This is a genomic window from Spirochaetae bacterium HGW-Spirochaetae-1 (genome assembly GCA_002839375.1).
Taxonomy (GTDB): domain Bacteria; phylum Spirochaetota; class UBA4802; order UBA4802; family UBA5550; genus PGXY01.
Genome location: PGXY01000010.1, coordinates 230,685 through 285,730, shown reverse-complemented (window position 1 = coordinate 285,730; position 55,046 = coordinate 230,685). Strand labels below are relative to the sequence as shown.

General features: G+C 44.7%; 67 protein-coding genes, 4 tRNA genes and 6 pseudogenes (2 of these 77 cut by a window edge). 23 read left to right on the top strand and 54 right to left on the bottom strand.

Features of this window, described 5'->3' with window-relative positions; all coding sequences use genetic code 11:
* From CVV44_20275 to CVV44_20210, 14 genes are all read right to left on the bottom strand, one after another.
* Positions 1-742 carry the start of a hypothetical protein gene (locus tag CVV44_20275; protein PKL35856.1) on the bottom strand. The gene continues 806 nt to the left of window position 1, outside the view, so 742 of the gene's 1,548 nt are visible here — the first part of the coding sequence; its start codon is at positions 740-742; its stop codon lies beyond the left edge, outside the window.
* Entirely contained in the window at positions 742-1,041 is a 300-nt protein-coding gene (locus CVV44_20270) for a hypothetical protein (GenBank protein PKL35855.1), read from the bottom strand. Before CVV44_20270 ends, CVV44_20275 begins: the two co-directional genes overlap by 1 nt.
* Before the next feature lie 21 nt (positions 1,042-1,062).
* Positions 1,063-1,242: a hypothetical protein gene (locus CVV44_20265; GenBank protein ID PKL35854.1), complete on the bottom strand. Its 180-nt coding sequence runs from the start codon at positions 1,240-1,242 to the stop codon at positions 1,063-1,065.
* Between the two features lie 101 nt (positions 1,243-1,343).
* The gene (locus CVV44_20260; protein ID PKL35853.1) at positions 1,344-2,366 is read right to left on the bottom strand and encodes a hypothetical protein; all 1,023 of its coding nucleotides are present in this window, start codon (positions 2,364-2,366) and stop codon (positions 1,344-1,346) included.
* A 29-nt stretch (positions 2,367-2,395) separates the two neighbouring features.
* Complete coding sequence (locus CVV44_20255) at positions 2,396-3,313, bottom strand: hypothetical protein (protein PKL35852.1); 918 nt, start codon at positions 3,311-3,313, stop codon at positions 2,396-2,398.
* Between the two features lie 14 nt (positions 3,314-3,327).
* Positions 3,328-3,402: transfer RNA gene (locus CVV44_20250), tRNA-Met, on the bottom strand.
* Between the two features lie 307 nt (positions 3,403-3,709).
* Positions 3,710-4,426, bottom strand: a complete 717-nt coding sequence (locus tag CVV44_20245; protein ID PKL35851.1) for a hypothetical protein — start codon at positions 4,424-4,426, stop codon at positions 3,710-3,712.
* The gene (locus CVV44_20240; GenBank protein ID PKL35850.1) at positions 4,423-4,800 is read right to left on the bottom strand and encodes a hypothetical protein; all 378 of its coding nucleotides are present in this window, start codon (positions 4,798-4,800) and stop codon (positions 4,423-4,425) included. Before CVV44_20240 ends, CVV44_20245 begins: the two co-directional genes overlap by 4 nt.
* Positions 4,797-4,979, bottom strand: coding sequence for a hypothetical protein (locus CVV44_20235; protein ID PKL35849.1), 183 nt, complete (start codon positions 4,977-4,979; stop codon positions 4,797-4,799). Before CVV44_20235 ends, CVV44_20240 begins: the two co-directional genes overlap by 4 nt.
* 17 nt (positions 4,980-4,996) lie before the next feature.
* A complete protein-coding gene (locus tag CVV44_20230; protein ID PKL35848.1) occupies positions 4,997-5,296 on the bottom strand; it encodes a hypothetical protein in 300 nt (99 codons plus the stop codon).
* Between the two features lie 23 nt (positions 5,297-5,319).
* On the bottom strand, positions 5,320-5,550 hold the full coding sequence (locus CVV44_20225; protein ID PKL35847.1) for a hypothetical protein: 231 nt from the start codon (positions 5,548-5,550) through the stop codon (positions 5,320-5,322).
* Positions 5,540-5,785, bottom strand: coding sequence for a hypothetical protein (locus tag CVV44_20220; GenBank protein PKL35846.1), 246 nt, complete (start codon positions 5,783-5,785; stop codon positions 5,540-5,542). Before CVV44_20220 ends, CVV44_20225 begins: the two co-directional genes overlap by 11 nt.
* 169 nt (positions 5,786-5,954) lie before the next feature.
* The gene (locus CVV44_20215; protein PKL35845.1) at positions 5,955-6,140 is read right to left on the bottom strand and encodes a hypothetical protein; all 186 of its coding nucleotides are present in this window, start codon (positions 6,138-6,140) and stop codon (positions 5,955-5,957) included.
* The gene (locus CVV44_20210) at positions 6,137-6,316 is read right to left on the bottom strand and encodes a hypothetical protein (GenBank protein PKL35844.1); all 180 of its coding nucleotides are present in this window, start codon (positions 6,314-6,316) and stop codon (positions 6,137-6,139) included. Before CVV44_20210 ends, CVV44_20215 begins: the two co-directional genes overlap by 4 nt.
* A gap of 157 nt (positions 6,317-6,473) precedes the next feature.
* On the opposite strand from CVV44_20210, the gene CVV44_20205 reads away from it, so the two are divergent.
* The 5 genes from CVV44_20205 (at position 6,474) to CVV44_20185 (ending at position 8,834) form a co-directional block, all read left to right on the top strand.
* Positions 6,474-6,854, top strand: coding sequence for a hypothetical protein (locus tag CVV44_20205; protein PKL35843.1), 381 nt, complete (start codon positions 6,474-6,476; stop codon positions 6,852-6,854).
* A gap of 100 nt (positions 6,855-6,954) precedes the next feature.
* The gene (locus tag CVV44_20200) at positions 6,955-7,572 is read left to right on the top strand and encodes a hypothetical protein (protein ID PKL35842.1); all 618 of its coding nucleotides are present in this window, start codon (positions 6,955-6,957) and stop codon (positions 7,570-7,572) included.
* Between the two features lie 34 nt (positions 7,573-7,606).
* Positions 7,607-7,882 (top strand): hypothetical protein, encoded by a 276-nt coding sequence (locus CVV44_20195; GenBank protein PKL35841.1) that lies wholly within the window; start codon positions 7,607-7,609, stop codon positions 7,880-7,882.
* A gap of 205 nt (positions 7,883-8,087) precedes the next feature.
* Positions 8,088-8,318, top strand: coding sequence for a hypothetical protein (locus CVV44_20190; protein PKL35840.1), 231 nt, complete (start codon positions 8,088-8,090; stop codon positions 8,316-8,318).
* Positions 8,319-8,321: 3 nt separating this feature from the next.
* Complete coding sequence (locus tag CVV44_20185; GenBank protein PKL35839.1) at positions 8,322-8,834, top strand: hypothetical protein; 513 nt, start codon at positions 8,322-8,324, stop codon at positions 8,832-8,834.
* A gap of 97 nt (positions 8,835-8,931) precedes the next feature.
* On the opposite strand, the gene CVV44_20180 is transcribed toward CVV44_20185, so the two are convergent.
* The 5 genes from CVV44_20180 to CVV44_20160 all read right to left on the bottom strand — a co-directional run bounded on the left by CVV44_20180 (position 8,932) and on the right by CVV44_20160 (position 12,500).
* Positions 8,932-9,693, bottom strand: a complete 762-nt coding sequence (locus tag CVV44_20180; GenBank protein ID PKL35838.1) for a hypothetical protein — start codon at positions 9,691-9,693, stop codon at positions 8,932-8,934.
* A gap of 2 nt (positions 9,694-9,695) precedes the next feature.
* Entirely contained in the window at positions 9,696-9,905 is a 210-nt protein-coding gene (locus tag CVV44_20175; protein PKL35837.1) for a hypothetical protein, read from the bottom strand.
* A 159-nt stretch (positions 9,906-10,064) separates the two neighbouring features.
* A complete protein-coding gene (locus CVV44_20170) occupies positions 10,065-10,781 on the bottom strand; it encodes a hypothetical protein (GenBank protein ID PKL35836.1) in 717 nt (238 codons plus the stop codon).
* A gap of 3 nt (positions 10,782-10,784) precedes the next feature.
* A complete protein-coding gene (locus CVV44_20165) occupies positions 10,785-11,606 on the bottom strand; it encodes a hypothetical protein (GenBank protein PKL35835.1) in 822 nt (273 codons plus the stop codon).
* 306 nt (positions 11,607-11,912) lie between these two features.
* Positions 11,913-12,500 (bottom strand): hypothetical protein, encoded by a 588-nt coding sequence (locus CVV44_20160; protein ID PKL35834.1) that lies wholly within the window; start codon positions 12,498-12,500, stop codon positions 11,913-11,915.
* A 119-nt stretch (positions 12,501-12,619) separates the two neighbouring features.
* Between CVV44_20160 and CVV44_20155 the strand changes: the two genes are divergently transcribed.
* Complete coding sequence (locus CVV44_20155) at positions 12,620-12,916, top strand: hypothetical protein (GenBank protein ID PKL35833.1); 297 nt, start codon at positions 12,620-12,622, stop codon at positions 12,914-12,916.
* Between the two features lie 36 nt (positions 12,917-12,952).
* Here the strand turns inward: CVV44_20155 and CVV44_20150 are convergent, their stop codons facing one another.
* The 3 genes from CVV44_20150 to CVV44_20140 all read right to left on the bottom strand — a co-directional run bounded on the left by CVV44_20150 (position 12,953) and on the right by CVV44_20140 (position 14,359).
* The gene (locus tag CVV44_20150) at positions 12,953-13,135 is read right to left on the bottom strand and encodes a DUF1508 domain-containing protein (GenBank protein PKL35832.1); all 183 of its coding nucleotides are present in this window, start codon (positions 13,133-13,135) and stop codon (positions 12,953-12,955) included.
* Positions 13,136-13,155: 20 nt separating this feature from the next.
* Positions 13,156-13,986 carry a restriction endonuclease subunit R gene (locus CVV44_20145; protein ID PKL35831.1) on the bottom strand — a complete coding sequence of 277 codons (831 nt, stop codon included), beginning with the start codon at positions 13,984-13,986 and terminating at the stop codon, positions 13,156-13,158.
* A gap of 151 nt (positions 13,987-14,137) precedes the next feature.
* Entirely contained in the window at positions 14,138-14,359 is a 222-nt protein-coding gene (locus CVV44_20140) for a hypothetical protein (GenBank protein PKL35830.1), read from the bottom strand.
* Between the two features lie 252 nt (positions 14,360-14,611).
* Here CVV44_20140 and CVV44_20135 point away from each other — a divergent pair.
* Positions 14,612-15,013 (top strand): annotated as a pseudogene (locus CVV44_20135) (hypothetical protein).
* 114 nt (positions 15,014-15,127) lie between these two features.
* On the opposite strand, the gene CVV44_20130 reads toward CVV44_20135, so the two are convergent.
* The 5 genes from CVV44_20130 to CVV44_20110 form a co-directional block, all read right to left on the bottom strand.
* Positions 15,128-15,451, bottom strand: a complete 324-nt coding sequence (locus tag CVV44_20130) for a hypothetical protein (protein ID PKL35829.1) — start codon at positions 15,449-15,451, stop codon at positions 15,128-15,130.
* A 269-nt stretch (positions 15,452-15,720) separates the two neighbouring features.
* Positions 15,721-15,795, bottom strand: a tRNA-His gene (locus tag CVV44_20125).
* 130 nt (positions 15,796-15,925) lie between these two features.
* Complete coding sequence (locus CVV44_20120) at positions 15,926-16,906, bottom strand: Zn-dependent hydrolase (protein ID PKL35828.1); 981 nt, start codon at positions 16,904-16,906, stop codon at positions 15,926-15,928.
* On the bottom strand, positions 16,741-17,871 hold the full coding sequence (locus tag CVV44_20115; GenBank protein PKL35827.1) for a hypothetical protein: 1,131 nt from the start codon (positions 17,869-17,871) through the stop codon (positions 16,741-16,743). The genes CVV44_20120 and CVV44_20115 overlap by 166 nt, the downstream gene beginning before the upstream one ends.
* Complete coding sequence (locus CVV44_20110) at positions 17,829-18,374, bottom strand: hypothetical protein (protein ID PKL35826.1); 546 nt, start codon at positions 18,372-18,374, stop codon at positions 17,829-17,831. The genes CVV44_20115 and CVV44_20110 overlap by 43 nt, the downstream gene beginning before the upstream one ends.
* 132 nt (positions 18,375-18,506) lie before the next feature.
* Between CVV44_20110 and CVV44_20105 the strand changes: the two genes are divergently transcribed.
* Positions 18,507-19,145: a hypothetical protein gene (locus CVV44_20105; GenBank protein ID PKL35825.1), complete on the top strand. Its 639-nt coding sequence runs from the start codon at positions 18,507-18,509 to the stop codon at positions 19,143-19,145.
* A 26-nt stretch (positions 19,146-19,171) separates the two neighbouring features.
* Here CVV44_20105 and CVV44_20100 read toward each other — a convergent pair whose 3' ends face one another.
* Positions 19,172-19,777, bottom strand: coding sequence for a hypothetical protein (locus CVV44_20100; protein PKL35824.1), 606 nt, complete (start codon positions 19,775-19,777; stop codon positions 19,172-19,174).
* 238 nt (positions 19,778-20,015) lie between these two features.
* Between CVV44_20100 and CVV44_20095 the strand changes: the two genes are divergently transcribed.
* Positions 20,016-21,359, top strand: a complete 1,344-nt coding sequence (locus CVV44_20095; protein ID PKL35823.1) for a hypothetical protein — start codon at positions 20,016-20,018, stop codon at positions 21,357-21,359.
* On the opposite strand, the pseudogene CVV44_20090 reads toward CVV44_20095, so the two are convergent.
* Positions 21,360-21,643 (bottom strand): annotated as a pseudogene (locus CVV44_20090) (hypothetical protein).
* A 350-nt stretch (positions 21,644-21,993) separates the two neighbouring features.
* On the opposite strand from CVV44_20090, the gene CVV44_20085 reads away from it, so the two are divergent.
* The gene (locus CVV44_20085; GenBank protein ID PKL35822.1) at positions 21,994-22,446 is read left to right on the top strand and encodes a hydrogenase 3 maturation endopeptidase HyCI; all 453 of its coding nucleotides are present in this window, start codon (positions 21,994-21,996) and stop codon (positions 22,444-22,446) included.
* Positions 22,447-22,448: 2 nt separating this feature from the next.
* Here the strand turns inward: CVV44_20085 and CVV44_20080 are convergent, their stop codons facing one another.
* The 13 genes from CVV44_20080 to CVV44_20020 all read right to left on the bottom strand — a co-directional run bounded on the left by CVV44_20080 (position 22,449) and on the right by CVV44_20020 (position 30,694).
* Positions 22,449-22,922: an NADH-quinone oxidoreductase gene (locus CVV44_20080; GenBank protein PKL35821.1), complete on the bottom strand. Its 474-nt coding sequence runs from the start codon at positions 22,920-22,922 to the stop codon at positions 22,449-22,451.
* A gap of 22 nt (positions 22,923-22,944) precedes the next feature.
* Complete coding sequence (locus tag CVV44_20075; GenBank protein PKL35820.1) at positions 22,945-23,979, bottom strand: formate hydrogenlyase subunit 4; 1,035 nt, start codon at positions 23,977-23,979, stop codon at positions 22,945-22,947.
* Complete coding sequence (locus CVV44_20070) at positions 23,967-25,202, bottom strand: NADH dehydrogenase subunit (GenBank protein ID PKL35819.1); 1,236 nt, start codon at positions 25,200-25,202, stop codon at positions 23,967-23,969. Before CVV44_20070 ends, CVV44_20075 begins: the two co-directional genes overlap by 13 nt.
* On the bottom strand, positions 25,199-25,735 hold the full coding sequence (locus tag CVV44_20065) for a hypothetical protein (protein ID PKL35818.1): 537 nt from the start codon (positions 25,733-25,735) through the stop codon (positions 25,199-25,201). Before CVV44_20065 ends, CVV44_20070 begins: the two co-directional genes overlap by 4 nt.
* Positions 25,719-26,168: a hydrogenase gene (locus CVV44_20060; protein PKL35817.1), complete on the bottom strand. Its 450-nt coding sequence runs from the start codon at positions 26,166-26,168 to the stop codon at positions 25,719-25,721. The genes CVV44_20065 and CVV44_20060 overlap by 17 nt, the downstream gene beginning before the upstream one ends.
* Positions 26,168-26,521, bottom strand: a complete 354-nt coding sequence (locus CVV44_20055) for a hydrogenase (GenBank protein PKL35816.1) — start codon at positions 26,519-26,521, stop codon at positions 26,168-26,170. The genes CVV44_20060 and CVV44_20055 overlap by 1 nt, the downstream gene beginning before the upstream one ends.
* Before the next feature lie 12 nt (positions 26,522-26,533).
* Entirely contained in the window at positions 26,534-28,090 is a 1,557-nt protein-coding gene (locus CVV44_20050) for an NADH:ubiquinone oxidoreductase (GenBank protein ID PKL35815.1), read from the bottom strand.
* Positions 28,083-28,442, bottom strand: a complete 360-nt coding sequence (locus CVV44_20045) for a cation:proton antiporter (protein ID PKL35814.1) — start codon at positions 28,440-28,442, stop codon at positions 28,083-28,085. Before CVV44_20045 ends, CVV44_20050 begins: the two co-directional genes overlap by 8 nt.
* A gap of 16 nt (positions 28,443-28,458) precedes the next feature.
* Positions 28,459-28,938, bottom strand: a complete 480-nt coding sequence (locus CVV44_20040) for a sodium:proton antiporter (GenBank protein PKL35960.1) — start codon at positions 28,936-28,938, stop codon at positions 28,459-28,461.
* 359 nt (positions 28,939-29,297) lie between these two features.
* Complete coding sequence (locus CVV44_20035) at positions 29,298-29,489, bottom strand: hypothetical protein (protein ID PKL35959.1); 192 nt, start codon at positions 29,487-29,489, stop codon at positions 29,298-29,300.
* 50 nt (positions 29,490-29,539) lie between these two features.
* On the bottom strand, positions 29,540-29,902 hold the full coding sequence (locus tag CVV44_20030) for a cation:proton antiporter (GenBank protein PKL35813.1): 363 nt from the start codon (positions 29,900-29,902) through the stop codon (positions 29,540-29,542).
* The gene (locus CVV44_20025) at positions 29,902-30,186 is read right to left on the bottom strand and encodes a cation:proton antiporter (GenBank protein ID PKL35812.1); all 285 of its coding nucleotides are present in this window, start codon (positions 30,184-30,186) and stop codon (positions 29,902-29,904) included. Before CVV44_20025 ends, CVV44_20030 begins: the two co-directional genes overlap by 1 nt.
* Entirely contained in the window at positions 30,179-30,694 is a 516-nt protein-coding gene (locus CVV44_20020; GenBank protein PKL35811.1) for a cation:proton antiporter, read from the bottom strand. The genes CVV44_20025 and CVV44_20020 overlap by 8 nt, the downstream gene beginning before the upstream one ends.
* Before the next feature lie 779 nt (positions 30,695-31,473).
* Here CVV44_20020 and CVV44_20015 point away from each other — a divergent pair.
* The gene (locus tag CVV44_20015) at positions 31,474-31,962 is read left to right on the top strand and encodes a hypothetical protein (protein ID PKL35810.1); all 489 of its coding nucleotides are present in this window, start codon (positions 31,474-31,476) and stop codon (positions 31,960-31,962) included.
* Between the two features lie 32 nt (positions 31,963-31,994).
* On the opposite strand, the gene CVV44_20010 is transcribed toward CVV44_20015, so the two are convergent.
* On the bottom strand, positions 31,995-32,348 hold the full coding sequence (locus tag CVV44_20010) for a hypothetical protein (GenBank protein PKL35809.1): 354 nt from the start codon (positions 32,346-32,348) through the stop codon (positions 31,995-31,997).
* 190 nt (positions 32,349-32,538) lie between these two features.
* Here CVV44_20010 and CVV44_20005 point away from each other — a divergent pair, with 190 nt between their 5' ends.
* Together CVV44_20005 and CVV44_20000 are read left to right on the top strand one after the other, a co-directional pair.
* Positions 32,539-34,185, top strand: coding sequence for a hypothetical protein (locus CVV44_20005; protein ID PKL35808.1), 1,647 nt, complete (start codon positions 32,539-32,541; stop codon positions 34,183-34,185).
* A gap of 146 nt (positions 34,186-34,331) precedes the next feature.
* Positions 34,332-36,137 carry a long-chain fatty acid--CoA ligase gene (locus CVV44_20000; protein ID PKL35807.1) on the top strand — a complete coding sequence of 602 codons (1,806 nt, stop codon included), beginning with the start codon at positions 34,332-34,334 and terminating at the stop codon, positions 36,135-36,137.
* Positions 36,138-36,446: 309 nt separating this feature from the next.
* Here the strand turns inward: CVV44_20000 and CVV44_19995 are convergent, their stop codons facing one another.
* Both CVV44_19995 and CVV44_19990 read right to left on the bottom strand, forming a co-directional pair.
* Positions 36,447-39,158 (bottom strand): hypothetical protein, encoded by a 2,712-nt coding sequence (locus CVV44_19995; GenBank protein PKL35806.1) that lies wholly within the window; start codon positions 39,156-39,158, stop codon positions 36,447-36,449.
* 99 nt (positions 39,159-39,257) lie between these two features.
* Complete coding sequence (locus CVV44_19990) at positions 39,258-39,530, bottom strand: RNA-binding protein (GenBank protein ID PKL35805.1); 273 nt, start codon at positions 39,528-39,530, stop codon at positions 39,258-39,260.
* Positions 39,531-40,253: 723 nt separating this feature from the next.
* On the opposite strand from CVV44_19990, the gene CVV44_19985 reads away from it, so the two are divergent.
* The 3 genes and pseudogenes from CVV44_19985 (at position 40,254) to CVV44_19975 (ending at position 42,538) form a co-directional block, all read left to right on the top strand.
* Positions 40,254-41,483, top strand: a complete 1,230-nt coding sequence (locus CVV44_19985) for a hypothetical protein (GenBank protein ID PKL35804.1) — start codon at positions 40,254-40,256, stop codon at positions 41,481-41,483.
* 460 nt (positions 41,484-41,943) lie between these two features.
* A pseudogene (locus CVV44_19980) lies at positions 41,944-42,207 on the top strand (hypothetical protein).
* The gene (locus CVV44_19975; protein ID PKL35803.1) at positions 42,143-42,538 is read left to right on the top strand and encodes an XRE family transcriptional regulator; all 396 of its coding nucleotides are present in this window, start codon (positions 42,143-42,145) and stop codon (positions 42,536-42,538) included. Before CVV44_19980 ends, CVV44_19975 begins: the two are co-directional and overlap by 65 nt.
* A gap of 410 nt (positions 42,539-42,948) precedes the next feature.
* Here the strand turns inward: CVV44_19975 and CVV44_19970 are convergent, their stop codons facing one another.
* Positions 42,949-43,257, bottom strand: coding sequence for a hypothetical protein (locus CVV44_19970; GenBank protein ID PKL35802.1), 309 nt, complete (start codon positions 43,255-43,257; stop codon positions 42,949-42,951).
* A 16-nt stretch (positions 43,258-43,273) separates the two neighbouring features.
* Positions 43,274-44,291: pseudogene (locus CVV44_19965) on the bottom strand (hypothetical protein).
* 607 nt (positions 44,292-44,898) lie between these two features.
* Here CVV44_19965 and CVV44_19960 point away from each other — a divergent pair.
* From CVV44_19960 to CVV44_19935, 6 genes and pseudogenes are all read left to right on the top strand, one after another.
* On the top strand, positions 44,899-45,081 hold the full coding sequence (locus tag CVV44_19960) for a hypothetical protein (GenBank protein ID PKL35801.1): 183 nt from the start codon (positions 44,899-44,901) through the stop codon (positions 45,079-45,081).
* Positions 45,075-45,371: a type II toxin-antitoxin system RelE/ParE family toxin gene (locus CVV44_19955; GenBank protein ID PKL35800.1), complete on the top strand. Its 297-nt coding sequence runs from the start codon at positions 45,075-45,077 to the stop codon at positions 45,369-45,371. Before CVV44_19960 ends, CVV44_19955 begins: the two co-directional genes overlap by 7 nt.
* A 437-nt stretch (positions 45,372-45,808) precedes the next feature.
* A pseudogene (locus tag CVV44_19950) lies at positions 45,809-46,069 on the top strand (transcriptional regulator).
* Between the two features lie 9 nt (positions 46,070-46,078).
* Positions 46,079-46,360, top strand: a complete 282-nt coding sequence (locus CVV44_19945) for a DUF2442 domain-containing protein (GenBank protein PKL35799.1) — start codon at positions 46,079-46,081, stop codon at positions 46,358-46,360.
* A gap of 176 nt (positions 46,361-46,536) precedes the next feature.
* On the top strand, positions 46,537-46,728 hold the full coding sequence (locus CVV44_19940; GenBank protein ID PKL35798.1) for a DUF2281 domain-containing protein: 192 nt from the start codon (positions 46,537-46,539) through the stop codon (positions 46,726-46,728).
* Positions 46,713-46,948: pseudogene (locus CVV44_19935) on the top strand (hypothetical protein). Before CVV44_19940 ends, CVV44_19935 begins: the two are co-directional and overlap by 16 nt.
* Before the next feature lie 407 nt (positions 46,949-47,355).
* Here CVV44_19935 and CVV44_19930 read toward each other — a convergent pair.
* From CVV44_19930 to CVV44_19905, 6 genes are all read right to left on the bottom strand, one after another.
* A complete protein-coding gene (locus CVV44_19930; GenBank protein ID PKL35797.1) occupies positions 47,356-48,387 on the bottom strand; it encodes a hypothetical protein in 1,032 nt (343 codons plus the stop codon).
* A gap of 690 nt (positions 48,388-49,077) precedes the next feature.
* On the bottom strand, positions 49,078-50,244 hold the full coding sequence (locus CVV44_19925; protein PKL35796.1) for a hypothetical protein: 1,167 nt from the start codon (positions 50,242-50,244) through the stop codon (positions 49,078-49,080).
* A gap of 550 nt (positions 50,245-50,794) precedes the next feature.
* Positions 50,795-51,745 carry a hypothetical protein gene (locus CVV44_19920; protein PKL35795.1) on the bottom strand — a complete coding sequence of 317 codons (951 nt, stop codon included), beginning with the start codon at positions 51,743-51,745 and terminating at the stop codon, positions 50,795-50,797.
* Between the two features lie 8 nt (positions 51,746-51,753).
* Positions 51,754-53,133 (bottom strand): hypothetical protein, encoded by a 1,380-nt coding sequence (locus CVV44_19915; GenBank protein PKL35794.1) that lies wholly within the window; start codon positions 53,131-53,133, stop codon positions 51,754-51,756.
* A gap of 60 nt (positions 53,134-53,193) precedes the next feature.
* Positions 53,194-53,267, bottom strand: a tRNA-Arg gene (locus tag CVV44_19910).
* 15 nt (positions 53,268-53,282) lie between these two features.
* A tRNA-Pro gene (locus CVV44_19905) sits at positions 53,283-53,356 on the bottom strand.
* Between the two features lie 255 nt (positions 53,357-53,611).
* Between CVV44_19905 and asd the strand changes: the two genes are divergently transcribed.
* Positions 53,612-54,733: an aspartate-semialdehyde dehydrogenase gene (asd, locus tag CVV44_19900; protein ID PKL35793.1), complete on the top strand. Its 1,122-nt coding sequence runs from the start codon at positions 53,612-53,614 to the stop codon at positions 54,731-54,733.
* A 114-nt stretch (positions 54,734-54,847) separates the two neighbouring features.
* Here the strand turns inward: asd and CVV44_19895 are convergent, their stop codons facing one another.
* A protein-coding gene (locus CVV44_19895; GenBank protein ID PKL35792.1) for a kinase crosses the window boundary here: on the bottom strand, positions 54,848-55,046 show its final stretch. 743 nt of this gene lie beyond the right edge of the window; only the last 199 of its 942 coding nucleotides appear in the window; its start codon lies off the right edge, out of view — the gene reads right to left on this strand; the stop codon is at positions 54,848-54,850.

The following is a 55,046-nucleotide window of genomic DNA, read 5'->3' as shown; positions in this document are numbered from 1 at the left end:
TTATCCCTCCGGCGATGCGCCGCAGGGTATTATCTGACAAAGGCTTTTTGCGGCCAAATATAGATCGGCCATGATCATTCAGATCAATACACTCTTTCACCGGCCGCCATTTCTGTAGACCGAACAGATTATTCCCTCCCGGGTGATGAGTAGCCTCTTTCCAGTTGATAGACACATCCCTGGTAAATACTATAAACAAACGTTCCCGCCTGGTATGACACCCGAAGTCGGCAGCGTTCAATATTCTCCAGTCTACATTTTCATATCCCAACTCTTTAACAGCCTTTATCCACCGGGAAAAATCCTCCCCTTTTTGCCTGCTCACCGGTTTCCCTTTTTCTGTCAGTGGTCCCCATGCAAGAAACTCCCTTACATTTTCAATAATAATGACTGAAGGGCGGCAGTGCTTGATATAGCGTGGTAACTCCCAAGCCAACGTGCGGCTGTCGGCATCTCTAGGTTGGCCGCCTTTTGCATTGGAATAATTCGTACATTCCAGGCTTGCCCATAGTATATCAACTTGATCCAGCTCCTTTTCATCCTGTTGCCTGATATCGGCCTGAAAATGTTTTGTTTCAGGATGATTCCTGGCATGTGTCTTGATCGCTATCTCATCATGATTGAGCGCCCACAGTACGCGGATCCCTGGGACCGATAGTGCCCCGGTAGTAACTCCACCACCTCCAGCAAATAAATCTCCGAATGTAACAAAATTACCACTGTCATTATATCTATGATTCATCACACCATCCCCAGCATACTTGATGCATCATCATAATCAGTGCTCTTCTGAAAGCACCCGCCATTATCACTGAATACATCTTTCAATTTTAGCAGCCCGTTTTTCACAACCGATATCGTGCATAATTTTCTGAATGAGTTCGGCTCCGTCTCCACTAGAGGATGTGCATAACTGGCCATCGGGCATGTATGACAGAATTCATTCGGCATGTCCTCTGACCATTTCAGGTTCATGAGCGGCAGAAAACTCACTGATTCCCAGTCATTGATAGGCCAATAAAATTGATTTATCTGGTACATTTAAAATTCCCCTTAATTCCCTTAAAACTCAACGGTGATAAAGCCCACATATTTCCACAGGTTGAGGATTCGTTCTTTGTCTTCAACCTCTCGCAGCATAGCACGCGCCTGGGCTATGTCCACCTGCTGGATAAGATCAGCATGCTCCCTGCCGCATTCAGTCCCGCATGCCGGGCACATAACAATAGTCACACCACTCATGACTTCACCTCCCCAAATCCGATATACATCACAACGATGAGAGCCAGAATGGCAAATGTTACGATCAATAATTCTTTCTCTGTCATCATCACCACCCTCCTTCATCCTGTTTTCCGTAAAAAAGATTTATCCAAAAACTGATAATCTATCTGGCATTGACGTGCAAGGTCCTCTTCAACCCCTGTGAATATGCGTCGTATATATGCGTCATCAATTCCTGTAAGCGAATAGAGTACTTTCATGTTCTGATGGTCAAATTCATAATGGCGGAGATATTCGTCCATATCGGTGAGTCGCTTTTTAACCAGGTTTTCTACCTGTAATTCAACCGGAATATCAGCATCGACATACCGGTTAAGGTTAATATTATTCAGAATTCCCGCGAGATAATAATCATGTCCGGCATGTCCCTTATCGACTGACTCTTTGAGTGCATATATCAATTGATCCACGCTCGGTTTGTATTTCGTCGCGAACTCGACCAATTTTCTGTATGATGCCGCACGATATTCAGCATTATCCGGGATTCCTTCGCAATACTTCCCCCACCAGTGCTGATATAATTTGTCGTTCTGGGCGAGCGTTACTATACAATACGGATCAATAGTAATAGGATCATGTATAGTAGTAGGATCTGTTCGGAAATTTTTCCGAGCCTCGTTCGGATTTTCCTCCGAGCTATGTTCGGAATTATTTCCGACACCTTCGGAAAAAAATCCGACCCCTTTATCCTTCCCCTTATTTCCAGATTCATCAGATATTGATTTTTCAGACTGCAAGTTCACTTGAGAGGTATAAGAGAGGAGAGAAAAATACATATCAGGATCAAGGCAATAGTGTGGTCGTTGTGTACCGGGCTCAAGAACTGCATGCAGGATACCAACATCAACATATTTCTTAAACCGGCGATATACCCCATCACGAGATTTTATTGTAAGCATGGGATACTCTTTAACGATATTATAATAGGAAACCCAATAATAGACTTTCCCCTGATGTATGATAGAATCCATTTTTCCGGAAGTGGTGAAATCCACGAAATATGTAATTATGGCCAGGTCGTCAAACTTGAGACCGAGTTCATTGGCCCTGATAAGATTCCATCTTTCAAAACTAAAACGCATTATGTCTCCTTAAGGCATCCTGCAATTTGTTATAAATAACTCATCAGTGATTTAAGTTTTACCTTATCACTTTCTTCCCTTTCGATTACTTCATTGAATACATCCTCGTCTATATTACTACGGATCGCATCATCAAGCAGTCTACTCAAGACATCAGGCCTGAGAGCATCAACCTCCCAGCTTTTCGATCCATGATTCCTGATAAATTCTTTTGCCCGTGGATCTGTCACTTTCGCCGGGTTTGGAGGCGGTTTATATTTTTTTATCTGCTCTCGGGTTAAAGCAATGGGCTCTATGGAAAAATTAAACTCAACCAAAGCCTCCTCGATGCTGTAATACCCATACTCTCCCATGGCGAATTCGGCAATTCTGTCCCGGATGTCACGGATCATATCTATACCGCTGGGATCATAATCACCCAGATATAAGACTTTGACAGACTGCCCGTGTTCAATAGCAGATGAAAACCGTTGATAGGCGTCAAACATGGACGATGCACTGGCATATCCCCGGTTCACCGATATAGGGACATGATATCTTTCCGTAATACGTTTTAACACTCCGCTGAGAGCATCTTTCTCAACAAATACCTCCAGATATATATCCTGCCCTTTTTGTCGCGGTAATTCATATTGCTGAATAGCTGCCTGTAAAATATTTTCCGGGCTATCAAATGACGCAGGAGATGATGGCTTACGTAACCTGTCTTCTATTGCACTCCAATCGACTATGCCGGCCATGCGGCCTTCTTTTAATACCGTTGAAAGCTTGGCATATTCACTCTGTTTGTTGGGTATGATATCCCGGCTGACCAGCTGATAATACAACTGACGCAGGGTGAGCGTGTAACCGTCACTCTGATATTCTTCAATAATCTGATTGATAATATCAAGGCGGTTAAAATTTGCCTTGCTCAATCGTATTTCTCTGAATTTTATCTTTGCCATAATTCCTTCGTATGTAGCGCAGGAGGGATTCGAACCCCCGACCTCCTGGTTATGAGCCAGACGAGCTTACCAGACTGCTCCACCGCGCTGTGTCTCCCCGGTACAACGCCCCGGAGAACCGGCGTATATCAAGACAAGGAGGTATTTTATGAGACCGGCCGACCCCGCCGTCGGCATATTACTCGTTATCCATGATTCACGGCCGTGACGGGCCGACCATCCTGGGAATATCGGAACCTTAATCCAGAACATCCCGTGCAACAAAAACTTAAATTTTATTTTAACGTCCCCGGCGTCCGCGTCTTGTGTCGCGTTTTACGCGCTTTCGGCAGCTCCCCGCGGTCCGCTGCCGACCTCCCTCCGCCACCCTTCCGGGCCATGGAGACAACTTGGGTTCTATGCTATAATCGAGGCCTTATCACCGAGTTTCTCTTTCAGGTAATTCCTGATGGCATGGATGGCGTCAAGCTTCCATTTGTCCCCATCACACTCGAACAATGCAAAAGCAATTCCCATGTCAGTTTTTTTCATACGGAAAACAAATGGCGATACGATCTGGTCAATTTCAGGGAATGTCCGATATGGCGCGAGTTGAACCGGATTCATGAGAGGTTTATCAACCATCCTTCCAATACTTTCTTTTACCGTTACCTGCTGTGTAATACCATCATCGCTCTGATTAAGCCGCGACTCGCCAGCGACTTTCCCGGCATCTTTCATCACATCGGCTCTATCGCCGGCATCGGCAAACATGGCCTGTAATTGAATTATAAACGATTCCTGATCATGATACTGCCCGAATTTAAATCCCTTCATCCCGTAAGTGGCCGTCAGATAGTGCTTCCTCCTGCCGAACTGGGGTTCATATTCTCCGTATAGCCTGACCACGTCCTCGGACAAAACATGGAGCATATATTGCTTCGCGTTGTCGTGATTATTTTGCAAATAATCCACAAGGCCCGTGAGTGTGCCTATAAGCAGAGGCTCAGGAGCCGGTTCATAGTCGGGTTTTACCAGTTCAAGTACTCTACTTGAATATGTTTCACCGTTAATCTCAATTGTCTTGAGTGCCGCGAGTTCCTCTATTTTTTCAACAAATGATCTATCTATCATTCTCCGCCTCCTGTTTTCATTTTTACGATATTATCTCCTGCGGCTCCCCCCTCTCCATCAAAAGAGAAATTGCCCTGATTGAGATTTTGCTCGTACGCCACATACTCACCATCTTTGGTCCCGGCGAAAATGATTGTCTCGCTGGGAGTTGGTTGGGACAGCTTCGTTTTCACCTGGGTAAAAACAGCCACTTTCCGGGAATCACTGCTTGATGGCTTCAGTTTGATAATCGCCTGGACCTCCCGCACCTTCTCCTGCTCCACATTTGGATCGTAAATATTCGCCAGGCATTCCTGTATGGCGTCATTGATCCGCTCGGCAAAAAGACCGCCGTCCAACGTTTCAGTCCGGACAATAATGTAGTCTTCGCTCATATCCGGCCTCCCGCGATGCATTTCAGCGGTGTTTTACCCAGCTGACTGAGCGCCTTTTTAAACAGTGCCGGTGCCGTAAGATCATAAAAATATGTTCGCCGGAACCATGGCCCGGTGACGCTCGTGGGCTTTATGCCCCGGAGCTTTTTCTCGGTCTGGATGTGATAAAAATATCGCATAACTTCCCTCCCTGTTTTTATAACCAACGGCCGAAAATTTCCCCGGCCACATGTATGGCAGCCTCGGTCAGCCGTTTCTGTTCGATAAAATCCAGCGGCCTCATGTGAAGTGCATCAGCAGTACCGCGCACATCGAAGCGCAGATGATCCTGCAGGGCCGAATAATAGATGTTCCATACATGCCGATAGGGATATCCCTGCTTCTCGGCATACCGCTTCACAATACCATTGAGTTCCGCCCGGAAATCGAGGCCGGGCACGCGAACCGGTGCATTATATTGAGCCTGATCCTGATTCATCATTATTCCCACCTCCATTTCGTACCGGAATATCAATCCCGCTAATATAAACCGCTTAAAAATTCATCAACCTGATCATGAGCATCACCTACCAGGGACCGAAGCAGATATTCTTTCGCCATACGGCGTTCGTCGCTGCCACTATTCGGCTCCGATGAAACCAGATCGTGAACGTACCATGACAACACCACGCCCCGTGTAGTTTTCAATATATCTGCGATGCGCCCTATCCGCTCATAAGCTTCATCACTCAGTTCCACATCAATTATCAATCTGGACCTCCGTTATCTTTATCCTTGTAGCCAGGAACACATCCATCATTCCAGCCATGACCTGCAGACAATTCATACATATATGCTCAGTCTCCAGGAGGCCGATACATTTCACCGTTTCACCGTCCTTGACCGCATCCTCATAAACAGGAATGGACGCCGGGAACGGCTCGATGCGCGAATCATCGACAAATTCCGATTTGCATACATCGCAGATATAAACGGTACGGATCACTTCTCGCTCCTCAACGGAGGAAGCACCAGACCTTCTGGCGGCAGCTTCCCCTCTTTTATCAGGCGTTTTTCAACCCGATCACACCAGTCGGCCAGCCAGAGGATTTTCCCCCTGTGAGCTTCAAGTACGCTGGGATCGGTGGGGATACGTGGATCTCTTTCTTCCGGCATCAGTTTCCCCTGTAGAGCCTTTTTATCAAAAATTCAAGCTCATGGCGCTTTTCATGATTAACGCCGGAAAGTCTGGTTTCCAAAGCATCTCGGGTCCTGACCATGGCCCTGTCAACCCGCCGCCGGACACTTGTCCCGATGCAAATCAGCCATACCGCCATTTGATTTTCCACCATGGGGATCATGCGGCGCCACTCTCACTGTTATCCACGTATTGACGCATCAGCCGGGCGGCAACATCCTGCATTTTCTCCTGCTCCTGTGCACATTTGGCTTTAAAAGCTGCTGAAACATCTGGATTGATCCAGAAAGTAATCGCCTTTCTGACTGGCTCTTGGATGGATATTTTATTACCGTTCATGATATTTTAACCAACTACTTTAATATACGCTTTTATTGTTATTTATGTCACCTTGATACTTTGTATTTTGTTTTTTGTCAATAAAAAAATAAAAAACTAAATATTTTTAGTTTTACAAACGACATTATACATGATATTTAAGTATTAACAAAAGGAATTGGCAGTGAATTACGGAGAATTACTTAAAAATTTGAGAAAGGATTCTAATTTCAGCCAGAAGGATTTGGCCGAAAAACTAAACGTCCGCCAAGGGACTGTTTCAGCATGGGAAAAATCGGCATACCCTCCACTCGATGCCATAGAAAAAGTATGTAATTATTTTAACAAACCAATGTGGGAATTTTTTCTTGATGATCCAGTAAAGTTGAAAAACTATATTCCTCCATACATCACTCCCGACGACGCCGAAATCCTGAAAATACTGAACACCCGGATCGAACCTGCAATCCGGGTGTCTATAAAGCGGTCATTTGTGGAGATTATGAAGACAGCATTACTTTCGGCGGGGATCCCGCTGGAGGGCGCGCTGGGGAAGTGATTATCTCAAGACAATAATAGAAAAACCCGGCTGATATTCTTATTGACTTAATGCTCTTTTTTTGCAATGTAGTTTATAATTGCAACTTAAGAGGCCAACCATGAAACGACTCGCAACATCATTATTGATTCTTTCAACCTGTTTTTTATTTGCTGATAACAAAATTGGCTATGGTGGTTTTTACCTTGGAATGACTTTCGAAGATGCCAAAAAACTCGCTTCTGATTATACCATAAATCGTAATTGGCTACAATCAGTGCATTTTGATTATACTCATAAAACTCAAGACAACGAAAGTATCATAATTGGAATATCACTCCAGAATTTTCCAACAAAATTTGGTGAAAAAAATATTTACATAACCCTCACAAAAGCATGCACAATTACTGAAGATGTTAAATTAATTGGTCTCGACAACCCCCTTCTCGGTAGTGTTGTCAGCCGGATTGTGTACAAAGAAAGATGCCAAAATGCAAAAGCCGTTTATAATGAATATAATAAATTGAAAACAAGATTTGGGAAAGGCAATTATATTGAGCAGCTAAAAAAATACCAGGGAAGTGTAATATTTACTGATGAATGGAGTACTAATCCTGCTGCAATTACCACAGAGTGTTTTATCGATGAAATAACAAAAAGGTATACTATTGAGATCACCTACCTGGACACTGAATTGATGAAACAGACTGAAGCATCGATTGCTGAAAAGGTTCTTTGAGTAAAACTAAAACCATAAAGAAGGATTACTATTTATGCAAATTTGCTCTTCACAATGTGTCAATTCATTGGGTCTTGTATTTGATATAATTGGTGCCTGGTTTGTAGCCTGGGAGGTGGTAAGACAATTTCACGGGAAAAAGCATGAACCAGTTTGTATTATTACGTGTTCAGACATGTCAGCCGGTCCACCACCAGTCGAAACAGAAGACTTTAAAAAATGGGAAAAGCAAAAATATTTCAGAATGAAACTTGGATTGGCAGCACTTACAATAGGTTTTATTCTTCAGATATTATCGAATTTTATATAATTTATTCCGGTGGCTATTGAGCTTTTACGGCAAGTGAAGGTTCCCCTCCTGTCAGCGGGGATCCCGCTGGGGAAGTGATCTCCAATTCTTCAAAATTATATAGAAATCTATAATTTACTTGACACCACCACATGAATGCCTTGAAATAACACACTGTATTCTGTATATTTGTATTATAAAATTGCATCTAAACGTGGTTATCGATATGTTGGATAAAGAGTATAGTTATTTTAATGAACACCGGAAAGAATTTGTCGAAAAGTATAAAGGCAAATTTATTGTTATCAAAGATAATGATGTATTGGGAGTATACGATACCATCCAGGATGCTCTTACTATAACTACTCAAAAATATCCTGTTGGCTCATTTCTGGTCCAAGAATGCGTCCCTGAAGAAAAAACAATTCAGCATTTCCATACACGTGTAGCCGTATAATCGATGATACCTACAGCGTTCACCACTAAAGCAGCGGATGGTTTATTAAGAGAACTATCAAACCAAATTCTGATTTCCCCAAGCAAAAAAATAATACCAGCCGGGCAACTCACAACACCTATTACCGCAAAAGCAGTATGGGATACCGGTGCGACAAACACCTGTATAAGCGCGCGTATTGTGAGTGATTTGAAACTGGTTCCTATATCAAAAACACAAATATCAAGTGTAAACCTAGTTGAAATTGCGAACGTGTATTTAGTTGATATATATCTGCCTAACCATGTAATAATTGGCGATGTTCAGGTAAGCCAGCCCTCAAACCTCAATAGTTGTGACGTCTTGATCGGAATGGATTTAATCAGACTTGGCGACTTTTCTATCACTAATGCCGATGGTAAAACATGGTTCTCTTTTCGCATCCCCCCGGCGAAAAAACACATTGATTACATCAATGACGTCAACATTGAGAACACTCTCCTGGCAAAAAAAATAAAATCATCGAAACAAAAATAATATAGTTGCAAATGCCTTATTATGAGGACCGCCCTCCTGGCGGCGGGGATACCGCTGGCTGGTACGCTGGGGAAATGAGGATTTTATAAAATAAAAATTATAAAGTTTTTAAACCTAAAAATTCTGCAGCTTGTTGCCCTACCTTTATCGATAATGCTTTCTCACTTATACCACAAAAAACTCCTACTAAAAATGATATTTCATATTTTGAGAGATAGTTTTTAGTAGAAAGTCCTCCTATTTCAAAAACCGCAGCCTGAGTTGTTATTAAAAGACATATAACAATTGTTAATGCTACAGAAAAAAATAGCCTTAAATATGGGTTCAATCTGTCTTTTTCTAAAATATTTAAATCTTCAAATTTTAAATAGATTTTACGTATGCCAAATGATAACCATACTCCCAGTAATGATCCAATAATTGAACATAAATAATAAGGAATTGTGCTGCTAAAACCAAAGTAGAGCACAATAAAAAATAATGCAAATGGTAATATAGATAACTTCAAAGCAGCCTTTCCTAACTGTAACATATATATATTTTTCACTTTCCCTCCTTCAAGAGAAAGGATGTCATCTTTCATTGTATTTAATGCTCTCATGGCCAACTTGGGATTAGCCGAATTGCCAACTAATCCCAACTGCGAAAGAGATAAAAGTTGCCGAAAGTAGGTGAAGTATTTTTTATCATCATCTTCAAAAATCATTTTCAATACAGTTAAAGTCTTATCAACTTGATCACGTAACTCCAATTGATCTTCGGGTATATCTTGACCAAGTCTTAATTTAATTTGTTGATAATGAATGTCTCTTAAATCATCATTATCTTGATATACAATGAAATAGCCTTTACTACCCATATTTATTTGCCACAACAAGGACAATTCCCTGGACCTGATGTTATAGCTACAGGACCACCATCCTCGAGCATTGCTTTTCTCATAACTTGATAATCTAATACATTATCAAGTGCTATTAACTCTTCGAGCAACTCCAGCTCTTTTTTTGTCCTTTGGTGAAAACTTTTCTTTTCAATTTGCATTTTTACTTCTTTAAGGCGTTTGGGTAACATATTATTCCTCCTTCATTTTTAATTTTAAAATGATATTGACTTGCAAATATAACACTATTATTCTACCATTATAGACAAATCAACACTTTTTTTTAATTGGTCAAAAGAGATGAATTAAATAATAATTTCAGGTCAGAGGAGTTATAATCAATAAAGAATTTATATGCAGGCCAATTGTGGCAGTTCTGAATACTCATGCCCATCAAGAAGCCTTCCGGCTTTTTTCTTGTTAAAACCACCCCACTGCTTAAAGAAAAAGGAAGTAGAAGACTGAGCGCATTGTTCTTTTAATGATCTAACCCACTCCGATTTCATTACCCTGGCTCCAGGGCCGCTTTCCCCGCCAACAATTACCCAGTCGATCGGATAGGCTTTTAACCATTTGAATATTTCCAAATTTTCAAGAAGAGGTTCGCAACTCAGAAATTTTATTTTAGAGTTATTTTGCATAAGTAACGGAATTCTCACATCAACTGATCTCTGATCTTCAACAGTAACTCCCAGCCATACATTATGCCATCCATATCCCCAATCAAGCGGCAGCCTATCCATTATATTTTCAGGACGCTTAGTGAGAATCTGATAAGTAAGATGTGGTGTATTTTTAATAATATCCCATGCCTCGTCGCGCCATAAATCAGCCTCTTCAATAAAAAAATCAGACCAAGAACAAGTAAAGACCATTCTTGCTGTATTCCATTTCAAAGGGGCCTTGAAAGTTGTATCTTTTGCGCGTATAATTTTCTCTGGATCCTGTCCGAACCGTTTCTGATCTCTGAACATATAACAGTTTTTACAACCAGCCGAAATCTTTCTGCATCCTCTCCAGGGATTCCAAGTCGAGTCGGTCCATTCAATGTGAGTATCAATCGCCATGATCTACTTCCTGTATGTATTGAATATATCATTTGCAATTTTGCAACCCTTTTCATTCTGGGAAGCAAAAAAAAGGTAATATACTATCGCATTTCTTGAATTTTTCATTGGTACCGGTTCAGCGACATATTTAAAACCGGCAACAGCCTTCAACCTTTTTTTAAAAGCATCCGCAACTGCTTTATTATTTGTTTTTTCTATTATATCGTCAAACAATCCAGGAGTAACCTCGTATGCCGCATTTTTCCAGGAATCATTTCCCCAGAATTTATTCATTCTTAACTTCTGATCCTCAGACACTCCTTCATGATTCTCCCATAAAACATTTCTGTTCATATCTGCAATCGGAAAATTTAGAAATATTTCCATAGCCTTACTATTCCCGGCATATTCAATTACTTCCCAATTTAAATGTAAACCATACGGATCAAAAAGGCAAATTGCTCTTTCATACCTATCGTATCTAATGTTAGGCAAAACTTCTTTAAGTAAAATTTCGTTACAGTTCCCTTCATGACAGAATACGCCTGGATTGTCACATGCCGCATTTTGTAAATGAGTAAGTTTTAAGTTATCGATATCGATAAAATGATATTCATGAAAGGGAGGTCGTATTTTAAGTGCCCTTAACGGACTGCCACTAATAATCTCTCCGGTTTCCTTGGAAACATGAACGCCAGCACCACTAAAAGCATCAATGTAACTATATTTAAAATGATATTTGCTTAAAATTTTTGAGTATGCTGCAAAGTATTTTTCAAGAATCTCAAGTTTATCTTCAGACCATCTTCCAATTTCGTCTGGTTTAAAATCAAACTCTGACATATAAACCTCCAATATTCTAATATAGTATATTATCGGTCATATATTTTCTTATTAAGAGCATCACCAGCCAATTTTTTGAGAACTTCCTTAGATTTCTGATTCTCCTCAATAATTGACAGTAACGCCTTTATCTCCTCATTCAGCAACTCTTCTTCCCTGATTAAGTCATTGCTTTTTTTAAAATCTTCCATGGGCCCACCCCTCTATCGGTGTTCCCTCCCTATGCAAAACAAAATATTAAAAGTGTACTTATGTCAAACTCTATCCTATATTAGGATAATTTAATTCCGGACAAAATTTGTCCGCCTATTTATCACGGAAAAAGCACAGAAACCGGTTAAAGAGAGAGTCATTATCAGCCAGTTGGATTCGTTTCCTGATCCTTCGAACATAACGACTTATGGTATCATTATCCAGGTCCATTATCCTGATTATTTCCTCCCTGGACTTCCCCTGGATCATCAGGTCAAAGAGACGCCCCAGCTGTTTCGGAAGCAGAAAAATAATGACATTTTTAATCAGCTCCTCATCGTTTTTTCGCTCTGTAATGTCACGGCCGACAACCAGGACAGCCGGCCCTATATCAATGTCAATTGGAGCAGAGACTGTCATCGCCCAGAACTCAGACCCATCGGCTCTCCGGTACCGGACCTCAATAGGTTTATTTACAGTATCCTTTCCAGAGAATCCCCGGGTGATCCGTTCCAGCGATATCTTCCTGAATTCATCTGCCACAAATTCTATGCAATGACGCCCTACAACTTCAAGGAGATTATATCCCATAATTTTCAGGAATCTATGATTAGCCCATTGAATTATCCCGTTCCGATGAACCATGATCATATCATTTCCCATCTGCATGTATTTGTGAGATATTTCAAACAGATCATCCATTATACACCCTTTTTCTGTACGCCATATAATTATACATTATATGTCTACTGTTCACGATAAAAAATCACCCTCCGTCAATTTTCGTTTGTCCACTGGAATAGTTTAATTTTAATAGAATAATGCACTGGGGAGAAAAACTAAAATCAATACGGGAGCATTTTGGACTGACACAGCAGCAGCTGGCCGACCGATTACCCGGCGTCAGCCAGAGAAATATTTCGTTCTGGGAAAACAGTGAGTATCCACCTCTGGACGAGATTGTGAAAATCCTACGGGAACTGAATTATACGTTAAATGATTTTTTCGGAAAGCCGGAACTGAAGGACGAAGAATTAATGATCCTGGAATATTATAATCGATTGAATGCTAAAACCAGGAAGGCGGTTATGGATTTTTTAAGGAAGCTGGGGGAGTAAAAATCCCCGGTGAAGGATCAACCGGGGATTGAGTAATTATTCTGTTAAATCAACAATATCCGCAGAAGGAGCATTTCGTTTTACTGATTCTATTCCATTTATACAACTTGCTTTCTGTTTATAACCCTCACCTGTTGCAATAATTTCCCCATTACCTGCTTTTAATCTAAAGCGATATTCACCTTTCTTATCTTGATAAATTTCAAATTTCGCAGCCATAAAACCTCCTTATTTCATTTTTATATTGTAGTATTTCCCCCACGGGAAATGTCAAATTCTACTTCATTTGTATTTTTTGCCTTCTCAATCGGCTTTTTCTTCACGACCTTCTTTGCTGCTTTCTTTGTCAGCACCCGGTACTGTTCGATTGCATCGAGTGCTTCCTCACTGTCTACCCCATCTCTTTTCAGGACTTCATACTTAATGATGGAATCAACCTCCTGGTCATCAAGTTTCAGACCGGGAGAGCTCTTCTTCAATTCGCGTTTTATCACATCCTGCACTGTATCACTGAGAATAATCGCACTGATGTAGAACTTGTTCACCACACGTTTGTATGCATGGAACTCCTCGATGGCATCCTTTGAGAGACCTTCCTTGCAGAGGATAAAAAGCTGTTCCTGGACACTGGCTTTTTTGGGATTGAGTTCAAGGAAGTCAATATCGCATATCTGGTTGTGCACAATTCTTTTAGTATATGTCATCTTGTACACGATCCAGTGGATACCGTTGGTGAGAATAACCCACTCAATACCCTTATTGGCGCCATAATTAGTCGCCTGGTTGATATGATTTTCGCTTAGCTTGATACCAATAGCCTTTGCCTCAATCAAAAACTTCACTTCTTTGTCAATTTTGATCGCCAGGTCACAGTATGTATTCTTGATGGCAAACTCTTTGGTTATTTCTTCGTACTGGTCATAGCCAAAGACTTCATGCAGGATGTTGGCAATGATGGTTACTGTATCAGCCTCATTGATGTCTTTATCCTTGGCATTCTGAAGAAGTTTCTGATACTTCTTCACCATTACGTTAAAACGATCAATGACCTTCTTGGGTATATTCGCCATTTCTCTCTCCTTTACGCTTTTTGCTTTTTATAGTGAAAAAAAGTTCAATAGTCAACACTTTTTTATCAACTTATTTTACCGTCAGACTCCTTTTCAACTTTCAATCAAACACAACATTACAGCAAACAGTAAAAATAGTTTGACTCTATTTCTATTTAATATATGCATGAGTAATATATTTAAAAGGTGAATTATGGACATCAGCCTGCAGCAACAAATCATTGATAATCTCAGCGCCTGCCGGGATAAAATCCCCTGCTTCGTATATGACCGAGTCTCGACCCTCGACCAGGCAGAGACGGGCCTCTCCCTGGCCAACCAGAAAACCCAGGCAGAACAGTACTGCAAAGATCAGGACCTTTGCATCATTCACCAGTTCACCGTTGCCGAATCAGCCAGGAAAGAAGGACGCCGGATATTCAACACAATGATCAAGGCGGCCCGGACCTATAATATCACACACCTGGTATTTAAAAATACTGACCGCATGAGCCGCAACTATAACGACCTGGTCCTCATCATGGATCTGGTAAAAAACCGGAAATTCGTGATCCATTTTTACGAGGACCGTAAGCGATTTGACGCGAACTCGAATCACACTGAAGAGTTCGTCCTGGGCATCAATATGGCCATGGCAAAATACTGGAGCGACAAAATATCTTTTGAATCCCGCTCCACGTTTCTCTATAAAGCCAAAAAGGGGATCGCACCAATATGCACCCCGCCTCTTGGATACATATACGATAAAGACCAGAAAAAGCACGTCATCGATGAGGCCACAAAACACCAGGTGCATTATATTTTTGATCGATATGACAATGGGACTGTTTCAATCCGAAATCTGGTCGATGAACTCAATGACCAGGGTCTTAAAACCTCCCGTGGCGGGCAATGGAACAAAACGACCCTTAACCGCATGTTGACAAGCATCTTTTATACCGGTGCTTTCGAATATCAGGACCAGATATGGCAGGGCACCCATGAGCCATATATAACCCTGGAGAGATTTGAATCACGCCTCGAAAAACTGAAAATTAAATATAAATCGACCCGCACACGGACCTTTGAGTTCGATTATTCCGGGTTGCTGCGATACAAGGATCGGCTCCTGACAGGAGAGATGCACTGTGGCGCCCATAACTCAGGAAATTACATTTATTATACAAACCGTTACCTGAAGGCACAATTCAAAGAAGAAAAACTTTCTCTTCTCATTGATCAAGCTCTGGAAGGTTTTATTCTTACATATGACGGCGCTCAGTACCTGGAAAAACTTTTCAGGGACTCCGTTGAAGTGAAGGACAAAAATCAGGGGAAAGAGAAGGAGAAAATATCCAAATTGATCATGAAACTTGAACGGGAAAACGATGACCTGCTCGAAAAGCTGTATGAGGGATTCGACCCGCAGACCGTCCAGCGCCGGATGCAGCAGAACCGCAAACAGATCGAACAGCTGGAAAAACAACACCAGAAAATCAGAGTGGATAAAGAGGCCTTTATTTTTGAGGTATCAAACACCATTGAAAAGTGTAGGAAATTCCTGCACCTGTATCAATCTGCCGGCAGCGAGGAACGCATCGAGGCGCTAAAAAGCATGGCGGAATCGATATCCATAAACGATGAGGCCACAGCAGCAAGCATATCGTGGAAAATTCCCTACCGCTATATACTAAACAGGGATGTGCTGCGTTGCGCAGACATCCCTGCAAATGCGGGTTCGAATCTGTCCCGCGATGGGTGGAAGACGGGGCTCGAACCCGCGACCACAGGAATCACAATCCTGGGCTCTGCCAACTGAGCTACTTCCACCATGTTTGATGTGTCAATATACATAGAGACGGCCTGATTTGTCAACCATCTCAAACGCGATGTGACATTATTTTGTGAAACATCAATTTGTCAATAAAATATACTTTTGCCGCTCAATTTTTATCCCGCCTCAATTTTCTTGAAGACAGGTGCTGATCATGCGGTAGGAAGTCCATTCCCCGTGAGATAACCGCTCCCACAGGTCCTTTTTGGGAAAGAGCCGCCTGTTGATCTCCTTCAGGGATATTCCCTGCCCATAAAGATCTTCAACATTTCCCCGGATATCCTCGAAAAACTGGAGTTTTCGCATAAACTTTTTCTTTCCGTCAGTTTGAATCCCGGCATGGGCGCAGAAAATCGTGTCCCAGTCCATTGCAAGTATCTTCTTTATTGAAGCAATGGCGTCGAGAGTGTTTTCCTCGAGAAAGGACACGTTCTGCTTCGGTCCGATATAGAGATCGCCGGTGAAAAGCCATCCCCTGTTTTTTTCCAGATACACAACGTGATTGGGACTGTGCCCCGGTGTATGAATGACCTGTAGAGTGTGGCGGCCCGTTTCGATACGTTCCGGCAGCGGGTCGGCAGCAAAGGGAGCCCGGTTTCCCCAGACCATTTTCCGGTACAGGTAGAGACGCGTTCCCCGCGTCGCTTCTTCATGATCACCGGCATGGAGGTACACGGGCACGTCCAGGTTGGACTGTATCCACGGGGCCAGGCCCGCATGGTCCTCGTGAACATGGGTCAGTGCCGCCTGGTCTATGGGATAACTGCGGAAAAAATCCAGGTACAGGTCGGCCATGGAGGATGTGCCGGTATCGATGAGGCAATTTTCCAGATGATAAAAACTGACTGCCAGGCCTCCCATGAAGCGGTTTTTCAAACGTCCCTGGACACAGGTAACATCGTCGTGCCGTATGAGTTCCATGCTTTTCGTAATAAATGCCATTACTTTTGTCCCCTTTCCAGGAATTCCTTCAGGATGCCCTTTTCCTGCATGATCTTCAGGCCCATTTCCTTCACATTGGCAGGGATCACCGGCGCCTGGGCCCGCGGCATCATGGTTATGGCCTCGGCGGGGCATGCCGTGACACAGAGACCGCACCCGATGCATGCATCGGCGTCAACCCGGGCAGCATTGCCTGCCATTGTGATCGCCTTCACCGGGCACCGCTCGTCGGAACATATTCCGCAGGCAGTACATTTTTCTTCGTCCACCAGGGCCGCGAAGGAACTGGGACTCACGGCGTGGGGATGATTAAGCTGCGTCCTTCCCCGGAGAACCGTGCAGCAGCAGGGGCAGCAATTGCATATGATACCGGGCGAACCGGCATGATTGTCCGTCACATGGACAAGTCCCGCTTCAGCAGCCCGCTCCAGGACCCGCAGGGCCTCTTCCCGGGAGATCTGCCGCGCGTATCCCCTGTCGACAAGAAACCTTCCACCGGTGCCGAATCCCATGCATACGTCACGGGGAGCATCACAGTGTCCCGCGCTCTCCCGGCAGGCACAATTGGTGAGACAAATATATTCACTTCCTGCGATTATGGCCTGTGCCTCCTCATGGGCAAGAACCGACGAGTTCCCCTTCAGCGACTCCGCCAGGGGAAATACCCGTACGCCCGGTGTTGGATTTCCGGCAAAGGCGTTGCCCAGGGCCCCGGCGTGATATTCCTCCCAGAGCCGCCCTATTTCCCGGAGCTCCGGCGTATTGGCTCCCTTCATAAAGGGAAACTCGAAGATGCCCGGAATGGTGGGCAGGAGCGAATAGAGCATTTCGCCGTCCTTTTCGCGGGCAAAAATGATGACCCGGTCGGCCATGGATTCCAGGCGCTTTCCCGCCTCTTCAGGGGAAAGCCCCGCGGCCAGTGCTATCTCGGTAGCTTTTTTGAGTTTGAAACTCATATGAACGGCAATAGCAGCATCCTCCTGAGAAAAAAGCATCCTCAGTATTTTATCGAAGACCGGCGATTCCGGCGCCCGTGAAGGATGCGTATCAAGCACCAGGCGCAGCTGTTCATAGTTATCCATAATACTTACCCCTGTTTGTTTATTTCGTCGTGCAGTTCCCGAAGCCATTGGAGCCGTGTCTCCTGGTTTCTCAGGCTGTATTCCACGATCTTTATTTTTATCCTGTCAAGTTTCCGGGCCGTCATGTTTTCCAGGGCCTTCCTGAAATCCAGAACGGTGTCCTCCACCAGCGCTATCTGCCTTTCTATTTTTTCAACAGCCTTTGTTTTTTCCAGATGATTAAGATAAATACAGCGGTTCAGGAAGGGATCGCTGCGGATAGCCTCGTAGCGATAGGCCCGCTCCTCCCCCTCGGAGGACTCAAGCCACGCGAAGAACTCCCGACGCCCCTTTTCGGTGATATGATATTTGTGCCGGTTGGGCCCGCTGTCCTGGTATTCTATTTCCTTTTCGATGAGTTCATCGGCTTCCATTTGTTTCAGGGCTGGATAGAGCTGTCCGTCATTGAGTCCGAATTCCGTGAGAATTCTGCTGAAAAAGCGATTTCTCATATTGTACCCATAATCGGGATTCTGGATTAAGGCTCCCATGATAAGATGTTTCACCGACATATACTTTCCTCTAATATATCTTACTTGTAAGGTACATTAGATAATAAGCCTCCCTCTGTCAAGTAATTTTGAAATGAATCAATGCTGAATTTTTTCATTGACATGTCCATATATGTTCAGTGAGATATATGAATGAACAAAAAGGACAAGACCGAAAGACTGCTGGAAACTTCACTGAAAATCTTCGCCCGGTTCGGCTACAAGAAAACCACCGTGGAGGATATCGCCACGGAACTGGGCATGACCAAGGGAAACCTCTACCTCTATGTCCGGGACAAGCGCGACCTTTACGAGAAGACCGTGGCCCATGGTCTGCGGCGATGGCAGCGCAATGTCATCACTAGCATAGAGAATATCCCTGACATCGTGGACCAGCTCATTACCATCTGCCGTAAATCCTATGAATATCTCTCCCTCGACGAGGATATGCGCAATGTCGTAATCAATGATCCGGCCATATTCCCCCTCTACCCCGAGGAAGACCACTTTTACCGTATCAATATTGAATCCATGAATATACTCAAGGGTCTGCTGCAAAAGGGGATCGATGCGGGACGCTTCCGTCCCGTTGACGTGGATCATCTGACGGATTTTATCTACAGTGTTTACATCATGTTCGTGCATAAGACATATGTCAAGATGGAAGGCAAAACCGTGGAAGCCATGTTCGACGCGGCCCTGGATGTGATTCTGAAAGGTTTGCTGGAAAGCGCCAATGTCCTCAACCAAAAATACCTGGTTCAGCCCATCAGCGCCTCGTATATCTCGTAAAACCGGCTCCGTCCCGGAGACGGTAGTTACCGCTTTTTCTTCCCGATAAATTTATCCTGCTGGAATTCGCCGTCCCAGACTTCACCGTCGGCAAAAGTGTATCTTCCCCGGCCGTCTTTCTTGTGATTTTTCCATTGCCCAACGTACCGGTCGCCGCCCGCCTCAACAAGCACGCCGTATCCGTCGAACTGGCCGTTCTTGAACTCGCCCTCATAGCTGTCTCCATTCGATGATTTCAGCTTTCCCTTGCCATGAGGCTTATCATCAAACCACTCTCCCGTATATGTCGTGCCATCGGGATAGGTAACGGTCCCCATGCCGTTGTATTTCCCGCCCTTGAAATCGCCTTTATAAACAGTACCGCTCTTCTGCGTATAAACGCCCTTGCCATGAAAGGTTCCCTCGCTGAACTCTCCCTCATAGACGCTCCCCTTGACCGAAATGAGTTTTCCCATTCCGTGAGGATAGCCTTCCTTGAAAGATCCTTCATACCGGGACCCCGATGCCGATACGAAAATTCCCTTGCCGTTCTGGCAGTCGCCGCTGATGCATTTATCAGAGGCCTTCTCCGGTGTTGAAGCGCACCCCATGACAATGAATATACTGCTGATCATCACGATAACTATTTTCATTCCCCTGCTCCTCTTTCTTCTCAATATGCATAAAGTATAGCAGCAGGCTCTGAATTATCAAGAAAATATTTTTTTATCCGCATCTTTCGCCGGAAAACGATTATTCCATTTGAAAAATTAATTTACTTGAATGGCAGAACCATTTTATTATATGGTCAAGATAGCATCAAAGGGGATATGGAATGCTCCGGTATAAAATCCGTAAAGTGATAAAATCCGTAAAGTACTCTGAAAAGATATGATTGAAACATCGGGAATAAGTATAAAAGAAAAGTTTCAGGCAGTTCACGTTGAGTATATTCTGAAAAACGGCATACTGATAAGTTCCCTCGGCATTGCCGGCTTTCTTTATTTTCTCTACCAGGACCTTTTTATCGCCGGCCTGCCGGATTCAATTTTATTCTGGCGGCTCATCCCCATTATTCCGGCCCTATTCCTCATCATTATCATTATATCACCGCTGAAAAATTTTTCTCTTCTTGTCGAAGCCTTTTTTTTCGTGTTTTTTTCCAGCACCATGTTCATGATGAGCGGGCTCGCCTTTCTGTGCTGGGGCACGGCCCTTTTCACTGATTCCCTTTTGGGCATGATCGTGGTCATTTTCGGCATCCTCGCTATTGCCCGCAGGGGAGCGGTGTATCTATTTTTTGTTTATTTTTTCCCCCTTGTATTTTTCATGTCATCGGTCTATGTAACCTTCCATCCCGGCAGGGAATTTATCATTGCCCTTTCCAATCCAATCATCGCCATACTGGCGGCACTGATTATCGGTGCGATGATAAACAGGGTCCGCTTTGATGCATTCAAAGCCGCCGGGGAACTGGAGTTGAAGAATTCTATAATTGAAAGCAACAATATCAGGATTCAGCACGAACTGAAGATGGCACGGGATATTCAGCAGCACCTGATTCCCCTCAGGCCTCCCGTACACGACAGATTCGGTTTTAAAACTATCTATAAACCGATGGAACAGGTGGGAGGAGATTTCTTCGACTTTATCAAGCTGCCCGATGATAAAATAGGTATTTTTATCGGGGATGTTTCGGGGCACGGCATCTATGCCGCCCTGGTAACGGCCATGATCAAGACGCTCATTGAAACCTCGGGCGACAAACTGCAATCACCGGAAAAGCTCTTCCAGTATATCAACGAAAAGCTTATCTATCTCACGAATGACCTGTTTCTTACGGCTTTCTACTGTATCTTCGATCCCGGGAACAACCGCCTCACCTATGCCCGGGCCGGTCACCAGTATCCCCTGCACATCAGTGAAAAGGGTGAGACGTTCTATCCATTGATAAGCCGGGGCAAACTCCTGGGATCTTTCCGGAACCTGTCATTCGAGGAAAAGACCATCGACCTCAAAGATGGTGATAAGCTTCTCTTCTTCACCGACGGTCTTACCGAGGCTGAAAATGAAGATGGGATATTTTTTGAGGACAAGCTGAAAGAAATACTGCCTGTCATCGTCGGCCTGCCCATCAGTGATTTCATACGGAACATTTACGAGGAAGTAATACTTTTCCGGGGCGACATGCACTTCAATGACGATATCTGCATCATCGGCATGGAAATCTTCTGATTATAGCGGCGGAATATAGGCTATTTCAAAGGACAGTTCCGATGCCTTCCGGAGCATGGCGCTCACCCCGCAGTACTTCTCCTGGGACAGGTTAACGGCTTTCCTGATTTTATCGTCATGCTTCCTGTCTTCTTCACTGAATTCATATATAATGGCGATGGAGGAATAGGTCCGCGGTTTTCTCCGCCGCTGTCCTTTGATGCGTCAAGGATTATCCGGTGGCCGTTTATCTCACTTTCAAAGGCTACCTTCCCCATCCAGTTACAGGTGACGCTGTGTTTCATGACATTCCCCCCTGCCGTTCAACTCTCAAAGTCTGGATACAAATATATATCGGAATAAAAAATGAATTGAATAAATACGGGGATAGGGCAAAATATTTAAAACTATTCAATTTGCATTGACTATAATCGGGTAAAGAAAGTGAATAATAATTCACGCAGAGACGCAGAGGCGCGAAGTTTTTTTAAATATTTTTATTTGAATCTCTCCAGCAATACTTAAATCAGGAAATGATATATTTTCATTGTTTCCAATAAAACGCTTTGCGTCTTAGCGCCTTTGCGTGATACACTCTTTAATTTTCACCTGATTTCAGGTATTGATGCAAAATCCCGACAATACGGAATGAGCCATGAAAAATATACTCCTCGGCATCGGCAACAGGCTCCGCAGCGACGACGGCGCCGGAAGCTGCACGGCTGACCGCTTTGTACATGAGGGCTGGCTTTCCATTGACGGCGCCGATATACCGGAAAATTATACGGGAGTGATCAAAAGGGAGCACCCCGACCTTCTTGTCATCGTGGACGCCTGCGATCTGGGAGAGGAGCCGGGCACACTGCGACGGGTGCCGCTGCACCTTTTATCGCAGGATTCGGGATTCAACACTCATGCTGCGCCTCTTGCTTTCCTCGTCGATTACCTGAAACCACATGCGGGAGAAATACTGTTTATCGGCATCCAGCCGGGGACAACCGAATTCGGCGAGGGATTGAGCGGGGCCGTGGCAGACGGCATTGATCGCCTCATGGAACATCTGCACTCGGGAGAAATCATGAGCATCCCCCCGGCCAGGGGCTCCTGAAATCAGTCGCCCTCTTTCTGCACGTCCTGTGCCGGTGCGGGTTCTTCATGGACCTCGTGAAGCCTGCGCTCCCCTATCCCCACGACAAGGGAATCGCCATACTTGTCATAATCGGCCGTCATGAAGTCCTGGGACATGACTATGGCCTCTCTGGGACACACTTCGGCGCATTCGGAACAATAGGTACAGCGCGAGAGATATATCACCACTCTCTTTGATTTTTTTTCATTGGCAACGACGGGGTACATCTCGATGGCCCGGGCAGGACATACCTTCTCGCACATACTGCATCCGATACATTTTTCATAATCGAAAAGAGGCTTTCCCCGGAATCCCCGTGGCACGGGCACGGGCCCGTGAATGTTCCCTTTTTCCAGGACCTTGATGATGGACCGGGGCGTGTGCTTCACGGGGAATATATTGGTGGCCTTCTTCAGGAAGAAGTTTTCCATAACCTGATAAATACTGCTGAACATGGCGCTCTCCTGGTCTTGAAGCTTAAAATTTAATGATAATCGTATCCAGATAAATCAGAAAAAATCCCGCAAGGCTCGTGGCGGTCATTCCAATGACAAAAATCCTGGCCACATGGGATATCTTGAACCGGGCCATGGCAATCCTCACCGTTGTCACCGTGAAAAAATATATCAGCACATGTTTTAAAAGAAAAAGCAGGATATCGGCGGCCAGGGTAAGGTCCACGGAGCCGATAACCAGGCTGCATCCGCACAGCTCCTTGACCCCCTGCGGAAAGAACAGGATCACGGCCAGGGAGGTGATGGCCAGGACCTTCACGGCATCGGCAAGATGGAAGAAGGCCAGGTACTTGCCCGAATACTCGGCCAGGAGCCCGTCGGCAATCTCCGTTTCCGCCTCGGCCTGGTCAAAGGGTATCTTTGCCAGTTCAGCCGGGATTATCACCGCCATGGTGATGGCCAGCATGGTCCCGCCCATTATCCCCAGGGGACCCATGCCGATCCACAGCGGATGCTGTGAAAAGGAAACCAGGGCAAAGGGCGCTATCCTGGGATCGATATTAGACACCTTCCAGGCAAAGGCCACGGCAATGATGGCCAGGGGCAGCTCGGTTGTCATGAGAATAACCATCTCGCGCTGCGCACCGATGGATGCATAGGGGGATCCCGAAGCAAAACCTCCGGCAACCATGGCAATGGCGGGAATCATAAGCAGATATACAACAAGGATAATATCCCCGGCATAGAGAAAGAAATCGTGATACCCGGCCAGGTACATGAAATAAGGCATGACAATATATATGAGAAGAACGGCCGACGAGACAAGGGAAATTGCCGGTGCTCCCTTGAAAATCCAGCCCACGGCGTTTTCAGGAATGATTGTCTGCTTCAGCATGAGCTTTTTCAGATCCCAGAAGGGCTGCCGCAGCGAAGGCCCGATACGGGACTGGTAATAGGCAGCCGCTTTCCTGTCTATACCCTTGAGAAACAACCCCACGTATATGCTCAGAACAAATATTAGAATAGACGCCGCTATCAGTACAACTATCGATTGCATTTTCTACGCACCTCGTTCATTTTCTCAATACTCATCTTATGCAGATCAGCCGACGTCAGTGTCACAATTTTTCCGTTTCCTTTTGTGAACGTCATCCGGTCAGCGCAGGCTATACAGGGATCGATGGAAGCCACCACGATGGGAATATCGGCAATTTCCGCTCCCTCGAGCATGGTAACCCATGTCTGCATATTCGAATAGGTGGGAGCTTTCACCTTCAGCTGAGCCGGCCCTTCCCTGTTATCGAGAATGTCATAATGGGACACCTCACCGCGCGGAGCCTCGTATCGTCCCATGCCCTCACCCTGCATCTTTTTCAGCTTGTTGATGATCTTCACGGAATTGGTTTCTTCGGCAATCGGTCCTTCCGGCATATGATCAAGACAGTATTCAATAATCTCGATGGACTGCTGAATTTCCAGGACCCTGACGATGACCCTGTCATAGACATCACCATGGGGCTCGCGTCCCAGGTCCCGGGGGCTCACGGGCCGCAGCCATTCCATGTCCGGATAGGCGTTCATGGGATAATCGACCCTGACATCCTTGTTCAGACCCGATGCCCGTGCCGTGGGTCCCACGGCGCAGAATCTCAATGCGTCTTCATAGGTGAGCACTCCCACATCCTCACAGCGCATACGCACCGATTCGTCATGCAGCATAATCTCACTCATCCTGTTGTAGAGGGAGCGGTAATGGTCCAGGACCTCCCTGATGACCGGAACAAGCTCTTCGGTTATGTCCCTGCGCACACCGCCAATGGTGAGCATGGCATAGTTGACCCGGTTTCCTGTAACCAGTTCCAGCAGATCGAGAACATCCTCGCGGACATTCCAGGTATACATGAAAAGCGTATCGAAACCGATCTCATGGGCAGCCACGCCGGCCCAGAGCAGGTGAGAATGGAGCCTCTCCAGTTCTCCGATTATGGTGCGGATGTATTGTGCCCGTCCCGGAACTTCTATGCCTGCGGCCTGTTCAACCGCCATGCAGTAAGCCATGGGATGCGATACGGAGCATATCCCGCATACTCGCTCCAGGAGATAAATGACCTCGATAAAATTCCGCGACCGGGCAACGCTTTCTATTCCGCGGTGGGTATATCCGAACTCGATGTCGGTTTTAACGACTATTTCTCCATCAATCTCGAATTTAAACTGTACCGGTTCCTTGAAGGCCGGATGCGTGGGCCCTATATTCAATGTATATGTCTGAAGACTCATTTGACACCTTCCTTGCCGGCGTTGTTTTTTATTGCCGGGTCAATAAAGCCGTTCCTCATGGGATGCATATCGCGTGGAAGCGACAATGGCGTAAAGAGCCTCCGGTCATCGGGAGTATCCTCGAACATGACTCCCAGCATTTCCCTGGTCTCCCTCTCCATGTAAAGAATCCCCGGCACCACATCGGAAACGGTCCGTATCCTTAAATCCTTGTAAGGAATGAACACGGTAATAACGACGGGAATCTCGTTGAACTCCCCCTCACCTGAAAAAAGCGTAAAGGGGTAAATCAGTTCCATCCCCTCATCATACTCCTTGGAAGCCATGGGGCACGAGATATGGGGCTGTGCAAATTCATTCTTCAGAAGCGTCAGTGCCCGGTGAAAAACCCGCCGCGCCATTGTGACGTGAAGAACCCGCTGGGTCACCTTTCTTGTCACCCCCTGTTCCCGCTCTACAATCCTTGAGGCATGAATATCCTCGCCGAATACATATTTCAGCCTGTCGGCTATATAATCAGGATGCAATTTCATCTTTTTTCTCCAGTTTTTCCAATTTCTCCCAGGCCCTGGCCACACCGTATATTATCGCTTCAGGTCTCGGCGGACAACCCGGCACATAGACATCGACGGGAAGAAACATGTCCACGGGCCCGGCCATGGCATAGGATTCCTGGAAGACGCCCTTGGTGCAGCCGCATCCCCCTATTACCATAACCAGTTTCGGATCGGGAACCTGCTCATAGACCCGTATGATCTTGTCCCGTATTTTTTCCGTCATCGTCCCGGTCACGAGAAGGATATCGGCATGCCGCGGTGTTCCCACCAGCTTGATACCGAAGCGCTCCGCGTCGTAACGCGGCATGAGCGTGGCAAGAATTTCTATATCACAGGCGTTGCACGATCCGGTATTGAGATGAAACACCCAGAGGGATCGCTTGAGATTTTTTAAACCGCTTTTTTTCATTACAATAATCCTCCACTGATCAGAAGCAGGCAGGCGGCAATGATGATTACCATCCATTTCAGGTAATTGTTCAGGTCTCCGTCATGATTCTTTATCATTACCTTGTATAAAGAATCCAGCGCCTTGCGAAACCCCCAGTAGAGATTCGAAGACTGCACATTATAATTGACTTCATCGAGCAAGCCGGAATTGAAGGGTTTGACCTGTCCCGTGTCCCTGTTATAGTCCCTCCGGAAAAATATCCGCCCCCAGACAACAACAATGAGAAGCAGGATGCAGAAGAGAATGACCAGAAGAACCGGGTTCCAGTACACACCCGCCATGTTCAGCGTTAAAAAATTTATGATATTCATTTGACAATCTCCCTATCTAATTGTGACCAGCCCGGCAATGGCAGGCTCCACCAGGACATCAATAACCACTTCCGGAAAAAGACCCATGAGTACCACCAGTACACAGAGAATCCCCATACCTATCTTCATCCCGGCGGAAATGGGCTCAGCGTTAATTATCAGATCGTCACGCCGCGGCCCGAGAAAGGCACTGTAGAAGACCTTCACAAAGGACGCCAGAGTAAGTACCGACACGAACATGGCGATTATGGACAGGAGCGGGCTGAATTTATAGACCGATTCATAAATAAGCAGTTTTGACGCGAAACCGTTGAAGGGCGGAATCCCTGCGATTGCCAGGGCGCCGATTATGAACGCCACGGCCGTGAAGGTATCACGATGGGCAAGGCCTATCATTTTATCAAGGTTGCGCGTGCCGAACCGGCGGACAATAACGCCCGAGGTCAGGAAGAGCAGCCCCTTGTAAAAAGCATGATTCATGATATGAAAAATACCGCCGATCATGGCAACTTTACCGAAAGACTCGAAGGCCGCGCCTTTGTCTCCGGCAGCATACACCGCGATTCCCACGCCAACCCCCAGGAGCATGTATCCCGTCTGAGAAACGGCGTGAAAGGCCATGAGACGTTTTATGTCATGCTGTACCAGTGCCATGGCAACGCCGACAAACATTGAGAGCACGCCCAGTATTATTATGACCCAGCCAAGGGAATTATAATTAATCGATATACTGCTGATGGGATTCCCGAAAACTGAGAAAGAAAACCGGAAAACCCCGTAAAGGCTGGCCTGGCTGGCCGTAACAAGCATGGCCGTCACCGGCGCAGGAGCCTCGGAATAGGTGTCGGGAACCCACATGTGCATGGGGATTGCCCCGGCCTTCATGGCCAGGGGAATCAGCATGAAGATGAGCGCCATTTTGTCCAGGAGTGAATGGTTCATCTCGTTATGGATATAATCCATGTTGAAAGAACCGTATTGTGCATACAGCAGGCCTATACCGAGAAGCAGGAAGCTTGTGGCAATGGCACTGATGAGCATGTATTTATATCCCGCGTAGGGAGGATGCTTTTCCTCGGTTTCGTACGCTACCAGAGCCGCACATGAAATGGAAAGAATCTCCATGAATACAAAAAAGTTGAACAGGTCATTGGTAAATTCCAGGCCGATCATTCCCACGAGCATGAGAAGCATCAGTATGAAATAATAGGTTTTCTTGCCGTCCTCTTTGATGAATTTCCAGGAATAGAGAAAGGCCACGAGGGCTACCGTACCCGATATGATTCCCATAAACAGAGAAAATCCGTCAATTTTTAAAATGATACGGATCGGGAAGGCCAGGCCTTCAGGATTGATTGCCAGGGGATTGGGAGCTCCGACAGTGTAGAATATGGTTCCGAAATTAAGGGCAACATCGGGAATAAGGGATAAAAGCATGATATTAACGGCCAGGATGGCAATCAGCATCAGTACGTTCCTGACCTTTATCCCTATCCGTGCCGCGATGGGCATCATGAATGCCGTCAGCAGAGGAATCGTTATGATGAGAATGGGTAAATGCTTACTCATGATCTTTCACGCCTCTCAGTTTGAAAATATCCAATGTCCTGTTGTTCCTGTAGGTAAGAATCGCAAAGGTCAGCATGAGAGCCGAGGTTGCGAACCCGATAACGATATTGGTCAGAATCAGCGCCTGAGGCGTGGGCAGGACCATTTTGAGATCGGACAGTGCCGGCGCGAGAGTGAAAATCGGCGCCGTACCCTCGGGACGGTACCCCAGGGTAAGAAAAAACAGGTTTATGCCGCTTTCGACGATGTTTATCGCCAGAACGATTTTAATGAGATTTCGTTTATACAAAAGGGCGACAACCCCGAGAAATATCAGTAAAACCACGGTTACATATAGAAAAAAATCGCTCACGGTAATTACTCCTTGATCACTTGATCATTCCCTTTTCATCTTTTTCCTTGCGTGCAAGGTGAAACATGGAAACCAGTATTATGCTCAAACCGAAAAAAACCTCCATCCCTATGGCCAGACTGAGAAAGGGAAGCAATCCCGCGGAATTCAGATAACCGGAATTAGGTCCCAGATCAATCACTCTGCCGAAGAAGGCCGGTGACCCGTTTGCCAGGAAGTTTGACAGGAAGGTAACGCCGATGCCGGCGAAACCGATGCCGATGAAAATTGTGAGGCCCAGTGATTCAAAAAATGAAAATATATTGTATGTCCTGTGCAGATGGCTGGTGATATAGGAACTTATGATGAGCAGCGCCGTCCCCGATGCCATGACCGCTCCGCCCTGAAAACCGCCGCCGGGAGACAGGTGACCGTGTATTACCAGGTACGCTCCGAAGGCCAGGATGAGGGGAAACATGAGATACGTTCCGTTCGAGACGATCCGGGTCATGTCCATGGGGAACCCTGTCCGGGGATCACGCAGTTCCACCGTGTCCCGCTTCAGCCGTATGGACGGATAGAGAAGCATGGATATACTGGTGACAACCAGGAAAAGTACACTGGCTTCTCCCATGGTGTCGAATCCGCGATAATCAAAAACTACGCTGGCAACGATATTATTCGATCCCGTTTCACGCTGGCCGTTGCGGAGATAATAATCGTCCATGGTGTCGACATAGGTGATATCCGTCAGCTCCCCGGTGCGGTCGATGAAAACATTCTGGTTCCCCAGGGGCTGTCCTACGGGATGAAGCCTGTTTATGCCAACGAAGAGAAATCCCGCGATGAGAAACAATGATAAAAAGCTTGCGATCTTCATTCTTCACGCCTCCTGGTAAGCCTGACGGCAATTACAAAAATACAGGTGGTGAGCGCCGCGCCGATTCCCGCCTCGGCGATCGCCACGTCAGGTGCGTCGAGATGGAGAAATACGACGGTTAACACGAGACTCATGACTGAATAGCTGACAACACTGGCCAGCAGATCCCTGAAATAAAGGGTCAGCATGGCAGTCACAATAATGACAATGCATAGTATGATAAATATGACCGAAGTAATCACAGCCTGTTCTCCTTATTAAACTTTTTCTGCTGCTCTTCAAATTCATTTATTTTTACACCAAAAGGTTTGATACCCGACAGCAGCGAGGCCCTGGCAATGGCATGAGCGCTTATTGGATTGGTAAAAATGATGACCAGGAGGGCCAGCATGGCATGCACCATGATAATGATGCTTGCATTGTCGGTATGCACGAAATTCCTGAGAATGATCCCCGCCACGATAAAAATGCTGCCGAAAGTAGTGGTCTTCGTCGCGGCATGCAGTCTCGTGTAGATATCGGGGAACCTCATGAGTCCAACGACACTCATGGAAGAAATAAAAAGACCTATCCCTATAAGAACATATGCGGTTATTTCCATTATTTAGACTTCTCCTCTCTGAGATAACGGGCGATATACAGTGTCCCGATAAATGAAATAATGCCGTACACTATTCCTATATCAATATAAAGGGCCTTGCGCGTGTACTCTCCCAAAACAATCATGAGTACAATGACTATGGTATTGATGGTATCGAGCGCAACGATCCTCTCGGGGACATTTTTACTGAAAGCAATCCTGACAACCATGAATAATATGAGGATGCTTATGACCAGTGCCGTTACTATTAATAACTCCTGCATGCTTTCTCCCTTTTCATCCAAATATTTTTTTCATCCAGAAATAAGCAAAAAGGCACACATCATTCGGTTCGGCCTTGACACCCTTTTCTTTTTTCCACTCAAGACAGTGGACATATACTGCATGGGTCTCCTCATCTACGGCAATCGTAAGAGTTCCCGGAGAGAGTGTTATGGAATTGGCAAAGAAGTAGGTGCCGGTTTCGCTTTTCAGGTCCGATTCAACCTTCACAATGGCCGGGTGTATATTCCCGGTCATGATACGGTAAAGTACCTCTATGTTGGCCATGAGCAGCGCCAGGAGAAAGGGGCCCACCATATAAAATGTAGCGGCAATCCATTTGAGTGGATTCGCAATCTCCCCCACGACAGAATCGGGAATAATAAATGAGGACACCAGGCCGACAAAAATACTTACAATAACTCCTACGACGAGTTCCTCAATCGACCAGAATAGCAGCACTTCCCCGCTGCCTGCCGTGAGCGCGAGATAGAGAATTAGACTTGTTGTTGAACAAAACAAAGTTTTCATAGGAAATCCTGATATTAATATATTTAAGACATCACGGAATACCTGTCACCGGATGTCGGAATAGATCGACGCATAAAAGACTCTGAGTAACCACTCGTAATAATATAGACCTTTATTCTATATTATTACGATAAATAAGCTAACTCCATTTCAGCTTTTTTTGCAATAGGCAATACTGCCTTTTATTGAACAGTGCATTACCTAATTATTTTATAGGGGTTTCCCCCATAAAAACTTTTGTAAAATGATAAGAATTATTTGTCATGTTCTCTATAAAAGAATTGACAATCCGAAAATCTGCAATGAAACGAATAGTTCAGTTTAAAATCCGGTGAACGGGATTTTACCGTGCTGCTACCCGTTGCCAGAGAACATGAAAAGAAATGGGTCCACCGGAAGTAATTTGACTGCTTGTTACAAAACATAAAATCATGTGTTCAATATGTGTATATTATATCCCATGTTTTTATAATGGCAATAATTATTATACTCATACTGACAGAAATTAGTCTTTTCCAGGTGATTTTTTGATAATTTAACATATTTAACACAAAGGAAAAAAAGTATACTATAAAAGTCTGAAAAAATACTTATATTATTATTAAGCATATAATGTATATAAGTATATACCCTAAGGGAAGGGGTTTCCGCATTAATTATATGTTAAATTCTGATATCAGGAATCTCCATCGGTATGGTGGAGTGATTTATTATTGACATAAACCGGTATTTGCCCGATGAGTTCTCAGCATATGGGCACAATTTCAAGGGGTGGACAAATGAAAAATTACAATAAGCTTCTCTCGTCTTTCATGGAATTAAAATCAATTCACCTGGAAGAGATGACAACAATTCCCAAAGACTGGTATTTTCTAGAAGGGGACAGGGAAGAGATAATGAGCTGGAACGAGGACGAAGCCGAAAAAATATGGATCAAGATGGACAAGAGAATTCAAAAACACAATGCCTCGGGTATTAACTATGAATTATGCCCCTTCTGCTATTTTAATAATTATAACCATGAAATAACAGTTTCCAAACGGCATAATCCCTCATGCATGAAATGCGGTTATGGTCAGAGACATGGCATCTGCACTGAAATATATCAATCGGAAGAAGATCAAAGCCAGTTCCAGAGGATACTCCGGACATTAAAGCTGGAAGGTTTCAACGTATACAAGACCCTTTCGAACGGGTACTATAAATCCCTCGCTGAAAAGCTGGAAGATGAATATATTTCGGGAAAAAAAGCTGCGGCTAAGGACTGAAAACCAAAAATACAGAACAGGCAAGGGCTCTTTCAGTGAGACAGTGAAAAAGAAAAAAACTGCCTTTCGAAATTCCGTTTTGTCGTGATGGTAAAAAAACTGTTGAGCTTGGCGGCATTAAAAACCTTTTTCACTTCAGGGCTCAGATCATAAAAAACAAGCTTGATATTTTTATCCATGGCGAAATTAAGGAATAAGACCATTGTTCCCACCGCCGAGGAATCCACGCCCCGCAGTTCTCTGCAGTCAATGGCTATGACATGGGGAGACTCATTAACCAGGGCATTCCATATGTTTTTTACCTTCTCAATGGAATCGGTATAAAACTTGCCCTGGATATGCATTACCGAGGTTGAACCGTGTTTTTCCACAGAAATATCGATCATAGCTTTATTGGTGGTTTCCTTTTTTTAAATATCGGTTCTGCATGGATCATTTATTAGTATCAGGCTAAAGAAAATCCCCTGACCCTGAAAAGAATAGAATTCACCGATCACAATAGAACGGATAGTAAATGATTCAGATTAAAAGTCAATTATCTTTTTTCTTGACTGCAAAAGCCCTGTATTGGATAGTATGGCCCCGGGAAATATTGATTCTTTACCATGCTCTGACCCCGGATCAGATCAGTATCTCAACACAATGAATATGAAAATAAATATCATCAAGAAAATTCTGTTAATAGGGGCCATGACAGCACTGTCCATGTCCTGCTCCGACAAAATGCCGTCGCGTGTCATCGGCCCCTGGGAAATACTGTACAGGCAGGACCCGGGCCTGGAAATCGCACAGCAGGCGAAAGAGTGGAAACCAGCGGAGATTCCCGTCAGACTCTATCTTGACTATCCCCCAATCAATGGTTTTCAATATGTCTGGCTGCGAAGCACGTTTACCATTAATGAGGATACTTCCCTCTTTTACGGAATCAGCATGGGACGGGTTTTTTATACCGACCGCGTTTTCCTGAACGGCCATCTTATCGGTGAAAATTCTCCCCATGATATAAGCATTCTTCCCATAAGAAGAAATTATAAAATTCCCCATGGAATCCTCAGGAAGGGTAAAAATGAAATATACATTCACCTGGGGACCTTCAGCAATGAAGTGGCGGGAATCAGTTCACCGGTATCACTGCGGCAGAAAAAAAGCTTCCAGGCCATAACACTCATCACCGATTTTATTTTCATTCATCTGCCTTTTGAACTGGTTACGATATCCTTCCTTATTCTCTTCATTTTAATTATTTTCTATCTCTGGAACAGAAAGGAGTGGTTATACCTCTACAGTTCCTTTGCCGTGCTGTTCTATATCATATTCGTCGCCTCACTGTATTTCCCCTACAGCGATGTGAGCATATCAGTCGTAAAATTCATTCACCACTCGGCCATACAGTTCTTTTCCCTAGCACTGATTCTCATCATTCAATCCATGTATGGCGTCTTTATCGCGGATATAAACTGGCGGGCCATCCCCCCGGTCCTGGGCGCCATCCTTATTATACTCATTTCAAGTATTTACTTTAAAGAAGAGCCCGTAATTACCACATACATCGGCGATTCGCTGGGAGTGGCGAATCTCGCGATCATGACACCGCTGTATCTCTATCTCATCAGGCGTCTTGATCAGATCAAGCCCGACCGGTTCCGTTTACATATGATGAGGATAATATCCCTGGGAGGCGTCTCCATTGCAGCCATTGAATTAGTACTCTCCTTCACCGGTTCGCGCCTGGTGCTCATGCTCGTTACCTTCTGTTCTCCTTTTTTTCTGCTCCTGTTTGTCCTGTTCTTCGCCAGGGAGGTGATGAAAAAAAATCTGCAGCTCGAGGCCATTTACGGAAACCTGAAAAAAACCGATGCAGCGGCAAATAAAAACAATATAAATGAAACTACCCGGGAAAAACTCGACCGCATCATACAATTTATTAAGGATAATTACACCTCGGATCTGTCGCGCGAAGGCCTGGCCTCGGCCATTGACATGAATCCCAATTACATGAGCAGCCTCTTTAAGACATATACGGGTAGCAAAATAAATGAATATATAAACAACCTGCGCATCGAAGAAGCCGTGAGAATGCTCAATGATAATGATACAAAAATCATTGAAATTGCCTATGCCGTCGGTTTCGAAAGTCTCTCCACCTTCAACCGCGTATTTAAATATATTAAAGGGAAAACACCCACGGAATACCGCGAGGAACTGGCCGCATCGGTACGATAAATTCCTCTTCCCGTGGACCTGTCATTTTCACATATGTAAAAATGACCATTGCCAATATCTTCAAACTGCATCTATGATTAGATAACTCCATAATTTTCCGTTATTTTTATACTACCCGGCGACAAACCGGGTATTTTTCAGACATTATGGAGGAAGGCATGTACGTGTATGAAAAACCCGACAATCTCGTAGAACTCTTTGAAAAGAGCGCGGCTGATTTCCCGCAAAAACCGCTTTTCGGCATCAAAGATAAAAAAACAAAAACATACAACCGGCTCTCATACCGGTCGATCAGTGAACGCGTGGACAATCTCCGCAGCGGACTTGCCGGCATCGGTGTTGGAAAGAACGATTCCGTGGGCATCATATCAAACAACCGTCCCGAATGGGCCATTGCCGCTTTCGCCACCTACGGCCTGGGAGCACGTTTCATTCCCATGTATGAAGCGGAGCTGCCGAAGACATGGAAATATATAATAAAAGACAGCGGACTCAAGGTCCTTTTTGTCTCTGACCTGTCTATTTATCACCAGGTACGCCATTACATACTTTCCATACCCACACTGGAATATGTCTTCCTGATTGAAGGGACCGAGGGCAATTCCCTGCGTGCCCTGGAAATCCAGGGTTCCATGAAATCCAGTCCGTCCCTGCACCCCGGTCCCGATGATACGGCCATGCTTATTTACACTTCGGGGACCACGGGTGAACCCAAGGGAGTCCTTCTATCCCATGGCAATATAACGAGCAATATTCACGGCGGAAGGAAAGCCTATCCTGAAATCGGCAGCGACGAGGTGAGTCTCTCCATTCTTCCCTGGGCCCATACCTTCGGCCAGACCGTGGAACTCTACTCCATGATTCTGACGGGCTCCTGCATCTGTTTCATGGAAAGTATCAAAACCGTGCTCGAGGACATCGCCCTGGTGAAGCCCACGGTGCTTATAGCCGTACCAAAGGTTTTCAACATGATATACATGGGCATCATGGAAAAAATTCAGTCCGGGGGTGTATTCCGCGCGCGCATGGCACGGGCCGCTTTTGATATCGCCGCAAGAAAATTCAGGGCCGGGGAAAATAATGGTCCGGGCATCATTGAGTCAGTGCTTTACCGTGCCGCCGACCTGTTCATTTTTTTTCAGATAAGAAAACGTTTCGGAGGGAGACTGAAAGGATCCATGACAGGAAGCGCCATTATGAACAGGAACATCGCCGAGTTCTTTTTTTCCATCGGTATACCGGTCTATGACTGCTATGGTATGACGGAAACCTCGCCGGGTATAACCATGAACCGGTCCTATGACTTCAAACTGGGAACGGCCGGAAAGGTTATAGATAACGTGACGGTAAAAATAGACATATCAAAAGGTGATCCGGAAAATGGCGACGGTGAGATCGTGGTTTACGGCCCCAATGTCATGAAGGGTTACCACAATAAACCCGAGGAGACACGTCTTGTTATGACCGTTGACGGCGGACTCCGCACCGGCGATCGCGGTAAATTCGACAGTGAAGGTTTCCTTCACATAACCGGAAGAATAAAAGAACAGTTTAAGCTGGAAAACGGCAAATATGTCTTCCCCTCGTCCATTGAGGAGGATATCCGCCTGGCGCCGTTTATTGAGAACATCATGATTTACGGTGAGGGCAAATCTTACACGATAGGACTGGTTGTTCCCGACCTGAAACAGCTTCAGAGCATACTTGAGAAAAACAACATTGAATCGTCTCCCGAGGACATGCTGGAATCTCCCGTCGTCATGCAATTTATCCACGACAGCATACGGAAACAGCTCGAGGATAAATACGGGAGCTACGAGATCCCGCGCAAACTCCTCGTGGTCAGGGACGGTTTCTCCGTGGAGAACGGCACCCTGACGCAGACCTTAAAGCTCAAGCGTGATATCGTGGCCAGGAAGTATCATGAGGAAATCCAGGCCCTGTATAATTGATGAGTCAGGATCATTCCGAATTATTGTAATTAAATTATATTAAAATAAAATCAAAGAAATATGTCGCCACAGAGACACCGAGGCACTGAGTTTTTAAAAATAAACCTTATAAATCATTGTATGAATGTTCCTGATGGTATCACAAACATGGGAAAATATATGTTATTCCATTTTATTGTTAACAAAAATCCTGATTATTGTTATTCAATTGAAAGAGCAGTAAAGGATATAGTAAAAGGAATAATTCTCCGTGCCTCTGTGACTCTGTGGCAAATCTTTTCTTAAAATTCCGGGAAGAGTCATAATTTATTATTGCCGGAACATGGCAGCTATTTTCACCGCCGCATCTTCGGGATCGGGCATCATGGCATTCTCCAGGTTCCGCGCATAGGGAATGGGGCACTCTGGAGCCGCGATCCTCAGGGGCGCTGTCCTGAGCAGTCCGAAACCCGTCGTGACAGCACGGGCGATGACCTCGGCGCCGATGCCTCCCGTGGCATTGCCCTCCTCTATCGTCACCAGGCGCCCTGTTTTCGCCAGGGACTCCATGATTGTATCGGTGTCCATGGGATACAGGGTGCACAGGTCTATGACCTCGGCGCTGATCCCCTTCGATTCAAGAATTACCGCGGCATCGCGGGCCACGCTGACACCGAGAAGATGTGACACGATGGTAACATCGCGTCCTTCCCTGACCACGAAGGCCTTTCCGATGGGAAGAATATAATCACTGTCGGGAACACGCCCCGTGGCTGCATAGAGGAGCTTGTGTTCAAAAAATATAATTGGATTATCGGACCGGATGCAGGCCCTGAGAAGACCCATGGCACTGAAGGGGTCCGACGGGGCCACAACCATGAGGCCCGGTATCCCGGCAAAGAAGCGTTCCATGGACTGCGAATGTTGTGCAGCCATGCCGATACCGCTTCCCACGGGTGTCCGTATGGTGAGGGGGATATTCACCTGCCCGCCCGTCATGTAGCGCAGCTTGGCGGCCTGGTTCACGATGGGGTCCATGCAGCACGTGAGAAAATCGGAGAAAAGAATTTCCGGAACGGGACGAAGGCCCGTCATGGCAGCACCCACGGCCCCGCCGATGATGGCGTATTCGCTGATGGGAGTATCTATGATGCGGTCCGGGCCGAATACGTCCACCAGTCCCTCCGTAACATTGAAATATCCACCCAGGGTCACATCCTCGCCCCAGATGAACACGGTGCCGTCTCTTTTCATTTCACCGGCCAGTGCTTCATTTATGGCCTGGGCCATGGACTTTTCCACGGCCGTATCGGGAATGACGGGTATATTCCCCTGCGTAAAAACCGGTTCTCTCTCGGGGGAATAGACGCAGGTCATGAGGTCCGCGATATCGGGAGCCTTTGATAAACGGGCGAACTCAACAGCCCCGTCAACATCCTTTTGCGCGCGGGAGGTGACTTCCTCAATAGACTGCACCGCAATTCCATCACCGAGGAGAAACCCTTTCATTTTTTCAATGGGATCATCCTGTTTATAGACCTGTCGCTCCTCTTCAGTTCGATACAGTTCCGGCTCACCTTCCATGTGTCCGTGCCAGCGATAGGTCATGAGCTCCAGCAGTCTCGGTTTTCCGTCATGCCTCATTTTTGCGATTATTGTACCGGTCTCGCGGTATACCAGGGGAAGATCATTGCCGTCGAGGCGCAGTGCTTCTATGTTGTATGCCCCGGCCCGCTTATGAATGAGCGTCTCGGCCGAATGCCGTTCCAGGGAAGTGAACTCCCCGTAGCGGTTGTTCTCAACAACCACCAGTACGGGGAGATGCATAAGCGAAATCATGTTCATGGCCTCGTGAAACATTCCCTGGTTAACAGAACCGTCACCGGCTATCACCACGGAAATATCATCGCTGCCCCGCTTTTTAATGGAAAAACCGGCACCCATGGCAAGGAGATATCCGGCACCCACGATACCGTTGGCTCCCAGTATACCCTTTTCACCGTCGGTGACATGCATGGACCCGCCCTTGCCGCGGCACTGTCCCGTTTCTTTACCGTAAATCTCGGCCATCATTCGCTTCAGGTCGGCCCCCTTGGCAATGATATGTCCATGACCGCGATGGGTCGTATTGAGGTAATCGCTGTCACGCAGGTTGCAGCAGACGCCAGCGGCCACGGCCTCCTGGCCGATGGATAGATGTATGGCCTCGGTCGGCACTTCACCCTTTCGGAATGCCTCGGAAAGGTGTTCTTCAAAAAAACGTATGCGGCACATGACCTCCAGCATTTCCAGGCCGGACTTTTCAGCTACTTCATTTCTGACGGGCAGGCACCGCTTTTCATCACAGGCGGAGAGGCAATCCCGGGGAAATGCAGGCACCAGGGAGGGATTGTATCGGGCCTTCCTGTTGCCGAAAGAGAAGTATTTTTTCTTTCTTATTTTTGTCCTCCCCTGCTTCAGGAGCAGATCATGGCGACCCGTATCGCGCAGTACGCCGGGATACATGGCAAAGGCCGGCTTCAGCGCCGGCAGGAGCTTCAGTGCCTTCTGGATCGATCCCTTGGCAACGATTTTTCTTGACGCGATTGCCAGGGGCACGTTCAGCTCCTGCATCCAGAAATGATGACTCGTTTCCGATGAAAGAATCATCTCCACATCAAAATCATCGTCTCCCGGCGGATTGAAATAAAAGCGCGGCGGATCATTTTTTATATCGATATACAAGGTGAGAGGAAAGTCCGTATAGCGGAACCGTGCCACCAGCTTTGCCCCGGCAACGGCGCTTAATATTTCAGGTGTCGTAAATATCCTGTCCCAGAGAATGGAGAGGTTTTCCTGGAGTTCCTCTTTGTTTTTGAAGGGTTGCATGACCGTTCCTCCTGTATGAGTCAAAGAGTCATGATGAATAAAGCGTATTTTCCATACGCTGTCAATGATTTTACTCCTGTTATACGGCAATAAAAAAACCGGTGCGTTATCCGCTCCGGTTTTCATTTTACATACATGTCGTGAATTGCGATCCCGCTTAAAAATGGAACCCATTCCTGCCGGACTGCCTATTCCCCTTTATAATTCTCATTGCCCTTTAACCCGTTTACCGGGAGAAAAGGCAATCGAGAATGTCTCGATGCAACAATTATATCAATATTTGTTGAATCTGTTATCGTTTCTAGGTTTTGCCAGATTAACCTTTATATTTCTTCCAAGGAAGTTTTTCCCGTTCACCTGTTCGATCGCAGTATTGGCTTCGTTTTTATCTGCCATTTCAATAAAACCAAATCCCTTTGATCTTCCCGACATCTGGTCTTTGATAATTTTGACCGATGTAACTTCACCATACTGACCAAAAAGCTGTTCCAGTTGAGATTCCGAACTCTCGTACGAAAGATTTCCCACATAAATGTTGACTGACATGTTATACCTCATTAAATTAATGTAACAGAAATCCCTAAATTCTCCACATCTGAGTCGCTTGCATCTTTTACGGGGAGTAAAAAAGGTCAGGGACTGTAGCAGGAATTTATTTATTTTGTATTCGAAGGTAGACTTTTATGAATGAGCTACATCTATCTCATACAAAATTGGAATCCGCTGTTTAACTACATACCATATAGCAGGTAAAGATAAAGAAGTCAATTAAAAAATAGAGGCGCCTCCACTCCTTCGTATTGTTTCGTGTCAATTTATCAAAATAATGGCAAAAAAGCAGGGATTTCTCCCTGCCATCAACGTTATGGTGATTCATTTAAAGCACACCGAACGTACTTGCCAATACATAAGCGTATCCGTTTCGACATGCTCATATACTTTGAACTAAAGGGATTCCAATCCGTCAGGGCTTTTCTCCGACAGTCCGGATATCGACAGGTTGCCCCTTGTTACTATAATGAGAATTTGCGTTCAGGACAATTAATGAATCTTCCTCTTTACAAATAATGTTGACATTATGGGTATTGCATGATATTTATAATACTTTCATGGAAGAATAACTATTAATGTACAATGCGCCGATGAATTTATTCTTCGGCAAAAGTCCTTTCTCTATTTCCGATAAAATATCCCGTATCCCTGCACCGGTTTCGGTGAAGGAAATTCCATAGTATCTGAATTCAATATTACCCATGCAGAGGTGTCAAGATGATGGGAAAAAGGTATGTTGCTGACCTCATACAATCACTGCTCCTGACCATTGCTATCGGCCTTGTTTTTCCAGCCTGCGATTTAACTGACGCACCGCAAAACAATTACTATGCGGATTCCGGCTTAAACTGCTTCACGACAGGGCAGGAAGAAACGGACTGCACCGGCTCGGGCTCCACCAATGATCCCCATGTCCCGTCCGGCACGGGACCCTGGTTTGAGGGGTGGTATACACGGGTTTCCGATGACGGCGGCAGCCGTTCCGTGGCCGTAATCGTGGCTTCCTATCTGCCAAAGGGTGAAACCTATGTTCCCGGTGAATATCTGCCCGGCTACATCAATGTGCTGGCCAGTGAAGGCGACGGCGCTCCAACGCTTTCCTATACCGTTTTTCCTGAAAAGACAATGGCCCTCGTCAACGATAAACCCGTGACGGAGAACCCCGTTATCAGCTGTAAAAAAGAATCGGATTTTGAATGGATAGCCGAGGGATACGGCAGCATCACGGAAGACACCATTGATATCAGCATTCCCGGCGTTGCCGATGTCTACATCCATACATCGAACCGGCTGCCCTGGGACACGGAAGATCCTTCAAAAAGCATTGAAGGCTGGATGGTATCGTATCCCTTTCCGACACACTGGTGGATAAACAGCCTTGGTTCCGATGCCGAATATGAATACACGCTCTACGAAAGCGAGGAACCGGAAACCTTTCAGGGTACCGGTTACGCGGAACAGGAAAAAAACTGGGCTCAGGTTTTCCCCCTGGCCTGGATATGGTCACAGGGAATTGCCGCGGGAAACAGCGCCCAGTATGTGCTGACATCAACGAAGGTGGAGGTTGTGCCGGGACTTATACTGTACCCCTGGCTGGTCAGTTATCGTTCGCCGAATATTTCCTGGAATTTTAATTTTTCCTGGGCCGGTTCATATCTGAAAACAACAAAGGACCCCTGCGCCGGGACCTGTAAAATGGTATTCCGAGACACCTATCGTTCCCTTGAATTCGATATGTCCGCTCCCCCCGATTCCTTCGGCGATGTGTCCATCCCCACGGCCGATGGCTTCCTGCCGGAAATGGGCGGAGAATCCTTCTCGGCAACGGTGAATGTCTCGGCGTACCGGCATTACCCGCTCCTGGGGTTAAAACGATGCGTGGACAGCCAGGTCTTTAACAATGCCGTGCTGGAATTCGGCAATGAATGGCAGTGTGCGGGGGAATGATAATTTTCAAGGTTCAACGTTAAAGGTTGAAAGTCTTAGACTGGAATGTTTAAGGATAGTTCAATGTTCCAGGTTTAATGTTTAAAGTTTCCTGCGTTACCTATGTCCTGACCCGGCCCTTCGTGAGATCATTGTCGGTCCATGCCGCATTTTTTACCATGCAGCCGGCGACAGCGTTTATATCCTTCACATTATGCGCAGCGAACGCAGTCTCCGCGTGTATTTACTGGAAGAAAGGGAAAAAAAGATATGATCCTGCCTGAAAAAGCTGTTTGAACTGCCTGTCCTCTCCTGTATTGCAACAGCTCGACAATGTAACCTGATATCTTTATTCCATGGTGAAGCGTTCACTTCCGTGAGCTGACGTGTCAATGGACGTGACTGCATGGTTGGCGTAGTCGTAGGTCCAGGTATTTAATTTTCTCTTGACATGTAACCTATCTAATGATTACATTGACTCATGTACAGTGTTGTCATCAAAAAAAGTGTACTTAAAACGGTCGCAAAAATGCCTGAACGTATCCAAATGAAACTCAGGGCGCTTACTGACGACCTTGAGACAGACGGTCCCATCAGAGATGACTGGCCCAACTACAGCAAACTTGGCCCGAACGAATTCCACTGCCACCTCTCCCATAAATGAGTGGCATGCTGGCGGCATGAAAAGAAATCTATCATTATTGAGGTATATTATGCAGGTTCTCGTGAAAATGCCCCATATTAAAATAGATATGAAAGGGGATATCCCCGCTAAAATTATCAAGCTTCTGAAAAGCGAATACGGCGATGACGTCAAGATCAAGGATGACGACGACTCCATTGACGTGAAGGACAGCCAGTGGTATAAAAAAATGTCCCGGAAAATGACTCCCGGTGATTACCTGCGGATTTACCGGGAAAATCTCAGCTGGACGCAGGAAAGACTCGGCAAGGAACTGGGCGGCATTCCCCGCCAGCACATCTCCAACATGGAAAAAGGCCGAAGGGCTATAAGCGTTGACATGGCTGAAAAACTGGCAACCTTGTTCAGGAAGCCCGTGAGCAGGTTTCTTTAGGGATAGTTTAAAATTACACTTTCAAAGTTGAAAGTCTCCGGCCGGGTCAGGACAAAGGAAGGTACAAGTATCAAGGGACAAGTTATTTTCTCAGCAGTCAATACACTTTTTACTTGTTCCTAAAACCTTGTTCCTTTTATGAATATATCGATGAAGATGATTTCAATCGGTTGTTTGATCTGAGTCGAGAAGTCAGTCGGCTCATTTTTGGTTTGAAGGCGCGCGTTACATGAAAGGGACAAGGGGAAAGATAAAAGGAACAAGTCTGACTTTTTGCTTCCAGAAAACTTGCCCCTTTTTCCTTGTGCCTTGCAACTCTCCTTATCCCATCATCATTATTTTTACAAGGAGTCAGCCTGATTATGATCTTTTGTTAATAAATCGCAGGCACGCGGGTGTTATCTTGACTATTACATTTTAAATCTACTCATTATTTCATTAACGGTATTTAATAGCCATATTTTTGTTTCTTCAATTTGTGTTTCCAATTTATTATTTCGATATATAAAAAATTCAATAACATCAATTAATTTATTATCGATAAATAAATCAACTTCTAACTCTGACCAATATTCATTGTCTTCTGAATAATCTTGTCTAATTTTTATATCTCCATAAGTTATATTTAATTCATTAAATTCATCAGACTTTTCACAAAAAACATCTTTTACTAAATCAACATGTGCTTTTTCATTAAAATATATTTCTTCTTTTATCATGATATAAATAACCTATCTATTTTTTATCAACTCTTGGATATTCAACCCACTCATCAGGAAAACTTCTTTGCGTACCATATTTACCAACATGATCTTGATGTTGATGAATTACTTCTCCATTCTTTTCAACTTGATGAGTTTTTGAAATGGTTTTACTATCCTCTCGCTCAATTATATGTCTGGACGCAGCACCATCACCACCTTTAGTTTTTCTTGTTATAATTTCTTTCTCAATGGCTCCCGTTGACTCTGCTTTACCCTTTATCCTATTCAATCCAATCTTAGCTCCTAATACTGCGCCCACAGCCTCAGTATAATAAGCTATTCCATCGCCAAGTATTTCTTCTTTAGTTTTTGGTGCCCCTACAATAGAATGTTTATCTTGTGTTTCTTGATCGACATGGCCCACATTACCTAATGAAGAAGCCCACATGTTGCTTAATGTTCTAAGCACAACTCGCTTAACAACGTCAACTTTATTTAAGCTAGTCTTGACTCCATAAGCAGTTTTATCATTTTTTATTTGTTCGTCTACCTTATCCTTTGTGGCTGTTCCCCCCGGATCATTCAGATAATCATCCGCAACTATTTTTCCTGGATCGACAACATCATCATTGTTAGCGGCATCTCTTAAATTATCAGTAAGTGTTTCTGCATCATGTCCCGTCGGGTCCTTATACTGCACCGGATTCCCATGACAGTACATATACCGATTCCACCCCTGCGTATCGAACTCACCGTCGATGACGTTATCGGCCGTCACAAACCTCGATATCTCCGGATCATAATGCCTCGCATTATAGAAATAATACCCGGTCTCCAGATCCAGTTCCTGCGAGTTATATTTCGGCGCGTGGCTCCCTCCCTTCACCTTCCTCGAACCAGGTCTCGCCGTAGGGCGGATACTCGAAGCGTTTTATCGGCAGACCGGAATCATTCACCACTACCTTTACGGAGTCAACCTGGTCTGTCAAGTAAGGTCGCTCCGCGCTGGCTCTCTCTTTGCTACTTTGGAATGGGCCAAAGTAGCGCAAAGCCCACCCCTCAGACGGCGGGGAGCCTTGCCATGCCGAAGGTTTTTACATTCCCTGCTGCCTCCGACACTTCCATTATCCTGTTATGCAGCTCATTCGCCGCTGCGGCTTACTTTTCTCTATACTGGAATTTATTATGTGCAGATATTTTTTGCAAGCATTAATCTGTGGTTATCAACTCGTTACACGAATCACCGGCAGCGGTCTCGAAACGGCCATCGTGGCCGACTCGACCGGGCCGACGTCGTCTCGGCCTTCTAGCTGGATACATGTTGTTACATAAATCTTTTCTCTATATATCTCAATTTTTGAAAACCTGATATATTTTTTATTTATTCCATGGTGAAGCGTTCACTTCCGTGAGCTGACGTGTCAATGGACGTGGCTGCATGGTTGGCGTAGTCGTAGGTCCAGGTGTCGCTCGTGGGGCCGCCCTGGCCGTACAGGCCTTCCGAGTCGTGTAGACGCGGCATTAATCGGCTCATCCGGGGAATTTTTATCTTGACCATATTGATGCTTTTCTATAACTTATTTTTAGATAAAATTTATCTGCGAATCTAAATATTTACCTTTTAAAAATACCGTATTGAAAAAGGGAGCGACATTCATGCAGCAATCAATAAAAAAAGAAGCCATCAAGGCCATATCGTCACTGCCGGAAAACGCAACTATCGATGATATCATGTACCGCCTCTATGTCATTGACAAAGTAGCACGAAGCCAGGATGCGGTTAAAAATGGAAAAACCATCACTGCTGAGGATTTAAAAAGAGAAGTTCAGTCATGGTAATATGGTCTGAACCAGCCAAAGAAGACCTGAGAACAATCTACGAGTATATCGCCCACGACTCTCCTGTCTACGCTCATCAGGTAATTAATAATATAATCGAAAAGAGCGAAACACTTAAAGACTTTCCGGCAATAGGCAGGATCGTTCCAGAGACCAATGACGATGATATCAGAGAACTTATTATTTATTCTTATCGAATCATCTATGAAAACGCTAAAAATGATTCGATAATTCATGCGGTCATACACGGGAAAAAAGACTTTAATAATTCATTTGAATATAGCAAATAACCTCCCACGTATTGCCTCGATACGACTTCACAAAAAGCCCTCCTGGCCGACTCGACCGGACCGACGTTGTGTCGGCCTTCTAGTTGGATACATGTTGCAACAGATATGGTTTCTTTATATATAGACTATTGTTTATAAAAAACTCTGATTCCTTTCCAGAGTCATCCCTCTCCTGCGTGAAGGCTCAAAAAAGGATGTTTTAGTTGCAAGCGGGGACAGGATGTCTCAAAAACGCTCACCTGCCGGGGGTGAGGTCTTACTTTCCGCTTTCAGAAAACTTGCCCCTTGGACCTTGCGGCTGTCATAGGTATATTTTTTTAGTACCCTCACCAAGGTATTTGACATTTTAACAGCATATTCATATATTACACAATAATCAGCATGTTTACCGTTGCATTTTATACTTTATTTTATATTTTATAAATGAGGTGTTTTTGATGCCTGAGATATGCAGATTTTACGGTATAGTGATTCGCATGTATGTCCAGGATCATTATCCTCCTCATTTCCATGCTTATTATAATGACTAGGAGATACTGATCGATATACATAATTTCAGCATTATAGCCGGAGATTTTCCTCCTAAAGCCATGGGGCTTGTCATAGAATGGGCCGCATTGCATAAAAAAGAACTTTTTGAAAACTGGATTCTGGCCTGCGAGAAGAAACATACTTTCAAAATTGAGCTATTGAAATAGGAGGTAATCATGTATTTTTCCGTATCCGAGGCTACTCATCTGAGTAATTATAAAATCCAAATTGCTTTTCAAAATGGTAAATCCGGAATCGCGGATCTTGAGGACTACATCAGCGAAGGAGAAATTTACCAGAACATAAGAAACCCAGATACATTTAAAAACTTCTCCATAGAATTCGGCACACTTACCTGGGAAAATGGAGAAGTCGATATAGCGCCTGAAACCCTTTACGAAATCACTACGGGAGAAAAGATATCATTCAATTATGAAAAGACTTATAAGGTGGTTTGAGGATACGCTTTCCCTGACGACGAGTCGTCCCTCACGCGGTTGCTGCATGAATCCCGGCGGACGCGTTACAACGCTTCCCTGCGGATGTATATATATCCCTGACTTATTGATGGCAATGATTCTTCTGCTCTAGAAAAATCGATTGACTTGTTCACTTTTTTTTATATCTTGTGTTCATGAACACAAAAAGCATTCTCATCAAAGAAATCGAAAATCTCCCGGAACCTCTGGCCGCTGAAGTGCTGGATTTCGTGCGTTTTCTGGAACACAAAAAAGCAGATGGATTTGAGAACTACATCCAGTCAGAATCATCCCTGAAAAAAGAATGGCTCACCCCGGCTGAGGACGAGGCGTGGAAAGATTTGTAAAAGGCGACATTGTCGTCATCCCCTTTCCCTATTCCGATCTGAGCAATGCAAAAAGAAGGCCTGCTCTCGTTCTGGCTGAATCATCATAAAACCAAGCAATATCCGCCCCAACAAATTGTTCACCGCCGACTCAAATATCATCCTTTATAAACTTGGCTCTCTCCATCGGCAGAAAATCAACGATGTTATTGACAGAGTTGTTGCAAATTTCAAAGACTGAATTGGCAGTAGAGACAGGGAAACGAACAGTATTCAGTCTTTACCTGACGGAAAAACAGATCAACACCCTTCTTCGCCATCGCTTCTCAATTTTATCCCGCCGCTCTGTCCATAACGACGAAGCGGCTTGCCCTGAGCATGGGACTGCACGGAGCGCTGTGGAATGTCATCATGATAGTCCGACCGACAGGAGGTCAGAAGTGTCGCAATTGCCAAGGATGGCTAAATTGCGACCTCGAGCTCTTCCTTAGCAGGCATCCGTCCTGCTCTTCTTATGTGGAATATATTTTTGGATTTTTCCCTGCTCCGCAGTTCTGGCCCGAGAGCGGGATGAGACGGTTGATGGTAGACCATGATTTTCTTACTGTACTTCGTTTAAATCCTTGTGAATATCTCATGTTTTAACTCCTAATGGAGGGGACATCTTTCCTGATTATGGGGGGTCCCGGCGATATCGGGCCGATCTTTTATCAGCCACTCTTTTATATCCTTATCTATTTCCGGGAACTTTTCCAGTACCACCATACGGAGTTCAACGTTTTTACTCAAAGTCCGTTTCTTCTTTTCCTCCTTTTCCAGCTTATTATACAACCGTGTAAAATCCCGAATACCGTTAAAGGGAGTCCCATATAAGACGGATTCCATATTACCTATGGCCTTTGTATAACTTTTCCCTACGGATTTTTTTGCCAGGTTGAAATTCTCAATGAATCCGTCAAGATCGGAGTAGAAATACTCTTCCAGCTTTTCCACGGGGTAATCGATAAGATTTAACAACTGAAGATCGTCGATATCGTACGTATCGAAGAGAGTTTTAAGTCGTCTTGCCCCTCTGTAACGGATTTCGAATTTAAGAAAATCCTCTTTCCGGGGATGCCTCAACTCGTCGTATAAAAGACCGGTCTTATGATCGTAATTAATATAGACGGGGAAATATATCCCGTCTTCGGACTTTTTACGGCTCGTTATACTCTTGACGTTGGGAAGGTACTTTGAGAGTTTATCCAGATTTTCTCGGAAGGAGTCAGTAAAGAATTCTCGAATCTCTTCCGTCGGCCGAATGCGGCTATGAAAATCTATCCGGTATAAACGTATCTTACTTATATTATCATATAGTATATTACGATTAAAGTCGTGCTTTATATTATCAAACTTTTCTATCATATATTTATAACCGTCGTTAAAATCCCGTATCTTCCCTCCGTCTTTTAAAAAAGACTTTGATAAATCAGGAAATAATATATACATATTATAATGCTTATTAGTACCGTTCCGATATTTAACTTCACGTAAACCGATCTTGAAAGTCATCGAATTAGCGTAGGGATACCAGTACATATTTTCCTTCTTATCGAAGGTAGTTTCGTCGAGAGGAAAACTAATAAAACTTCTTTCGATGACAAAGATCATCGTATGAGAAAACTCACATAAATAGCTCATAAAAAATCTCCTTTTAAAAAATTAATTTTTGGGCCGAATTAATGGCCTCTATTAATAATCAATAATAGGAAATAGCTCTTTTAAACGATTTTTATTATAGACGGGGATAAAAAGTTATATGAAAGGGACAAGTTTCAAGTATCAAGGAAAAAGTTTTACCTCAACGATTCAAAAACTTTCAACTTAAACCTTGCTCCTTGTTCCTTTTCCTTACAATAATCGGACTTTATATATTTAAACGAATTTTTTCAGGAGGAAGATTTGAGGAAGGAACGGTTGAATTAATACCGTAAAAATTGAAAAGAAACGTTAGGTGAAACTTAACAGGGTTTTCGGAATAAATCGATTTGGATATAATATGAGATGAGAAGTACAAGGAGAAAGGCAAAAGGAACAAGTCTGACTTTCTGCTCCCAGAAAACCTGCCCCCTGGACCTTGCGACTTTCAACTATCATAGAGAATCCTCGGCGTGGGGTCCGGGAATTAAACTGTATATCTTAAATGACTATATCATTATTACTTAGGCTAATTAAAAAAAGTGTCATAAATAAAGAATAATATACCAGCGGTTATAAATATTAGTCCCATTATAAGAAATAAAGTATTCTTAGATTCATGATAAGAATCTGGAATCAAAATTATAATCCCGCTTGTAATACATATTATACTCTTAGAATAATCAGCTAATCTCATTTTTTATTTTCTACTCTCCTCCCTCTATCTTTTTCTTCTTTTTTTCTTTCATTTACTGCTTGATCCCACTTTTTACCTTCTTCTCTACAATATTCATCTGAGTCTGAATGAGCAGACCATATAGAATATAAATCTAAGGCTGGTCCTAAAGCTTTACTGAAAATTGTTTTTTTTGCTGGAGTTGCTTTGACTTTGTCTATTTCGCTATACATCTGTTTTCTATTCTTTGCTAAATTATGATAAGAGGCATCATTATCTGTAATTAATTTTTTCTCTTTCTCTAAACCACCCTTAATAATTTTTGTTGCCGCTTTATCATCCCTAATAAATTTAGTTGTCTGATCAACTCCTTCAGTTGCACTTCCCTCAATGACTTTATCCTTTGAAGCTTCTACTGACATATTTTTTCTTTTAATATTCTCTTTATCTTTTTTTTCGTTTGCTGGATCGAGATGTTCATATTCCTTATCATTTAGAGGTGCTAAATTGCTTAATACTAAACTTGCTACTGAAACAGCTCCTGCAACGAGAGCTAGTAGGGGAATAAAGTGCCCCGTCGGGTCCTTATAAATAATTGGATTCCCCTTCGTATACGAGTACCTATTCCACCCCTGCGTATCGAACTCACCATCAATAACGTTATCCGCCGTCACAAACCGACTTATCTCCGGATCATAATGCCTCGCATTATAAAAATAATACCCGGTCTCTAAATCTAACTCCTGCGAATTATATTTCGGCGCATGACTTCCTTCCCCTTCCTCAAACCAGGTCTCGCCGTAGGGCAAATACTCGAATCGCTTTATCGGCAGACCGGAATCATTCACCACTACCTTTACGGAGTCAACCTGGTCTGTCAAGTAATATAGGGCCTGGCCCGAAGGGGCCACGACCGCCACGCGGACGCCGTTGAGGTACACGTTATTCACAGCACAGTGGCTTTCCTCGATCTCCGTGCCGCCCGTCGTGTACTGTTTTTCTATGCCGAAATACATTGACGGGTACAGCACCTCTATCTGCCGGTCCTCTCCGGCCACGGTGCGGCGCGAGACTTTGCGGACCCGGAATCCCTGGTCATCATAATAATACTCTCCCACAACCTGGTTCGATCCGTCCGTGACTTTGCGGATACGGTTCGAGGCGCCCGAAGCGTTGCATCCCATGGTAAATCGTTCGCTGCCGTTGGCGGCATAGGTATAGCTGATGAAAATAAAAAAAGCCTTTTCCCGAACAGGAAAAGGCTTTTTTAAAAGTACGCCAAAACGTACTTACCACTTCTTGAGCGGGTCCTGATGGATATGCTTATGTATTTTGAGCTGAATCATACGGAATAATATTTACCGGCACAAATATGCCCCGCTTCCAAGAAACAGGAGAATCACCTTCCCCTAAAAACAGATAACCCCCGACACTATTAAGTGTACATTAAAAACAACTGGAAAGTTGTTAAAATACGGGATATATTGCTATACATTGTTTTACGTACAATATTTTGGGCCATATTTGGGCAACAGGATTTGATGTTTTGCTAACAGGTGTTATGCTGTATTCAGTTTCTATCACAGGTTTTCAGAGGAAACTGTCAAGTGAATACTGTCACTGTACAAACTGTGTATTCGAAATCTATAATCAGCGGTCTCCATCACCATTACTATTATGAGGAGACTGCTTAGTTATGGTCTTTTGTTAATAAAGCGCCGATATGGTCTCATATTATATTTTAAAATTCTTTCTATACCAGGGAAGTCCAATTCGCTTTATGCATTTTCCCGTATTTTTATTCCATAAACGAATATCTTTATCAAATGAACCAGAAATTATTACACTCCCATCTTTGTTAAAAAGTAGTGTAGATACTGCACTTTCATGGCCTGTAAAAACCATTTTCAATCGTCCATCTAAATCCCATAATTTAATTGTCCTATCGAATGATCCAGAAACTATTTCACCATATTGATTCACACATAAACTCAATACGCCACTTTCTTTCTTATGAGCTTGAAATGAATTAATCAATTGGCCCTGGATACCCCATATTTTCACAAAACCATCTCGCGAAGCAGTAACAATTTTATAATCTGTTAAGAACAGAACATTTGTTACCTCATCTTCATGCCCTATATATCTTTTTAAAAGATAAAAATTATTATTATATATAAGTATCTCACCATTATTTAGACCAATACAGAAATAATTGCCTGAATGACTAAAATTATGGCTTGCTGGGAATGCCTTTTTAAAAATGATTTCTTTAAAAAGAGAACCATTATTTCTCCAGATTTTGAGGTATTTATCCTTAGATGAAGAAACAAAGATACAATCATTTGTATTAACTGACAATCCGGTGATTGAATCTTCATGTGCAGTAAATTCCTTTAAATTCGAACCACTCAAATCTGAAATCAGGATTTCATTATCTCGTGTTGCTGAAATAATTTTATTATCACAAGTAAATTGTATATAATATATTCCTCCCCAAAAATATGGAAAGCTGCCAACTCTTTTAAAACTACCATTCCAAAGAAATCTATTTCCATAATTATCGGATGAAACAAAATATTCTCCGTTATCGTTTTTGTCCATTGATAAAATCCAACCAGCATGCCCTATTTTTGAACAGGAGAATGAAATAAAACATAAAAATATTATCCAATAAACTCTCATCTGTTTATTTAGTAATCCTCTGCATGATATTCTTTTACAATATCATTATTATATTTCTCTTTAAAATCATCGTACCAATTATTGGGTTTCAAAGAGTCATCACTTCTATATTTAGTATTTTCTTCAAGTCCTCTTCTTACCAAATCTTTACAATTATTACTATCTGTAATTGCACCATAGAGTATCGGCCATAATCCCAGCCCCATAGTACCATACAAGATAGCACCCCTTTGTTTCCAACTAAGATTATTAGTACCTACCAAACGATATGGAGCATCTTGATTTAATTCAAAATAATCATACAACTCTTTATCTTCATCAGGAGTTGTTGAAATTTCGATTCCTTCATCATATCTTACTCTTGCCTCTTTTTTATTCTTATCATAGTAAGTATAATTTTCTAAATAATCATATCTTTTTTTATCAACATCATCTCCTTTCGCAAGTCTCCTTTCTATTTCATTTCTTTCATCAACCAATTCAGATTGTCTTCTAAAGAAATCTTCTGGGCTATCAAAGGATTCACAGTGAACATTATAAGAACCAGCTTTTAAAGAGCCATCTTCTGCTAATTTTTGATTTCTTGAAAAATACATCCATTTTGAATTCCCCTCATCATCTTCATACTCTTGTAATACCCCCGTATGCCCAGCTGGCTCATTTAATTTATCTCCAGTTGCTCCTCCAACAAAATCGGCACCCGTTCTTGCTTGCAATATTACACTATTGTGCCCCGTCGGATCTTTATACCGTATCGGATTCCCCTTCGTATAGGAATACCGATTCCACCCCTGCGTATCGTACTCACCATCAATTACGTTATCGGCGGTTACGAATCTCGATATCTCCGGATCGTAGTGCCTCGCATTATAGAAATAGTACCCGGTCTCTAAATCCAGTTCCTGCGAGTTGTACTTCGGCGCGTGACTCCCCTCTCCCTCCTCGAACCACGTTTCTCCGTAAGGTAAGTATTCGAACCGTTTTATCGGCAGACCCGAATCGTTCACCACTACCTTTACCGAGTCAACCTGGTCTGTCAAGTAATATAGTGCCTGGCCCGAAGGGGCCACGACTGCTACCCGCACACCATTGAGGTACACATTGTTCACGGCGCAGTGGCTTTCTTCGATCTCAGTGCCGCCTGTCGTGTACTGTTTTTCTATACCGAAATACATGGACGGATACAGCACCTCTATCTGCCGGTCTTCTCCTGCTACGGTGCGGCGCGAGACTTTGCGGACCCGGAATCCCTGGTCATCATAATAGTACTCGCCCACGACCTGGTTCGATCCGTCCGTGACTTTGCGGATGCGGTTCGAGGCGTCGTAATCCATGGTTGCCCGAAGCGTTGCATCCCATGGTAAATCGTTCGCTGCCGTTGGCGGCATAGGTATAGCTGATGAAAATAAAAAAAGCCCTTCCCGAACAGGAAAAGGCTTTTTTAAAAGTACGCCAGAAGGGATTCGAACCCCTGACCCACGGCTTAGAAGGCCGTTGCTCTATCCAACTGAGCTACTGGCGCAAAATTGTACGACATTCGGGGTGAGAGGATTCGAACCTCCGACCTCATGGTCCCAAACCACGCGCTCTACCGGGCTGAGCCACACCCCGAAATTGAATGAAAGACAAAGTACATTCATGGTATGAATGTGTCAATATTTTTAAAAAGGCACGCGATTTTAATTTTTACTGAAAATTGGCCCTTTTATGTTGATTTATCACTGTTTTCCCAATAAAGTATTGACGAAAATCGGACATATCCATTCATTAATTAAAATTTTACTGTTTTGATGATTTATTTATTGGGTGTCTTTGGAGTTAATGTCTGAAGGCTCCCTCAATATTAAAATATTCGAGGATCGTACCATGTTAAAAGTTGGATTTGTCGGCTGGAGAGGAATGGTGGGTTCTGTCCTCATGGACAGGATGCTGGAAGAAAAAGATTTCCAGGGCTTTGAACCCCTCTTTTTCACAACCTCCCAGGTGGGACAGAAGGGGCCGGAAATAGGTCTGGATACACCGCCTCTTATAGACGCATATAATTATGATAAACTTTCCGCCATGGATATCATTGTAACCTGCCAGGGCGGCGATTATACGGGCAAGGCCTATAAAGAACTGCGCGGAAAAGGATGGAAGGGATACTGGATCGACGCGGCATCGACCCTGCGGATGGAAAAGGACAGCATCATCATCCTCGATCCAGTGAACCGCGACGTTATAGACAGGGCCCTTGCCGGGGGCGTTAAGGACTATATCGGCGGCAACTGCACCGTTTCACTCATGCTCATGGCCCTGGGCGGGCTTTTCCAGAAAGACATGATCGAGTGGATTACCTCCATGACCTACCAGGCCGCTTCGGGCGCCGGTGCTAAAAACATGCGCGAACTGGTGGACCAGATGCGCGTCATAAGCGGAAGAGCGGGAAGCCTGCTCGATGCCCCCGCATCGGCCATACTTGACCTGGACCGTAATGTCACGGAGACCCTGAACAACGGTTCTATGCCCGTAGATAATTTCGGTGTGCCCCTGGCTGCCAGCCTGATTCCCTGGATCGACCGGGCCGTGGAAAACGGCCAGAGCCGGGAAGAATGGAAGGGCCTCGTTGAAACCAACAAGATACTGGGACGCGAGGACAGGCCCGTGCCCATCGATGGTATCTGTGTCCGCGTCGGCGCCATGCGGTGCCACAGCCAGGCCCTGACGATAAAACTGAAAAAAGACGTTCCCCTGAAAGAAATAGAGCAGATCATCGCCTCGGCCAACGACTGGGTCAAGCTCATCCCCAACACGAAGGAAGAGACCGTGAAGGAACTCACCCCGGTGAAAACCTCCGGTACCCTCACGGTTCCCATCGGCAGGCTCAGAAAACTCAACATGGGCCCCGAATACCTGACGGCCTTCACCGTGGGCGACCAGCTCCTGTGGGGCGCGGCTGAACCCATACGGCGCATGCTGAAGATCACTCTCGAATATATGCAGAAGTAATTTTCAATACATGCAAAAAAAAGAGGGCCCCGCACAGGGTCCTCTTTTTTTCTTCCTCCCCCTCGCCTCTCAGGAGAGGGGGCCGGGGGGTGAGGTCAAATGTCCGGCTAAAATTTATGTCAGGGGCTGAAAGGTCGCCATGGCCTTCACGGTTTCTTCGAAATTAACAACACCGGCATCGCTTCCCAGGCCCGTTGCTACCAGGGCCGAAACGGCCGTGGCGAAACGGCATGATTTTTCCACGTCGAATCCCCTGCTCAGGCCCGCAATGAAGCCCGCGCAGTAGGAATCGCCGCATCCCGTTGTGTCCACG

What these genes read in the sequence shown, in the direction of transcription:
- CVV44_20270 (PKL35855.1), bottom strand. Translation starts at nt 1,041, where the DNA reads ATGTACCAGATAAATCAATTTTATTGGCCTATCAATGACTGGGAATCA.
- CVV44_20265 (PKL35854.1), bottom strand. Translation starts at nt 1,242, where the DNA reads ATGAGTGGTGTGACTATTGTTATGTGCCCGGCATGCGGGACTGAATGC.
- CVV44_20260 (PKL35853.1), bottom strand. Translation starts at nt 2,366, where the DNA reads ATGCGTTTTAGTTTTGAAAGATGGAATCTTATCAGGGCCAATGAACTC.
- CVV44_20255 (PKL35852.1), bottom strand. Translation starts at nt 3,313, where the DNA reads ATGGCAAAGATAAAATTCAGAGAAATACGATTGAGCAAGGCAAATTTT.
- CVV44_20245 (PKL35851.1), bottom strand. Translation starts at nt 4,426, where the DNA reads ATGATAGATAGATCATTTGTTGAAAAAATAGAGGAACTCGCGGCACTC.
- CVV44_20240 (PKL35850.1), bottom strand. Translation starts at nt 4,800, where the DNA reads ATGAGCGAAGACTACATTATTGTCCGGACTGAAACGTTGGACGGCGGT.
- CVV44_20235 (PKL35849.1), bottom strand. Translation starts at nt 4,979, where the DNA reads ATGCGATATTTTTATCACATCCAGACCGAGAAAAAGCTCCGGGGCATA.
- CVV44_20230 (PKL35848.1), bottom strand. Translation starts at nt 5,296, where the DNA reads ATGGAGGTGGGAATAATGATGAATCAGGATCAGGCTCAATATAATGCA.
- CVV44_20215 (PKL35845.1), bottom strand. Translation starts at nt 6,140, where the DNA reads ATGATCCCCATGGTGGAAAATCAAATGGCGGTATGGCTGATTTGCATC.
- CVV44_20210 (PKL35844.1), bottom strand. Translation starts at nt 6,316, where the DNA reads ATGAACGGTAATAAAATATCCATCCAAGAGCCAGTCAGAAAGGCGATT.
- CVV44_20200 (PKL35842.1), top strand. Translation starts at nt 6,955, where the DNA reads ATGAAACGACTCGCAACATCATTATTGATTCTTTCAACCTGTTTTTTA.
- CVV44_20195 (PKL35841.1), top strand. Translation starts at nt 7,607, where the DNA reads ATGCAAATTTGCTCTTCACAATGTGTCAATTCATTGGGTCTTGTATTT.
- CVV44_20190 (PKL35840.1), top strand. Translation starts at nt 8,088, where the DNA reads ATGTTGGATAAAGAGTATAGTTATTTTAATGAACACCGGAAAGAATTT.
- CVV44_20185 (PKL35839.1), top strand. Translation starts at nt 8,322, where the DNA reads ATGATACCTACAGCGTTCACCACTAAAGCAGCGGATGGTTTATTAAGA.
- CVV44_20180 (PKL35838.1), bottom strand. Translation starts at nt 9,693, where the DNA reads ATGGGTAGTAAAGGCTATTTCATTGTATATCAAGATAATGATGATTTA.
- CVV44_20175 (PKL35837.1), bottom strand. Translation starts at nt 9,905, where the DNA reads ATGTTACCCAAACGCCTTAAAGAAGTAAAAATGCAAATTGAAAAGAAA.
- CVV44_20170 (PKL35836.1), bottom strand. Translation starts at nt 10,781, where the DNA reads ATGGCGATTGATACTCACATTGAATGGACCGACTCGACTTGGAATCCC.
- CVV44_20165 (PKL35835.1), bottom strand. Translation starts at nt 11,606, where the DNA reads ATGTCAGAGTTTGATTTTAAACCAGACGAAATTGGAAGATGGTCTGAA.
- CVV44_20160 (PKL35834.1), bottom strand. Translation starts at nt 12,500, where the DNA reads ATGGATGATCTGTTTGAAATATCTCACAAATACATGCAGATGGGAAAT.
- CVV44_20155 (PKL35833.1), top strand. Translation starts at nt 12,620, where the DNA reads ATGCACTGGGGAGAAAAACTAAAATCAATACGGGAGCATTTTGGACTG.
- CVV44_20150 (PKL35832.1), bottom strand. Translation starts at nt 13,135, where the DNA reads ATGGCTGCGAAATTTGAAATTTATCAAGATAAGAAAGGTGAATATCGC.
- CVV44_20145 (PKL35831.1), bottom strand. Translation starts at nt 13,986, where the DNA reads ATGGCGAATATACCCAAGAAGGTCATTGATCGTTTTAACGTAATGGTG.
- CVV44_20120 (PKL35828.1), bottom strand. Translation starts at nt 16,906, where the DNA reads ATGCATCGGGTGCGGTCTCTGTGTCACGGCATGCCCCGCCGAGGCCAT.
- CVV44_20115 (PKL35827.1), bottom strand. Translation starts at nt 17,871, where the DNA reads ATGGCTTCGGGAACTGCACGACGAAATAAACAAACAGGGGTAAGTATT.
- CVV44_20110 (PKL35826.1), bottom strand. Translation starts at nt 18,374, where the DNA reads ATGTCGGTGAAACATCTTATCATGGGAGCCTTAATCCAGAATCCCGAT.
- CVV44_20105 (PKL35825.1), top strand. Translation starts at nt 18,507, where the DNA reads ATGAACAAAAAGGACAAGACCGAAAGACTGCTGGAAACTTCACTGAAA.
- CVV44_20100 (PKL35824.1), bottom strand. Translation starts at nt 19,777, where the DNA reads ATGAAAATAGTTATCGTGATGATCAGCAGTATATTCATTGTCATGGGG.
- CVV44_20095 (PKL35823.1), top strand. Translation starts at nt 20,016, where the DNA reads ATGATTGAAACATCGGGAATAAGTATAAAAGAAAAGTTTCAGGCAGTT.
- CVV44_20085 (PKL35822.1), top strand. Translation starts at nt 21,994, where the DNA reads ATGAAAAATATACTCCTCGGCATCGGCAACAGGCTCCGCAGCGACGAC.
- CVV44_20080 (PKL35821.1), bottom strand. Translation starts at nt 22,922, where the DNA reads ATGTTCAGCAGTATTTATCAGGTTATGGAAAACTTCTTCCTGAAGAAG.
- CVV44_20075 (PKL35820.1), bottom strand. Translation starts at nt 23,979, where the DNA reads ATGCAATCGATAGTTGTACTGATAGCGGCGTCTATTCTAATATTTGTT.
- CVV44_20070 (PKL35819.1), bottom strand. Translation starts at nt 25,202, where the DNA reads ATGAGTCTTCAGACATATACATTGAATATAGGGCCCACGCATCCGGCC.
- CVV44_20065 (PKL35818.1), bottom strand. Translation starts at nt 25,735, where the DNA reads ATGAAATTGCATCCTGATTATATAGCCGACAGGCTGAAATATGTATTC.
- CVV44_20060 (PKL35817.1), bottom strand. Translation starts at nt 26,168, where the DNA reads ATGAAAAAAAGCGGTTTAAAAAATCTCAAGCGATCCCTCTGGGTGTTT.
- CVV44_20055 (PKL35816.1), bottom strand. Translation starts at nt 26,521, where the DNA reads ATGAATATCATAAATTTTTTAACGCTGAACATGGCGGGTGTGTACTGG.
- CVV44_20050 (PKL35815.1), bottom strand. Translation starts at nt 28,090, where the DNA reads ATGAGTAAGCATTTACCCATTCTCATCATAACGATTCCTCTGCTGACG.
- CVV44_20040 (PKL35960.1), bottom strand. Translation starts at nt 28,938, where the DNA reads ATGGACATGACCCGGATCGTCTCGAACGGAACGTATCTCATGTTTCCC.
- CVV44_20035 (PKL35959.1), bottom strand. Translation starts at nt 29,489, where the DNA reads ATGCTGACCCTTTATTTCAGGGATCTGCTGGCCAGTGTTGTCAGCTAT.
- CVV44_20030 (PKL35813.1), bottom strand. Translation starts at nt 29,902, where the DNA reads ATGGAAATAACCGCATATGTTCTTATAGGGATAGGTCTTTTTATTTCT.
- CVV44_20020 (PKL35811.1), bottom strand. Translation starts at nt 30,694, where the DNA reads ATGAAAACTTTGTTTTGTTCAACAACAAGTCTAATTCTCTATCTCGCG.
- CVV44_20015 (PKL35810.1), top strand. Translation starts at nt 31,474, where the DNA reads ATGAAAAATTACAATAAGCTTCTCTCGTCTTTCATGGAATTAAAATCA.
- CVV44_20010 (PKL35809.1), bottom strand. Translation starts at nt 32,348, where the DNA reads ATGATCGATATTTCTGTGGAAAAACACGGTTCAACCTCGGTAATGCAT.
- CVV44_20005 (PKL35808.1), top strand. Translation starts at nt 32,539, where the DNA reads ATGGCCCCGGGAAATATTGATTCTTTACCATGCTCTGACCCCGGATCA.
- CVV44_20000 (PKL35807.1), top strand. Translation starts at nt 34,332, where the DNA reads ATGGAGGAAGGCATGTACGTGTATGAAAAACCCGACAATCTCGTAGAA.
- CVV44_19995 (PKL35806.1), bottom strand. Translation starts at nt 39,158, where the DNA reads ATGGGTTCCATTTTTAAGCGGGATCGCAATTCACGACATGTATGTAAA.
- CVV44_19990 (PKL35805.1), bottom strand. Translation starts at nt 39,530, where the DNA reads ATGTCAGTCAACATTTATGTGGGAAATCTTTCGTACGAGAGTTCGGAA.
- CVV44_19985 (PKL35804.1), top strand. Translation starts at nt 40,254, where the DNA reads ATGATGGGAAAAAGGTATGTTGCTGACCTCATACAATCACTGCTCCTG.
- CVV44_19975 (PKL35803.1), top strand. Translation starts at nt 42,143, where the DNA reads ATGAAAAGAAATCTATCATTATTGAGGTATATTATGCAGGTTCTCGTG.
- CVV44_19970 (PKL35802.1), bottom strand. Translation starts at nt 43,257, where the DNA reads ATGATAAAAGAAGAAATATATTTTAATGAAAAAGCACATGTTGATTTA.
- CVV44_19960 (PKL35801.1), top strand. Translation starts at nt 44,899, where the DNA reads ATGCAGCAATCAATAAAAAAAGAAGCCATCAAGGCCATATCGTCACTG.
- CVV44_19955 (PKL35800.1), top strand. Translation starts at nt 45,075, where the DNA reads ATGGTAATATGGTCTGAACCAGCCAAAGAAGACCTGAGAACAATCTAC.
- CVV44_19945 (PKL35799.1), top strand. Translation starts at nt 46,079, where the DNA reads ATGTATTTTTCCGTATCCGAGGCTACTCATCTGAGTAATTATAAAATC.
- CVV44_19940 (PKL35798.1), top strand. Translation starts at nt 46,537, where the DNA reads ATGAACACAAAAAGCATTCTCATCAAAGAAATCGAAAATCTCCCGGAA.
- CVV44_19930 (PKL35797.1), bottom strand. Translation starts at nt 48,387, where the DNA reads ATGAGCTATTTATGTGAGTTTTCTCATACGATGATCTTTGTCATCGAA.
- CVV44_19925 (PKL35796.1), bottom strand. Translation starts at nt 50,244, where the DNA reads ATGGGATGCAACGCTTCGGGCGCCTCGAACCGTATCCGCAAAGTCACG.
- CVV44_19920 (PKL35795.1), bottom strand. Translation starts at nt 51,745, where the DNA reads ATGAGAGTTTATTGGATAATATTTTTATGTTTTATTTCATTCTCCTGT.
- CVV44_19915 (PKL35794.1), bottom strand. Translation starts at nt 53,133, where the DNA reads ATGCCGCCAACGGCAGCGAACGATTTACCATGGGATGCAACGCTTCGG.
- asd (PKL35793.1), top strand. Translation starts at nt 53,612, where the DNA reads ATGTTAAAAGTTGGATTTGTCGGCTGGAGAGGAATGGTGGGTTCTGTC.